General features: G+C 57.7%; 42 protein-coding genes and 6 pseudogenes (2 of these 48 cut by a window edge). 24 read left to right on the forward strand and 24 right to left on the reverse strand.

From position 1 onward, the window contains the following. Positions 1–484, forward strand: partial view of an IncP-type conjugal transfer protein TrbI gene (gene trbI, locus BSK43_RS00835; protein ID WP_136686631.1) — the 3' portion only. 812 nt of this gene lie to the left of the window's left edge; only the last 484 of its 1,296 coding nucleotides appear in the window; the start codon falls outside the window, past its left edge; it ends in the stop codon at positions 482–484. Positions 485–834: 350 nt separating this feature from the next. Beyond that, on the forward strand, positions 835–1,539 hold the full coding sequence (locus BSK43_RS00840) for an autoinducer binding domain-containing protein (RefSeq protein ID WP_068391193.1): 705 nt from the start codon (positions 835–837) through the stop codon (positions 1,537–1,539). Between the two features lie 3 nt (positions 1,540–1,542). Here the strand turns inward: BSK43_RS00840 and BSK43_RS00845 are convergent, their stop codons facing one another. After that, the gene (locus tag BSK43_RS00845) at positions 1,543–1,866 is read right to left on the reverse strand and encodes a transcriptional repressor TraM (protein ID WP_068390940.1); all 324 of its coding nucleotides are present in this window, start codon (positions 1,864–1,866) and stop codon (positions 1,543–1,545) included. A gap of 217 nt (positions 1,867–2,083) precedes the next feature. On the opposite strand from BSK43_RS00845, the gene BSK43_RS00850 reads away from it, so the two are divergent. Next, positions 2,084–2,290, forward strand: a complete 207-nt coding sequence (locus BSK43_RS00850) for a helix-turn-helix transcriptional regulator (RefSeq protein WP_068390937.1) — start codon at positions 2,084–2,086, stop codon at positions 2,288–2,290. A 95-nt stretch (positions 2,291–2,385) separates the two neighbouring features. On the opposite strand, the gene BSK43_RS00855 is transcribed toward BSK43_RS00850, so the two are convergent. The 5 genes and pseudogenes from BSK43_RS00855 to traA (BSK43_RS00875) all read right to left on the reverse strand — a co-directional run bounded on the left by BSK43_RS00855 (position 2,386) and on the right by traA (BSK43_RS00875) (position 9,819). Next, complete coding sequence (locus BSK43_RS00855) at positions 2,386–3,951, reverse strand: Fic family protein (protein ID WP_077472593.1); 1,566 nt, start codon at positions 3,949–3,951, stop codon at positions 2,386–2,388. Positions 3,952–4,154: 203 nt separating this feature from the next. Beyond that, positions 4,155–4,766, reverse strand: coding sequence for a TraH family protein (locus tag BSK43_RS00860; protein WP_068390932.1), 612 nt, complete (start codon positions 4,764–4,766; stop codon positions 4,155–4,157). A gap of 11 nt (positions 4,767–4,777) precedes the next feature. Further along, positions 4,778–5,941, reverse strand: coding sequence for a conjugal transfer protein TraB (locus BSK43_RS00865; protein WP_077472592.1), 1,164 nt, complete (start codon positions 5,939–5,941; stop codon positions 4,778–4,780). After that, a complete protein-coding gene (gene traF / locus BSK43_RS00870) occupies positions 5,931–6,428 on the reverse strand; it encodes a conjugative transfer signal peptidase TraF (protein ID WP_246662462.1) in 498 nt (165 codons plus the stop codon). The genes BSK43_RS00865 and traF overlap by 11 nt, the downstream gene beginning before the upstream one ends. Positions 6,429–6,493: 65 nt before the next feature. Beyond that, positions 6,494–9,819, reverse strand: a pseudogene (traA, locus tag BSK43_RS00875) (Ti-type conjugative transfer relaxase TraA). A gap of 254 nt (positions 9,820–10,073) precedes the next feature. On the opposite strand from traA (BSK43_RS00875), the gene traC reads away from it, so the two are divergent. The 4 genes from traC (at position 10,074) to BSK43_RS00895 (ending at position 13,187) form a co-directional block, all read left to right on the forward strand. Further along, entirely contained in the window at positions 10,074–10,382 is a 309-nt protein-coding gene (traC, locus tag BSK43_RS00880; RefSeq protein WP_068390922.1) for a conjugal transfer protein TraC, read from the forward strand. A 4-nt stretch (positions 10,383–10,386) separates the two neighbouring features. After that, entirely contained in the window at positions 10,387–10,602 is a 216-nt protein-coding gene (locus BSK43_RS00885; RefSeq protein WP_068390919.1) for a type IV conjugative transfer system coupling protein TraD, read from the forward strand. Further along, on the forward strand, positions 10,589–12,529 hold the full coding sequence (traG, locus tag BSK43_RS00890; protein WP_136686633.1) for a Ti-type conjugative transfer system protein TraG: 1,941 nt from the start codon (positions 10,589–10,591) through the stop codon (positions 12,527–12,529). Before BSK43_RS00885 ends, traG begins: the two co-directional genes overlap by 14 nt. 232 nt (positions 12,530–12,761) lie before the next feature. Continuing rightward, positions 12,762–13,187, forward strand: coding sequence for a thermonuclease family protein (locus tag BSK43_RS00895; RefSeq protein ID WP_343287068.1), 426 nt, complete (start codon positions 12,762–12,764; stop codon positions 13,185–13,187). Positions 13,188–13,659: 472 nt separating this feature from the next. On the opposite strand, the gene BSK43_RS00900 is transcribed toward BSK43_RS00895, so the two are convergent. The 8 genes from BSK43_RS00900 to glyA all read right to left on the reverse strand — a co-directional run bounded on the left by BSK43_RS00900 (position 13,660) and on the right by glyA (position 22,471). Next, positions 13,660–14,397, reverse strand: a complete 738-nt coding sequence (locus BSK43_RS00900; protein WP_068390910.1) for an amino acid ABC transporter ATP-binding protein — start codon at positions 14,395–14,397, stop codon at positions 13,660–13,662. Between the two features lie 42 nt (positions 14,398–14,439). After that, on the reverse strand, positions 14,440–15,462 hold the full coding sequence (locus BSK43_RS00905; protein WP_068390908.1) for an amino acid ABC transporter permease: 1,023 nt from the start codon (positions 15,460–15,462) through the stop codon (positions 14,440–14,442). Positions 15,463–15,476: 14 nt separating this feature from the next. After that, on the reverse strand, positions 15,477–16,730 hold the full coding sequence (locus BSK43_RS00910) for an ABC transporter permease subunit (protein WP_077472589.1): 1,254 nt from the start codon (positions 16,728–16,730) through the stop codon (positions 15,477–15,479). Between the two features lie 76 nt (positions 16,731–16,806). Continuing rightward, positions 16,807–17,838, reverse strand: a complete 1,032-nt coding sequence (locus tag BSK43_RS00915; protein ID WP_068390895.1) for an amino acid ABC transporter substrate-binding protein — start codon at positions 17,836–17,838, stop codon at positions 16,807–16,809. Between the two features lie 130 nt (positions 17,839–17,968). Beyond that, positions 17,969–18,856 (reverse strand): formyltetrahydrofolate deformylase, encoded by an 888-nt coding sequence (gene purU / locus BSK43_RS00920; protein WP_068390890.1) that lies wholly within the window; start codon positions 18,854–18,856, stop codon positions 17,969–17,971. Beyond that, on the reverse strand, positions 18,856–19,803 hold the full coding sequence (folD, locus tag BSK43_RS00925) for a bifunctional methylenetetrahydrofolate dehydrogenase/methenyltetrahydrofolate cyclohydrolase FolD (RefSeq protein ID WP_077472588.1): 948 nt from the start codon (positions 19,801–19,803) through the stop codon (positions 18,856–18,858). Before folD ends, purU begins: the two co-directional genes overlap by 1 nt. Positions 19,804–19,819: 16 nt before the next feature. Continuing rightward, entirely contained in the window at positions 19,820–21,139 is a 1,320-nt protein-coding gene (locus BSK43_RS00930) for a D-serine ammonia-lyase (protein WP_068390888.1), read from the reverse strand. 51 nt (positions 21,140–21,190) lie between these two features. Beyond that, a complete protein-coding gene (gene glyA, locus BSK43_RS00935; protein ID WP_068390886.1) occupies positions 21,191–22,471 on the reverse strand; it encodes a serine hydroxymethyltransferase in 1,281 nt (426 codons plus the stop codon). 215 nt (positions 22,472–22,686) lie between these two features. Here glyA and BSK43_RS00940 point away from each other — a divergent pair, with 215 nt between their 5' ends. Further along, positions 22,687–23,598 (forward strand): LysR family transcriptional regulator, encoded by a 912-nt coding sequence (locus BSK43_RS00940; RefSeq protein ID WP_068390884.1) that lies wholly within the window; start codon positions 22,687–22,689, stop codon positions 23,596–23,598. 19 nt (positions 23,599–23,617) lie between these two features. Here the strand turns inward: BSK43_RS00940 and BSK43_RS00945 are convergent, their stop codons facing one another. Beyond that, entirely contained in the window at positions 23,618–24,937 is a 1,320-nt protein-coding gene (locus tag BSK43_RS00945) for an aminotransferase class I/II-fold pyridoxal phosphate-dependent enzyme (protein ID WP_077472587.1), read from the reverse strand. 326 nt (positions 24,938–25,263) lie between these two features. Here BSK43_RS00945 and BSK43_RS00955 point away from each other — a divergent pair. After that, positions 25,264–26,610 (forward strand): annotated as a pseudogene (locus tag BSK43_RS00955) (IS66 family transposase); the annotation flags it as partial. 11 nt (positions 26,611–26,621) lie between these two features. Here BSK43_RS00955 and BSK43_RS00960 read toward each other — a convergent pair. Continuing rightward, positions 26,622–27,688, reverse strand: a pseudogene (locus BSK43_RS00960) (IS3 family transposase); the annotation flags it as partial. Between the two features lie 76 nt (positions 27,689–27,764). Between BSK43_RS00960 and BSK43_RS00965 the strand changes: the two are divergent. Both BSK43_RS00965 and BSK43_RS00970 read left to right on the forward strand, forming a co-directional pair. After that, the gene (locus BSK43_RS00965; protein WP_077472584.1) at positions 27,765–28,778 is read left to right on the forward strand and encodes an IS110 family transposase; all 1,014 of its coding nucleotides are present in this window, start codon (positions 27,765–27,767) and stop codon (positions 28,776–28,778) included. Between the two features lie 451 nt (positions 28,779–29,229). Then, positions 29,230–30,081, forward strand: a complete 852-nt coding sequence (locus BSK43_RS00970; protein WP_077472583.1) for an alpha/beta hydrolase — start codon at positions 29,230–29,232, stop codon at positions 30,079–30,081. 30 nt (positions 30,082–30,111) lie between these two features. Here BSK43_RS00970 and BSK43_RS00975 read toward each other — a convergent pair whose 3' ends face one another. From BSK43_RS00975 to BSK43_RS00990, 4 genes are all read right to left on the reverse strand, one after another. Next, positions 30,112–30,474 (reverse strand): helix-turn-helix domain-containing protein, encoded by a 363-nt coding sequence (locus tag BSK43_RS00975; protein WP_077472582.1) that lies wholly within the window; start codon positions 30,472–30,474, stop codon positions 30,112–30,114. A gap of 209 nt (positions 30,475–30,683) precedes the next feature. Further along, the gene (locus BSK43_RS00980; RefSeq protein WP_068396763.1) at positions 30,684–31,451 is read right to left on the reverse strand and encodes a GntR family transcriptional regulator; all 768 of its coding nucleotides are present in this window, start codon (positions 31,449–31,451) and stop codon (positions 30,684–30,686) included. Between the two features lie 222 nt (positions 31,452–31,673). Then, complete coding sequence (locus BSK43_RS00985; RefSeq protein ID WP_068396766.1) at positions 31,674–33,056, reverse strand: APC family permease; 1,383 nt, start codon at positions 33,054–33,056, stop codon at positions 31,674–31,676. A 22-nt stretch (positions 33,057–33,078) separates the two neighbouring features. Continuing rightward, the gene (locus tag BSK43_RS00990; RefSeq protein WP_198929091.1) at positions 33,079–34,008 is read right to left on the reverse strand and encodes a proline iminopeptidase-family hydrolase; all 930 of its coding nucleotides are present in this window, start codon (positions 34,006–34,008) and stop codon (positions 33,079–33,081) included. Between the two features lie 435 nt (positions 34,009–34,443). On the opposite strand from BSK43_RS00990, the gene BSK43_RS00995 reads away from it, so the two are divergent. From BSK43_RS00995 to BSK43_RS01045, 11 genes are all read left to right on the forward strand, one after another. Next, entirely contained in the window at positions 34,444–35,727 is a 1,284-nt protein-coding gene (locus tag BSK43_RS00995; RefSeq protein ID WP_077472581.1) for an FAD-binding oxidoreductase, read from the forward strand. A gap of 10 nt (positions 35,728–35,737) precedes the next feature. After that, positions 35,738–36,634 (forward strand): LysR family transcriptional regulator, encoded by an 897-nt coding sequence (locus BSK43_RS01000; protein WP_198929092.1) that lies wholly within the window; start codon positions 35,738–35,740, stop codon positions 36,632–36,634. A gap of 128 nt (positions 36,635–36,762) precedes the next feature. Further along, positions 36,763–38,178, forward strand: a complete 1,416-nt coding sequence (locus BSK43_RS01005; protein ID WP_068396774.1) for a VOC family protein — start codon at positions 36,763–36,765, stop codon at positions 38,176–38,178. Between the two features lie 11 nt (positions 38,179–38,189). Continuing rightward, complete coding sequence (locus tag BSK43_RS01010; RefSeq protein WP_136686637.1) at positions 38,190–39,953, forward strand: FAD-binding oxidoreductase; 1,764 nt, start codon at positions 38,190–38,192, stop codon at positions 39,951–39,953. Between the two features lie 197 nt (positions 39,954–40,150). Further along, complete coding sequence (locus BSK43_RS01015; RefSeq protein WP_169055350.1) at positions 40,151–41,188, forward strand: (Fe-S)-binding protein; 1,038 nt, start codon at positions 40,151–40,153, stop codon at positions 41,186–41,188. 20 nt (positions 41,189–41,208) lie between these two features. Continuing rightward, entirely contained in the window at positions 41,209–42,771 is a 1,563-nt protein-coding gene (locus BSK43_RS01020; RefSeq protein ID WP_068396780.1) for an aldehyde dehydrogenase family protein, read from the forward strand. 9 nt (positions 42,772–42,780) lie between these two features. After that, a complete protein-coding gene (locus tag BSK43_RS01025; RefSeq protein WP_068396783.1) occupies positions 42,781–44,007 on the forward strand; it encodes a pyridoxal phosphate-dependent aminotransferase in 1,227 nt (408 codons plus the stop codon). A 15-nt stretch (positions 44,008–44,022) separates the two neighbouring features. Then, complete coding sequence (locus BSK43_RS01030) at positions 44,023–45,291, forward strand: Glu/Leu/Phe/Val dehydrogenase (protein ID WP_068396786.1); 1,269 nt, start codon at positions 44,023–44,025, stop codon at positions 45,289–45,291. Next, positions 45,288–46,583 (forward strand): DUF3422 domain-containing protein, encoded by a 1,296-nt coding sequence (locus BSK43_RS01035; protein ID WP_244510101.1) that lies wholly within the window; start codon positions 45,288–45,290, stop codon positions 46,581–46,583. The genes BSK43_RS01030 and BSK43_RS01035 overlap by 4 nt, the downstream gene beginning before the upstream one ends. A gap of 751 nt (positions 46,584–47,334) precedes the next feature. Then, positions 47,335–49,407 carry a methyl-accepting chemotaxis protein gene (locus BSK43_RS01040; protein ID WP_158008784.1) on the forward strand — a complete coding sequence of 691 codons (2,073 nt, stop codon included), beginning with the start codon at positions 47,335–47,337 and terminating at the stop codon, positions 49,405–49,407. 66 nt (positions 49,408–49,473) lie between these two features. After that, entirely contained in the window at positions 49,474–49,734 is a 261-nt protein-coding gene (locus BSK43_RS01045) for a PilZ domain-containing protein (RefSeq protein WP_246662465.1), read from the forward strand. Between the two features lie 263 nt (positions 49,735–49,997). Here BSK43_RS01045 and BSK43_RS01050 read toward each other — a convergent pair whose 3' ends face one another. After that, a complete protein-coding gene (locus tag BSK43_RS01050) occupies positions 49,998–50,198 on the reverse strand; it encodes a hypothetical protein (protein WP_136686641.1) in 201 nt (66 codons plus the stop codon). A gap of 828 nt (positions 50,199–51,026) precedes the next feature. Here BSK43_RS01050 and BSK43_RS36085 point away from each other — a divergent pair. Together BSK43_RS36085 and BSK43_RS36090 are read left to right on the forward strand one after the other, a co-directional pair. Next, positions 51,027–51,604, forward strand: a pseudogene (locus BSK43_RS36085) (autoinducer binding domain-containing protein); the annotation flags it as partial. A 43-nt stretch (positions 51,605–51,647) separates the two neighbouring features. Continuing rightward, positions 51,648–51,905: pseudogene (locus tag BSK43_RS36090) on the forward strand (N-acyl-L-homoserine lactone (AHL) synthase); the annotation flags it as partial. 506 nt (positions 51,906–52,411) lie between these two features. On the opposite strand, the gene BSK43_RS01065 reads toward BSK43_RS36090, so the two are convergent. From BSK43_RS01065 to traA (BSK43_RS01075), 3 genes and pseudogenes are all read right to left on the reverse strand, one after another. Then, positions 52,412–54,883: a zeta toxin family protein gene (locus tag BSK43_RS01065; protein ID WP_136686643.1), complete on the reverse strand. Its 2,472-nt coding sequence runs from the start codon at positions 54,881–54,883 to the stop codon at positions 52,412–52,414. A 2-nt stretch (positions 54,884–54,885) separates the two neighbouring features. Then, positions 54,886–55,155, reverse strand: a complete 270-nt coding sequence (locus BSK43_RS01070; RefSeq protein ID WP_068398027.1) for a hypothetical protein — start codon at positions 55,153–55,155, stop codon at positions 54,886–54,888. A gap of 27 nt (positions 55,156–55,182) precedes the next feature. Continuing rightward, positions 55,183–57,671, reverse strand: a pseudogene (traA, locus tag BSK43_RS01075) (Ti-type conjugative transfer relaxase TraA); its annotated part runs 1,356 nt beyond the window's last position; the annotation flags it as partial.

Consider the following 57,671-nt stretch of genomic DNA (forward strand, 5'->3'; position numbering starts at 1 on the left):
TGTCTACGACAGCGCAAGCGGCTATCGCCTTCTCGTCCCACAAGGCGCAAAGCTCTTCGGTCGCTACGATTCCAAGGTGTCTTTCGGGCAGGAACGTGTTCTCGTCGTCTGGACGGACCTTATTTTCCCGAATGGGTCGACCCTGCAGATCGGCGGCATGGCTGGCACGGACGCCGAAGGATATGGCGGCTTCCAGGACAAGGTCGACCGCCATCTTTGGAGGACTTTCGGTTCTGCAGCGCTGGTGGCTATTATTGGGACCGGGATCGATATGTCGATGCCTGAGAGTTCGACGCTTGCGACGCAGGACACGGCTTCCGATGCAGCACGGCGGAATTTTGCCGAATCTTTCGGTCGGGTCGCGGAGCAGACTATCTCGAAGAACCTGAACGTTCAGCCGACGGTTCGCATCCGTCCCGGCTACAAGTTCAACGTTCTGGTAGACCAGGATATCATCTTTCCGTCAGCTTACAGCGGGCGCTAACGCATTTTGAACGCTGCGATTCCGGTCTTTTCGTCGTGCGGAGCCGTCCCGTCAGCAGCTCCCGAAAATCAGCTCGCGCTAAAATCTCTCCTCAAATTATCATCTTTTAAGTCGTGGGGGCTTGAATACCCGGTAAAGGTGAGTAGACCTATCAGCTGCGACGATCGTGGATATGCTTCGTATAGAAGGCAGCTGCGTTTTCATCGGCAACGAATGGGGACACGGAATTCGCAGCCACGGTCCGATGTTCCGTATGGCTCCGGCTGGCCGAACGGTGGCACCATGTAACTCGCGGCGCGTGGAAGGCGCGACGGGTGGGAGGCTCGCAGCTGCGCAAGAGGAGACAGTCCGTGGACGGAGACCTTCGCTCTTTAATCGATATGACGGAAGCTGCGCACGATGAACGCATGATCAAGGGCGCCCTGAAAAGCTTCGCAAACTCCCATGGCTTCGAACGTTTTGCGTTTCTTCAGACCGAGGGCCTGGAAATCCGCACATTCAACTCCTATCCGGAGGAATGGCAGGATATCTATCTTGGCAGCCAGTATTCGCGCATCGACCCCGTCATCACGGAAGCCAAGCGTCGCATGGAGATGTTCTCCTGGACGGCCGATGATTGGCCGGCTCGTGGCGCCTCGGAGCTCAGACGGTTTCGCGACCAGGCGATCGAGCATGGCATTCGCAGTGGGCTGACGATTCCGGTCGAAGGGAGTTTCGGGTCGACGATGATGCTGACCTTTGCCTCGTCGGAGAAGAAAGTCGAGAAAGCCAAACTGCTGGACGCTCAGAAAGCTGTCCGGACGGTCCTTGCGATCCATTACCGCCTGAAGATTATCGCTTCGACGACGATCATCGCTCCGAAACGGCTCCTCTCGCCAAGGGAAGCGATGTGCCTCATGTGGGCAGCGAAGGGCAAGAGTGCACCGGAAACCGCCATGTTGACGGGGATCAACGCGCGTACAGTGCAGCACTACCTCGATAAAGCGCGCGAAAAGCTCGACGCGGCAACCGTTCCGCATCTCGTCGCAATCGCCAAAGATCACGGGTTGGTTTGAGCGTCATTCATCGCTATCCGACGGAACGTCGGGGATGTAGCCGAGCGCGTCGATGATTTCCGAAAGCTCCTCCTGCTGGGCTTCGGATTTCTTTTGGCGCGCGGCATATTCATGCTGCAAGCTTTCGAGCACGGCGCTCGAAACCGAGGGGTCGGCGGCCGCGCGGGTCCATTCCTCATAAACGGCTTCGTCGGCGACGATAAGCCGGCGATGCTCCAGGATTGCAGATATAGCAAGCGCCTCAAGCTCTGATTTTTCCATTGAACGGAAACAGGATCCCATCGGTTTTGTTTCGTCGTTCGTCTCGGATGAGTTCACGTCCTTCATCCGCTTCCCCTTAATTTCTTCATTTGCCGCTCGAAAGCCAAATCCTGGTGAGCATTGTACCGCATAGGCCATAACTGCACGGCCTGTCTTTCAGAAGTTCATATACCCTATATCCCAAGGTAACTTGTGACGGCCTGGACGAGCAATATCATGCGCCGAGACGAATCGGAACTATAGTTCCTGGAACAATAGTTCCGATTCAGGTTCCGCTCGCGTCATGGATCTCAAGGAGGTCATGGCGACCAATATGCGTCGAATCCGTCATGGCAAAAAATTGACGCAGGAGGAAGTGGCCCACCGTACCGGCCTCAGCGTCCGCCATGTCGGAGCAATCGAGCGTGCCGAAATGTCCGCGACCGTCACCGTCCTTGGACAAATCGCAGAAGCACTGGGTGTCGAACCTGCCGAGCTCGTGACGAGATGAGAAGACTCGCGCGTGGGCTCCTCGTCCGGTGCTTTGGCCGGCCTTGAGGCCGCTCGCAAGGAGCCGCCAGGTATGATGACCCGAACGGACCTGCTCTAATTGCCTTTCCCCCCGACCCAGGCTCCCGTGGATGGCGGTGGGGCCTTGACGAGTTCGGACACAAAGGTCGTGAGCGGCACGATGTTCTCGTGCTGGCTCGCCTCCTCAAGGGCGTTCATGTACTCATCGCGTCGTGTCACCGGTATCACGGTCCAAGGTGCTCCGCTTTCGGCCAGTAGCGCGTTCATGATGAAGCGCGCTGTCCTACCGTTCCCGTCCGGGAATGGATGGATGTAGGTGAAGAGAAACGGCGCGAGGATTGCTTTCACGCGCGGATCGGATTCCTCAGAAATGCTCTCGAATAGCGCATCCATGGCGTCAGCGATTGCGTGCGGCGGCAAGGGGACATGCGACGATCCCCGCAGATAGACATTGTGCGACCGATAGCCAGCCAGTTGATGCGCCTTGATGATGCCCGCGGTCACCGAGGGGCTGAACATGGCACGAAACCAGTCCTGGTGCCGTGCCTCGAGCAGTTCACCCGTGGGCGCGCCATCGAGGATCTTCCCGATATCCTCGCGAACTTCCTCGAAGGCCAGTCGGTATCCCTTGGCGGCGAGCGCATTCTTCGTTTCGTGATCCCGGGCGTCCGCGTCCGGCTCCCAATTGCCATCCTGCACCCGCTGAATCAGCTCTTCGGAAACTTCGTATCCCTCGATCGAAAGCGAATTCAGCGCGTCAGCCACATAACGCTCATCGATGTCGGCGATATATCCGGCGCGATCGTTGATCCGTACCTGCTCGAATCCGATGTGATCGAGGGCGTCTTTTCCCATTTTCGCCCAGAGGTTCTTGATCCGGGTGGCCGCCGGCGCCTGAACTCGTCGAGCATCCAGCGTGATCAGGTCAACCGTCGGATCGAACGGGTTGTCTTCGTGCGGGGTATAGCCGGCCGACTCCAGCGTCTTCATGATCGTATCTGCGTCGCGCGCTCTTCCCAGGTGGCGCAGGGCTCCCGCGATGCGACCGCCGACGTGGCTCCGGCCGCCGTCCAACAGGTATTTCAGCAACGTGTTTGTGCCGCGGATCGAGCCGATGACGGCGATGACATCGGTCGCCGACGTTTTCCACGTCTCCGGCGAGAGGTTGCAGATCGCCTCCTCCATCGGCATCAATCTCAATCGTTCTCTTGTCTCGGCCGGCTCGTTTTCCTTTGAGCGCAGCAGATAGAGCGACGTGTTGCACGGCAGGTTCACGAGCTGATTGTTGGCCTTCGGACTTCGGACTATAACCTGCGCAGGAATGGAATGGTTTTCGGACCACAAAGCCACGGATGCCTCTGCGGAGAGCCGCCATTCATCGGCGAAGCGGTCATCCAGATATCTGGCAACAAACTCCCAATAGACCGTGCTCCAGGCGGCATCGATCCTGTTGTTGGCGGATGGTCGCGAGTTCACCGCCAGCCAGCCCCTCATGATTTCCTCAAGGAAGCCATTGTCCTGGAGCCGTTCCCGGTGAACACGGCTTAGTTCCTCGGATTTCACCACCGACCGGGTGCCGTTCTGCGTCACACCCCTCAGCTCAGCTAGGGATGTCGCAAGCAGTTCGTGGGGCTTCGCCATGTTGGCCTCCGGCTACCGTGTGGGCCACTACTTCCGTGCATTGTTGTTGCACTAATTTGGCGCCTTTGAAGAACACTAATTTTGCGCATTGGAACTACACTAATTTCAAGCATTGATCTAACACTAATTTCGTGCGCTCGAAATGCACTAATTTCATGCGCTTCACTTTGGGAACCTCAGCCCGAAGCGAACCTAATTCAATGCTATGGCTGACCTCCAATCCGAGACAGATCGATCCGTATCCCCGCGCGCCCGACCTCCTGCACCGTCTCGGACGCATCTTCTCCTGGTTTCGGTTCGGCGCTCTCTTCCTCGACGGGAGTCCCCTTAGTTTCCTGCGGCACTTCAACCGGTGTTCCGGGATCCTCCGCCTGAAACACGCTTACGCCTTCGAACTCGCCGGTCTTCCATGCGTAGATGGCATCTTCGAATATCTGCGGAAAGACGTCTTTGCTCGTGGGGTTGCCATACCATTTCGCGACGATCCGGAGCACCTTGGCGAACATCGCCGTGCCTTTGCGGAGGTTCTGGCAGGCATCGACGAGGTCCGGTTTGAGATCACTCGCTTCCTTGATGCCAACGCCGGCGGGAAACTGGGTCAGCCCGACGCGGACCACCGCCTGACCAGCATATTGCCGCACGATCGCCATCGCCTCGTCAGCCGAGGCAGCTTTTGGCACGAGGATCAAACGGCCACCGGATTTGACGGTGACGGCGAGGGAATCAGTCGACCCTGCTGATGCCACGAACTGCTCGACGATCGCGGGTTTTAGGGAAGGGTCGGCGCATTCTTTGATCAGGGCTGCGTCCAGCATAGTGTCTCCTTTCAGGTGTTGAAGGCAATGACGAGCGGCTTTGCGAAGAGTTTTGCCCAGGCGGTGGTGGCGGCGCGCTGTATGGCGACGATCGACGTGCCTTCGGTCCACCACCCGTTTCCGATGGCGAGGATGGCGTCCGGATCGTGCAGCATCGACTGCAGGACCGGCCAAACGATCAGTTGCTCGTAGCAGATCAGTGGTGCGGCCTGGCTGGCGACGATGGAGGCAATCGGATTCGCGAAGAAGTCCGCCCGGGCGCCGCCGCTCTCCCCAAACCAGGATCGCCATGGCTGCCACATCGAGCCGGGAACCGGCATGCGTTCGCTGTAGAGGATGCGGCTGCCATTCCTGTCGATCGCAACGAGGACATTATCGTAGCCGTCGGCGTCGATTACGACAGCGCCGGCGATGACAGTGGCGTCGCCATCGGCAAGTGCGCCCGTCCATAGACGCTCCACGGTCGGCGTCCAGAAGCCGAGCGCACTTTCCGGCAACACGACGAAGCGGGCGCCATTGCCGGCTGCGCGGCGCACCGTTGCGATCATGTCACGCTGGCGTTGAAGACCGGTGTCGCGGCCAAGCGAAACGCCCAACTCCAGATCGACGCCGTGCCAGGCTTCCGGTAGCTTCGGGTCGGTCCAGATTGCGGCGGACCACAGCCAAAAGCCCGTCAAGGCGATGGCGACAGCTGGCCAAATGCGGGTTACGAGGCCCGCAAGGCCAGCTGTCATAAGCCCCAGTCCCCACCATCCCCATCCCGGAAACAGTACCCCCGCGGCCGTGACGGGATGCGCCCATCCCGTGATGCCGAACGGCGGGATGGCCATGATGACGGCCGCAAGGAGATAGCGGAACGAACGAATGCCGGCGGTCCCGGTCCACAGGACGGTATGCACGGCGACAAAGCTCAGGGACGCACATAGCCAAAGCAAAAAGCCCGGCCAGATATCCGACGAATAGAAGGTAGCAACGCCCTGTGGCAGACCCCGCGACGCGGCCAGGAAGTATCCGGCCGACACGAGCGCCGCAATCATTCTCGTTCGCGCGATCGACCAAAGAACAGGAAACGCCAACGCGACGGGCAGTAGAGCCACGTATCCGCTCCACCCCACCACGCCGATCGCCATCGAAGCGGATATCAGTAACGCCGATCGAATGTACTCACGGCGCATAGTTGAGGACCTCCTGCGCCAGACCGAGAACGCCCGACGCAGGCACCGGCCCGTAGTAGCGGGAGTCGTAGGAGCCTGGGAATGACGAATGCAGGAAGATATATCCTGGCGGTACGATGCCACTCGGAGACGGCGCCAATGGCCGGCCCTTTCCGTCTCGTGGTGCGAGACTGGAAGAGGAAACCACCCGCCTGTCCACAGTCACTCTGGCGCCGATTTCGACATGCTGTCCTGCGACCGCGATCACCGTCTTGATGAGCGGTGCAACACCGCCCGGGCAGGAACCGGAACGGAGATAGCCACGCGCTCGTGCCACCCCCATTTCCGCAGTTTCCGGTGGGCAAATGAACACCAGGTCGTTGACAGCAACGGGGCGATAGAGTGGTAGAATTCGCCATAGGCCGAGTGGCTCGCTCGGTGTCAGATTGATGCGGTAGCCACCGATGAGGGCGGTGCCGATCGAAAGGATGGCCGCCAATGCGGCCATCAAAATGATCCCGGCCGCTCGTCGCTGTTGCGCGGTCATCGCCCGGCGCGTTCCTGCTCCCGCCGTCATTTCAGAGAGAGCCCTTGGCTCTTGGTTTGACGCAGCGTCTCGGCCTGCTTGAGCGCTTCGGTCGTTCGCTCATGAGCAGCAAGCTGCTGGACGGTCCGCATGGAGTTCCAGGCGGTCTGGACTTCGGCCTTCTGGCCGGCCGTCATACCCGCCGTGACGGTCTCGAAGGTCTTGCCGCTGGCGTCTTTCGCGGCGAGAGGCAGGAAGGTCCGTTCGCCGAAGCGCTCGGACACAGCCTTGGCGAAACCCTCAAGTTCGGCCTTCACCATCTTGTCGGCCAGCGCATATTCGAGCCCGGCCGGGAGATCGTTGCGATCGATGGCATCGCGCACGCGTTCGAGTGTTTGTTTCGCCGCGGGCGAGAGCGCCGGGATGTCGACGGACACCTTGAGCCGGACCGCGCGCTCCTCCGTCTCATGTTTCAATTCGGTCTCGGCCCGCTCACGAAGATAGCGTTCCAGGTTGCGAGCGAGCGCCGGCACATTGGCGATGGCTTTTTCCCGGTCCTGTCTGTCGGCGCGGCGGGCGAGAAGACCGGCCTTTCCCTTGAGCGCGCCGAAGCTTTCAGGCTCGCCGGCGATTCTTGAGAGGGTGGACTTCGCGACCGACGGGTCCTTGAGCATGGCGTCGACATTGATTGCCTTGAAGGCGGCTTCCGGCTGCGCGTAGACGAGATGGAAGCGGGTCGAGACGTCCTCCCATTGCTTCTTGAGGCCGGGATCGGCGGCGAGCTTGTCCTCGACTGCCTGCTCGAACGATTTCGGGAAGGTGGTGATGCCTGACACCATGGGCTTGGCCTCCTTTATCGAATGTGAGGGGGATTGCTTATTGTTGCCGCGAACCAGTCCGAGCACCGCGCCGATGGCGGCAAGACGGGCGCCGAGGTCGGCGAGTTTTTGATTCTGACGGACGGCCCACTGGAGGCGATCATGTGCGATCGTGCGGGCGACGTTGACGAGATGAAGGCCCCGGGCTTCCGCGAAGCGCAGCGCCTGGCGATAGAACGACGCCTGCTCGTAATCGAGGGTCGTTTCCTTGGCATTTCGGCGTGACAGGATCTGGATGAGGCCGCCCGCCTTCGCGAAGGAGCGACTGCCGTAGTAGACGGCGAGATCTTCACGATGGCGGGTCATCGCGACGTAGGTGAGATGCCGGTCGAGCGACAGTGAAGCAAGCACCTTCACCCGGTCGACTGTCGCGCCCTGGCTCTTGTGGATCGTCGTCGCATAGCCATGATCGAGATTGTTGTAGAAGCGCTGCTCGATCGTGACCTGGCGGCGATGCTCGCCTTCGCCAATCTTTGCGACGATTCGGTTCTGAGCAGCATCGACGACCTTACCGAGCATGCCGTTCTTGACGCCAAGCGAACCTTCGTTCTTGAGGAAAACAATCTGATCTCCGGGCGCAAAGTTACGGTGTCCGTCCTCCGTCTTGAAGGTAAATCCTTCGCCGACGACGCCGCGTTCGACCAGCTTGGTGCGGGCCATATCGTTGAGCATTCGCACATCACGGCGGAGGTGCGCGAGGATCAGGCTACTCTTCGAAGGGTCGTAGTCGTGATCCCAAGCTGCGATAAGGTTTTTGACCGCCTCGTCCTTCAGTCTCAAACCAATCATTCGACCATGCGCCGCGTAGGCATCGACAGCCCTGTGGACATTGCCGCGAGCGAGATCGAGCGAGGCATCGCGCATCCATTGCTGACGCTGGCGATAAATTGTCTCGAGTTCGGCATAGCCGATGCGATCGGCGATCGCACGGAACGCAGCACCGGCCTCGATCGGCTGAAGCTGTTCCGGATCGCCGACAAGGACGAGTTTGGCGCCGGCCTTGGTCACGGTTTCGACGAGCAGCGCCATCTGCCGTGACGACACCATGCCCGCCTCGTCCAGCACAATAACAGTCTTGTGGTCGAGCTGATTGCGCCCCTGGTTCCAGCGAAGCTCCCACGACGATAGCGTGCGCGATTGGATGCCTGCTTCCCTCTCCAATCCCTCGGCCGCTTTGCCCGCCAAAGCGGCGCCGACGACACGATAGCCGGCCGCTTCCCATGCCTCGCGCGCAGCCTTCATCATCGTCGTCTTGCCCGCGCCGGCGCGTCCGATGACGGCGGCGATCCGAGCGGCCCCGGCGACATGTTCAATCGCCGTTCGCTGCTCATCCGACAGACGGGAATGGCGCGCAAAGGTCGCTGCAGCACCGTCTCACGGACCCCATGCGAGGCGCGACCGGAGAGCCAGATCGCGCGGTTGGCCATCTCGGCTTCGAGCCGGATCATCTCGCGCGTGGTGTATTTCGCCGGCTCACGGACGCCGGTCGCAAGATTCATTCGCTCGCGCTCGAGCCTGAGCGCTTCCGGACTTTGCAGAATCCGGACCATCAGACTTTGGAACAACGCGGCATCGTCGATATAGCGATACAGGACCTTCGCTACATCGCGCTCGTCGAAGACGCTCTTCTCGCGGGTGATCAGCTCAAGCACGATTTCAGGACGGCGCTGGATGCGCCGCGCATTCTCGCTGCGGCGCGCTTCTTGAATTTCGATACGCTCGAGTTTGGGAGCCGAGGTCTCCCGCGTGCGGTCAGATTGCTCTGCTTTGCGCTCGATGGCTTTGGTGCCAACACCGAGGTGAATGGTCGGCTCGAGGTCGATGCCCTGCTTTTCGAAGGAGCGGCCATCGATGCGAATATCGAGGCCGGCGAGCGCCAGATGTTTGTTCTGGCAGGCAAACCAGCCGTCGCGGAAAGCGTTGAAGTCCTCAGTGCTGCCGGCCCATAGATCATAGACGATCTTGCCTGCATCATTGCGGATCGGTTTGCCGTCCCGACCGAGCACAGCGACCTTCTTCGAACCGAACCCATCTTCGGTGAGCGGCCGCAATGTCGTCATGAGGTGGACATGCGGATTGCCAGGGGCGTCGTGATAGACCCAGTCGGCGACCATCCCCTTCGCCGTGATGTGTCTCTCCACAAAGTCGCGCATGAGAGCGATATTCTGCTCGGATGTCAGCTCGAGCGGCAGGGCAATGGTGACATCCTTGGCGAGCTGCGCATCGGATCGCTTCTCGAATGCCTCCACCTTGTTCCAGAAGGCTTCGGATGCGCCCGCGACTGAGCGATCGGCAATCATGCTGCGCACCCATTCGGGCGAGTCTGCCGGAATCACAAACTCTTCGTGCAACAGCCCCAGCTTGCGGGTGTAGTCGATCGTTCGAGCTTCCCGCTCGTATTCCATTTTCGCGCAGTGCCGGTAGGCCGCCGACAGGACAGCGCTGCGGCCGGAGCCGCGGGCGACGACGCTGACGGAGAAATGGGGGACGGCCACGGCGGAGTTCTTTCCCGGTTGCAAACGAAATCAATGGGTTCGTCGGGAGCGGGAGGCCTGACCAGGCCTCAAGCAAGGGCGTCGCGTCAGCGACGTATAATTGCGCCCTTGGAAGCCGCTCCTTCGGAACGGCCGGGATCATTCACCAAAGCATCGCCCTTGGCGATTGTAGGATTCACAGTAGTGCGTTCCGCACTCTGTTCCGAAAAACTGGGTTCGAAAGACAAGCTTTCTCACCCAGGGAGACAGACGGAATGAAAAAGCCATCCTCGAAAATCCGCGACGAAATCGCCAAGCTGCAGGAACAGCTCAAGCTCGCCGAAACAAGGGAAGCCGAGCGGATCGGCCGCATCGCGCTCAAGGCAGGCCTTGGCGAGATCGAGGTCGACGAGGCAGAGCTGCAGGCCGCTTTCGAGGAAGTGGTGAAGCGGTTTCGCGGAGGCCAAGGGGGAGGGAAGGGCGCTACGAACGGAGGGAAAAAGGGTGCCGGCGATAGCAGCGGCGCAACGTCGACGCCGGCAGACTCCTCTGGCGCGGGCGCGGGCAGCGCTGGCGAGGCTTGAGCGTATGGCGAGGACGATGACATCCGACGCCCGCAAGAAGGAAACGCGGGAAAAGATCGAGCTCGGCGGCCTGATCGTCAAGGCCGGGCTGCGCTACGAGAAGCGCGCGCTGTTGCTGGGCGCGCTGATCGATGTCGCCCGCCGCCTTAAAGGCGACGAAGGTGAGCGGTCCAGGCTCACCGCAATCGGCGCGGAGGCCTTCGGCAATGACGGTGAATAAAATTGCGCTCGTCGTCGGGCCAGCGGCGTTGATGATCCTGGTCGTCATCGGAATGACCGGGATCGAACAGTGGCTCTCCGGCTTCGGCAAGACCGACGCCGCACGGCTGGCATGGGGGCGGGCGGGCATCGCGCTGCCCTATGTCGCGAGCGCGGCGATCGGTATCGTGCTCTTGTTCGCGAGTGCCGGCGCGATCAGCATCAAGCAGGCAGGCTGGGGCGTCGTTGCGGGATGCAGCGGGACGATCCTGATCGCAGCTTCCCGCGAAACCATACGCCTTGCCGCTTTCACGAAGACGCTGCCAACCGGCAAGACGGTCTTGGCCTATCTCGATCCAGCAACATCGATCGGAGTGGGCGCAGTGTCCATATGTATCTGCTTCGCGCTCCGCGTTGCGTTCATCGGCAATGCGGCGTTCGCAAGGGCCGAACCGAAACGCATTCAGGGCAAGCGAGCGCTCCACGGCGAAGCCGACTGGATGAAGCCGACAGAGGCGGCGAAGCTGTTTCCCGATTCCGGCGGCATCGTCATCGGCGAGCGCTATCGGGTCGACAAGGACAGCGTCGCGGCTCAAGCGTTTCGAGCCGATAGCGCGGAGACCTGGGGCGCCGGCGGCAAGTCGCCGTTGCTGTGCTTCGATGGCTCATTCGGCTCGTCGCACGGGATCGTCTTTGCGGGGTCCGGTGGTTTCAAGACGACGTCGGTGACCATCCCGACGGCCCTCAAATGGGGCGGCACGCTGATCGTGCTCGATCCGTCGAACGAGGTCGCACCGATGGTCTCCGCGCATCGCGGCGGAGCGGGAAGGGACGTATTCGTCCTCGATCCACGGAAGCAGGACGTCGGCTTCAACGTGCTCGACTGGGTCGGTGGTTACGGTGGAACCAAGGAGGAGGATATCGCCTCTGTCGCATCGTGGATCATGAGCGACAGCGGCGGCGCGCGCGGTGTTCGTGACGACTTCTTTCGCGCGTCAGCCCTGCAGTTGCTCACGGCGCTCATCGCCGATGTCTGCCTGTCCGGTCACACGCACGAGAAGGACCAGACGCTTCGGCAGGTGCGCATGAACCTGTCGGAGCCGGAACCGACCTTGCGCAAGCGCCTGCAGGACATCTACGACAATTCGGGCTCGGATTTCGTCAAGGAAAATGTCGCTGCCTTCGTCAACATGACGCCGGAAACATTTAGCGGCGTCTATGCCAATGCGGTCAAGGAAACGCATTGGCTTTCCTATCCGAATTATGCCGCGCTGGTGTCCGGACGGAAATTCTCGACCAGCGACATCGCCGCAGGAAATACCGACGTCTTCATCAACATCGACCTCAAGACGTTGGAGACCCATTGCGGTCTTGCGCGCGTCGTCATCGGCTCGCTTCTCAACGCAATCTACAATCGCGACGAAAAGCTTGAAGGGCGCGCGCTGTTTCTTCTCGATGAGGTCGCCCGCCTCGGTTACATGCGGATCCTCGAGACTGCGCGCGACGCCGGGCGCAAATATGGAATCACACTGACGATGATCTATCAGTCGATCGGCCAGATGCGCGAAACCTATGGCGGCCGCGACGCGGCAAGCAAGTGGTTCGAGAGTGCCAGCTGGATTTCGTTTGCCGCGATCAACGATCCCGAGACCGCCGATTACATATCGAAACGCTGCGGCATGACCACGGTCGAGATCGACCAGGTCAGCCGTAGTTCCCAGGCAAGGGGATCGTCGCGAACACGCTCGAAGCAGCTCGCGGCTCGACCGCTGATCCAGCCGCACGAAGTCCTGCACATGCGCGCGGACGAGCAGATCGTGTTCACGGCCGGCAACGCGCCGCTCCGATGCGGCCGCGCCATCTGGTTTCGGCGCGATGATATGAAAGCCTGCGTCGGCACAAACCGGTTTCATTCCGTTGGCGGGAAGGAGAAGGAAGCTTCGAATTAGACGCCTGCGGTAAACGCCGATGAAACCAAAGCGACTGTAGCGTCTGCCGGCGGAGAGGGGAAAGAGCTTGGCGCAAAAGAACGTCATACCGTTCAGGAAAAATCGGAAGTTCGCGAACGATCGTCCTGGCATCAATGCGCCGCGGTCGACGTCACGTCGTCACCGTCCCGGTCGCGGCAAAGGCTTATCGACCACGATTGTCTGGGCCGCGGTGATCGGCGTCGCCGGCTGGCTGTATCTTGATCGCAATGGTCATCTCGACAACGCTGCTGCTTTCGTCACAGCGCCTGCACAGGATGCGCTATCGGCGTCGTTCGTGCTATGCGGCGACAGCCATCGGACGAACTGCGTCGTCGATGGCGACACCTTCTGGTTCAACGGGACGAAAATCCGCATTGCCGATATCGATACGCCTGAGCTTAGCCCGCCCCGTTGTGAGGCGGAACGGAGAAAAGGTGAGGCGGCAAAATCCCGTCTGCTGTCGTTGCTCAACGCTGGAAAATTCTCGCTGGCGGCCGGGCTCCGTGACGAAGACAAGTATGGCCGTAAACTTCGAACCGTGTCTCGCGCGAGCAACTCGCTGGGCGATGTTTTGATCGAGGAAGGCCTCGCCCGGTCATGGGATGGTGCGAGACACGGATGGTGCCAGGGCCAGTGAGAGGCAGCCCCGTATCACATCCACGGGAGAGGGATTGGGGTTTGGGGAAAGGGAGGAGGGAACCGTCCCCGTTCACCATGGGAGGAAGTTTGAAGGAGGGGCTCGCCCTTCTTTCATGGGGTGAGATTGAGAGGGGCGGCGCAGCCCACCTTTTATAGCCGCTCCGGCCGGTCGATCCGGCTGGAACGGCTCACATGAAAAGGCGAAGACCAGAGGCGTCTTACCGCCTCTGGTCTGAACCTCAATAATCTTCATCAGGCTCGAAGTGCGGCTCCCGGTCTTCAAGGCCGATGTGCCATCGTTTGTCGGACCACCGGGAGGGGAGGTAGGTCTCGTCACCGCCAAAATGCGCGATAATGTCACATTATCAATCATTTAGCCGATCTCTTCGCAGATCGAATGGGGCGGTTAACGAGTTGCAGCGCTTGAAGAAGGATATGAACCGTCGACCCGCTTGCCCCGGCGGTCCCAATCAATGAAGCACCTGCGAAAGGAAATCCCGCAGCCGCGGCTCTTTGGGATTGTCAAAGAACTGCTGCGGCGTGTTCTGCTCGACGATCGTGCCGTGATCCATAAAAATTACCCGGTCGGCGACGGATCGGGCGAAGCCCATCTCGTGTGTGACGCAGACCATGGTCATGCCATCAATGGCCAGTTCACCCATGACATCCAGCACCTCCTTCACCATTTCCGGATCGAGTGCTGAGGTAGGTTCATCGAACAACATGATTTTCGGGCGCATTGACAGGCTGCGAGCGATTGCTACGCGCTGCTGCTGGCCGCCGGAAAGCTGGCCGGGATATTTCTTTGCCTGATCGGCGATCCGGACACGCCGCAAGAGTTCCATCGCGACAGTCTCCGCTTCGTCCTGCTTCTTGCCACTCACCAGCTTTTGCGCCAGCGTGCAGTTTTCCAATACCGTGAGATGGGGGAACAGGTTAAACTGCTGGAACACCATGCCGACGGATTTGCGGATTTCTGCGATATTTCGAACATCGTCATTCAGTTCCACTCCGAGGACGTTGATGGATCCGGCCTGATGGGATTCCAGATGGTTGATGCACCGGATCATCGTCGATTTGCCGGAGCCGGAGGGGCCGCAGACGACCAGCTTTTCACCTAGCCCTACCGTCAAGCTGACATTTTTTAGGACGTGAAAGTCGCCGTAAAACTTGTCGACATTCTTCAATTCAATCGCTGAATTTTGCATTGCAATTTCCTCGTAGGAATGCTGAACCCTGGTTTGAAGTGGCTATTCCCTGCCCTTCGAGAAGATGTAGGCGTGTTCTAACCTCTTGCTCCATTTGCCCATGGCGAAGCAGAAGACGAAGTAGATCACCGCTATGAACACGTAGACCTCGATGAAGTGCGTTCGCCATACTGGGTCGGCCAAGGCCTGCCTTGCGGTCATCAGAAGTTCGCTGATCGAAACGATTGCCACGAGCGAGGTATCCTTGAGCACGCTGATGAAGGTATTGATCGTCGGAGCAATAACCGTCGTCAGCGCCTGCGGAAGCACGATCCGCGTGTAGGCATCTAGCCGAGAGATGCCGAGCGCTTCGGAAGCTTCAAACTGCCCTTTCGGAACCGTCTGTAAACCGGCGCGGACGACCTCAGCCAGATATGCCGCCGTGAACAGGATAATGGCGACCTGGGCGCGGATCATGGCGTTGATATTCCAGCTCGCCGGCAGCAGCAGCGGAAGGATGAACGTCGCCATGAAGAGGATCGTGATCAGCGGCACGCCGCGGACGACCTCGATGTAGGTTGTTGCGAACCAGCGGATGACCGGTTTCGACGACAGCCTTGCACAGGCGAGCAGAATGCCGATCGGGAACGCAAATCCTATCCCGAAGACGGAGAGCATTATGGTGATCGGCAATCCGCCCCATTGCGTCCAAGGCACGGGGGACAGTCCTGCGATCCCGCCGCCCATCAATACGAAGAACAAGACGGGGGAATAGATCCAGGCGGCCAGCAAACCTTTTCCCCAAAGGCGCGGCAGAGCGGTGGCGACAGTGGTTCCCAGCAAAAGGGCCGATGCCAGGGCCGGACGCCAGAGTTCTGAAGCGGGATAGCGCCCGAAGATAATCAAGCTGGCTTTTTCCGCAATGACCGGCCAGCAGGCGCCAACGCCATTGCACGCATCGGCCGGCTGCGCACCCCAGACCGCATCGAGGATAGCCCAGCGGAACAAGGGAAAGAGGACGACCGCGAGGACCGCGATCACCAGCGCAGTTGTCAGACGGTTCCGCCAGGAAGTGTGTCGTTTCATAGCCATCATCGACCTCATCGTGTCCGCAAAGCCATCTTTTTGTTGTAGACATTCATCGCGGCCGAGATCGCCAGACTAAGCGAGAGATATACGGCCATCATGATGGTCACGCACTCGATAGCGCGGCCGGTGATGTTGAGCGTGGTGTTGCCGATCGAGACCAGGTCCGGATAACCGATCGCAACCCCGAGCGAGCTGTTCTTGACTAGGTTCAGGTATTGGCTCGTCAGCGGCGGGATAATCACGCGAGAAGCCTGGGGAATGACGATGTAGCGCATCGTCTGTCCAGGTGAGAGGCCTAGTGCCTGTGCCGCTTCCTTCTGCCCCTTCTTCACGGCAAGAATACCCGTGCGCACGATCTCCGCTATGAAGCTGCCGGAGTAGATCGAAAGTCCGACGAGGAGGGCCGAGAACTCTGGCGAGAACTTGATACCGCCGTTGAAGCGGAACTTTTGCCAAACTGGTAGCTCGAAGAATGCACCGCCAGCCCCGACCAGTGCGATCGTGCCGGCAAGCATGGCGGCAGCAAGAATTGCCAGGAACGCAACAACACCCGCCCGTCTGTCAAAGACGTAGCGCCAGACCGCAAAGCCGACCGCTATCGCCGCCACCAGGCCCGCAACGGTCGAAAGCGCCGTCGGCTGGAGGTGCAACATTGGTAGGAATACGCCGACGCGGCTGATTTGGACGCCAAAAGCTCCCCATGCTTCCGCCGGCGTTGGCAGGAGTCCTGTTGCAATTGAGTACCAAAGATAAAGTTGAAGGAGGAGCGGGACGTTGCGGAAGAGCGCGACGTAGGTCAGGCACACGCGCCGAAAAGCTTGATTCGTTGAGAGCGACCCAATACCGACGGCGAATCCGATCACCGTGGCGAGCACAAGTGCATAGGCTGAAACGACGATCGTGTTGACCAGGCCTGTGAGAAAGGCGCGGGCAAAACTCGACTGGGAGCTATAGTCGATGAAGGTTTCGCCAATGCCAAACCCTGCCTCGCGCGAAAGGAAGTCGAGACCGAAGCTCAGTTTTTGCCGGCTGATATTGAGGGATGCGTTGTAGGCGAAAAACCAGACCACTGCACCAACCAGCAGGATCAGCAGAGCCTGGGGAATCCACGCGCGGAACCGACGGTTCCACCATAGGCTCCCAGTCTCGGAAATCGCCACAACGGGCGGGTTTTGCATTTCGTGCATAGCCATGAAATCAGCCCTTACCTGACACTGGGTGCGAAACGCATGGCCGCCGGTGTTCTCGCACCCGGTCGGATCCATGTCTTCGATCTTACGCCCGTCGATTCGGTCGATGGCGAGGGGCTAATGCTCCAGCACGGCCCCTCGCCTCGACAAATCAGATAAGCGGATTGGCGTAGAGCAGGCCGCCCTTCTTCCACTGTTCGTTGATGCCGCGCTCCTGCTTCAGGGGCGAGGACGTGCCGACATTGCGCTCGTAGATTTCGCCGTAGTTGCCGACGGCCTTGATGGCGTTGTACATCCAGTCGTTGGGAAGACCGAGAAGCGAGCCGAGATCGCCGCTTTTGCCGAGGAGACGCTGGATCGCCGGATCCTGCGACTGCTTCATATCGTCGACGTTGGCCTGTGTAACGCCCAGTTCCTCCGCGGCGACCAGCCCCTCGCGAACCCAGGCGACGATCATGTACCAGCGGGAATCGTCAGCACGGACGGCCGGGCTCAGCGGCTCCTTGGAAAGAACTTCGGGCAGTATGACGAAATCATCAGGATTGGCCTGCTCCGAGCGAACGGACGCAAGCGCGGTCGAATCGTCGGTGAAGGCAACGCAACGATCGTTGAGGAACGCCTCGACGACCTGCTGCTGTTGCTCGATGACGACCGGTTCGAGTTTGATTTTATTGGCGCGGGCGAAGTCCGCGATGTTTTGTTCGGTGACGGTACCCGGTTTGACGCAGACGGACGCACCGTCAAGTTCCCTGGCGCTCGCAACGCCCAGCGACTTCTTCACGATGAAGGCCTGGCCGTCATAGAAGATCGGCTTTGCGAACAGCAGGCCGACCGACGCTTCGCGGGTCAGGGTCGCCGTCACCGTATGCGTGAGAAGCTGGATTTCGCCAGACTGGATTGCCGGGAAGCGCTGCTGGGAGGTCATTGGGACGAGCTCAGCTTTGCTGGCGTCGCCGAAGATTGCCGCCGCGACGGCGCGGCAGAAATCCACATCCATACCGGCCCACTTGCCGGTCGAGTCGACGGTGCTGAATCCGGCAAGCTGGCCATTGGCGCCGCACTTCAACGCGCCGGCCTTCTTCACGGCTTCGAGCGTCTGGGAGTTTTCGGCATATGCGGGTGCAGATGCGGCGACGGCAACGCCCACTGCAAGTGCGGCGATAATCGATTTCAAGCTGTTCATTGCTGTTCCCTTTCAGTTGATGATGACGCCCTCGGGCGGTGTCAAAGTTATTGATTTGGGTTGCTTTCGTCCGACCATGAGGCCGGATGTGCACCTTCTTCTTCGTGCCTTCGTCGAGGAGTCGTGGGCCTCAACCCATCCGCTCGCTGGCGTAGGAGCCCGGGGACGCCGGGAAAACGACAGTCTTGTTTCCGTTGATGAAGACGCGGCCGTGCATATGTGCGTGGATAGCGCGCGAGAGAACCTGCGCCTCGACATCGCGGCCGAGGCTCACATAGTCCTCAGCACTCTGTGCATGGGTGATCCGGACGATGTCCTGCTCGATGATCGGCCCCTCGTCGAGATCCGCCGTGACATAATGCGACGTGGCGCCAATCAGCTTCACCCCACGCTCGAAGGCCTGTTTGTAGGGGTTCGCTCCCTTGAACGACGGCAGGAAGGAGTGGTGGATATTGATGATACGGCCCGAATAGGTCCGGCACATTTCATCGGACAGGACCTGCATGTAGCGCGCCAGCACGATGAGGTCCGCACCGGCATCCTCGACGATGCGCATCTGTTCGGCCTCGGCAGCCCGTTTGTTCTCCTTTGTCACCTTGATGTAGTGGAAAGGAATGTCGTGGTTGACAACGAGCTTCTGGTAATCGAGGTGGTTCGAGATCACACCGACGATTTCCACCGGCAACGCGCCGATCCGCCAGCGGTAGAGAAGATCATTCAGACAGTGGCCGAAGCGCGAGACCATGATCATCAGCTTGCGTTTTGAGGCCTCGTCGAAGAACGTCGCCTCCATCTCGAACTTCCCCGCGATCGGCGCAAAGCCGGCACGGAGGTCCTCAAGCGTACGACCTTCTTCCGAGCGGAAGCTGGTGCGCATGAAGAAGCGACCCGTGTGGGCATCGTCGAATTGTGCGCTGTCGGTGATGTTGCAGCCCTCATCAGCGAGGAAGCCCGAGACCGCTGCGACTACCCCTCGGGTGGTTGGCGTGCACGCGACACGGAGTGCGAAATTTGACATCAGGATACCTTCTTCATGGATTTGAGGAGCGTCGGCGCTTGCGCGCGGCGGAACGCTTCGAGCGTGTTTTCGAGCAGGCAACCGATCGTCATCGGACCAACACCGCCGGGAACCGGCGTTATGGCCTTCGCATGGCCTGCCTGGGCAAAATCGACGTCGCCGACGAGACGGGTCTTGCCGTCCCGGCTGATACGGTTGATACCGACGTCGATGACCGTGGCCCCTGGCTTGATCCAATCGCCCTTCACCATTTCCGGACGCCCAACCGCAACGACGAGAATGTCGGCGAGCCGCGTGATCGACGCGACATCGCGCGAATGGCGGTGCGCGATCGTGACGGTGCAGTCCTCCTGAAGGAGAAGCTGGGCCATCGGCTTGCCGACGATGTTGGAGCGACCAACCACCACAGCGTGCAAGCCGGAGAGGTCACCGAGGCGATCCTTCAGCAACATGACACACCCCAACGGCGTGCAAGGCACGAGCGCCTGTTGGCCGACTGCGAGGCGGCCGGCATTAGCGACGTGAAAGCCATCTACATCCTTGGCGGGATCAATGGCATCAATCACCGCATCGGCATTGAGCTGACCGGGAAGCGGAAGTTGAACGAGAATGCCATGCACGGTCGGATCAACGTTGAGCCGACGGATCAATGCCAAAAGCTCCTCCTGCGTCGTCTCCTCGGGAAGTCGGTGCTCGAAGGAGTTCATGCCGGCTGCGATCGTTTCGCGACGCTTTGAGGTGACATAGACGGCACTCGCGGGGTCTTCTCCGACAAGCACCACCGCAAGCCCCGGAACTTCGCCAGTCGTCGCGCGCAGGTCCGCGACATCCTGTTTGATGCGTTGCAGCAGATTCGCTGCGAAGGCCTTGCCATCGATCCTGTCTGCGTTGAAACCCGGTGTTGCGCGGACCGTCGTCGATTGGGTTGAATTCTTCGTGTCCGACATCTTACCCACTCCCGATCTAAAGCGCCGCGGCCTGTTTCAGGAACGCATCGAACTGCTTCTGCGGCACGAAGGAGCCTCCCGTGGTCCAGGCAATGTGCGTGGCTTGGGAGAGGTAGCTCTGAATGCCCTGGTGCTCGCAGAATGCGCGGCCCTGCGGATGCTTCACCACGAACTGCGGGCCAGACAGGCTCGCGGTTGCAGAAGGCTCAAGGCGAATATCCTGCGTTTCGTGCGCAAGCAGCAGCCAACGGAGAAGATCCTCATCCGCAACCGTGAAGACGCCGGCGAGCATGTTCCGCATGACGGTGGCGACAAAGGCCGACATGCGCGCGACGGCCATGCCGTCTGCCTCTGTCTTGTTGGTGAGGCCGACGTCATAGACAGAGACCAGCTCCTGCGAGCCGCTCATCAAGTGGACGAGCGCGCAAGGCGACTGCACGGGCTCCACGAAGAAGCAGTGGACGTGGTCACCGAATACCTTTTTGGCGCCGTAGGTGGCGCCACCCGGCGCACCGCCGATACCACAGGGCAGATAGAGAAACAGCGGATGTTCCGCATCAACGGCGATATCGAGCGCCTTGAGTTGGTCGGCCAGTTCATAGGCGGCGACCGAATACCCGAGAAACAAATGCCGGGATTGTTCGTCATCGACGAAGTAGATCATCGGGTCGCTTTCTGCGACGAGACGCGCGTTTTCAACGGCGATCGTGTAGTCGGCTTCGTGCTGGACGACTTCGACGCCGAGCTTCTTCAGCCGCTCGACCTTCCAGGCTTTCGCATCCGACGACATGTGGACGGTTGCCTTGAAGCCAAGTGCTCGAGCAGCAATTCCGACGCTAAGACCGAGATTGCCCGTGCTGCCAACGGCGATTGTATAGCGAGAGAAAAAGGCTTTTGCGTCCGCTTCAGCGAGGCAGCGAATATCATCGCCGGAATTCAGGAGTCCCTCGTTCCTGGCAAGCTGCTCGGCAAACAGAAAGACCTCATAGACACCACCCCGCGCCTTGATGGAGCCCGCGACAGGGAGCGCGCTGTCGGCCTTGACGAACACTTTTCCGAATTCGGGCGCGGCATAACCAAGCGCGTCACGCAGCGCTTTCAGTTCCACGAGATCGGAGCGGATTGCCCCGCCTGTGGCCTTCAACTCGGGAAAGCAGGTTTCCAGAAGTGGAGCGAGCCGTTTCCAGTTTGCTTGGGCCTCATCGACCATTTCCGGTCGGATGGGCAGCGCATCGTCCCCGATGGCACCGGGTCGATAGGCGGCATTGACCCAAAGGGTCGGATGAGCGGCGAGCACGTCGCTTCGCGCAGGGTCGTCGGGAAGATGAATCGTCATGTCCGTATCCAAGCCGATGGCCAGAGCCCGAGGCTCCGGCCGGGTGAAAAATTAGGGATAGACAGGGAACGCCGAGCAGAGATCGGCTACTTCTGCGCGAACCCGTTTATGCTCCGAGGCACGATCTTCCGGGGTCAGGTTCTCGGCATCGAAAACATCGGCGATAAGGTTGGCGATCTTCTCGAATTCGGCTGCGCCGAAGCCGCGTGTCGTACCGGCAGACGAGCCGAGGCGGATGCCCTTCCATTCAGACGGCTTGGCGCTGTCGAACGGGATGGGGTTCTTATTCGACGTGATATCAACGGAATAGAGCAGGTCCTGCGCCTGCTGACCGAGCAGACCCTTCGACGAGACATCGACGAGCACGAGATGGGTATCAGTACCGCCACTGACGATGCCGACGCCGCGTTTCATCAGAATCTCAGCGAGTAGCTTGGCATTCGCCTTGACATTCGCACCGTAGGTCTTGAATTCATCGGTCAGAGCCTCACCCAGGCAAACTGCCTTGCCGGCAATGGTCGCAAGATGTGCGCTGCCCTGAACGCCGGGGAAGACCGCCGACTGGAACTTCTTTACAAAGTCCTCCCGGTTGGTGAGGACCAGACCGCCGCGGGCACCACGCAAAGTCTTCGTCGTCGTGCACGTCACGATGTCGGCGTAGGGAACCGGATTTGTGTGAACGCCGGCGGCAACAAGGCCGGCGAAGTGCGCCATGTCAACGAGGTAGACAGCGCCGACGGCGTCGGCGATCTTACGCATGCGGCCGAAGTCATACTCGCGCGGATAGGACGAACCGCCGGAGATGATCAGTTTTGGTTTGTGCTCGAGCGCAAGCTTTTCGACGATATCGTAGTCGATCAGTCCGGTTTCCCGGTCAACACCGTAGGAGACGACCGAAAACCACCGGCCCGACTGGTTCGGCTTGGCGCCATGGCTGAGGTGACCGCCGGCAGCGAGGTCGAGGCTGAGAACCAGATCACCGGGCTGCAACAGGGCAAAGAAGACAGCCTGGTTAGCCTGCGTGCCCGAGTGGGGCTGCACGTTGGCGTAGGAAACACCAAAGAGTTTCTTGGCGCGGTCGATGGCGGCCTGTTCGACGATATCTGCGTAGTCGGCGCCGCCATGGAAACGATTGCCCGGATAACCTTCGACCGTCTTGTTGGTAATAACCGAGCCCAGGGCATCCAGGGTCGCGGCACTGACCGAGTTTTCGGAGGCGATCAACTCGATCTGGCCCTGCTGGCGCTTCCGCTCGCCCTCCAGAGCGTTGAAGATCAGCGGGTCACGCTCGGCGAGCCGGGTATTGAAGTATTCGTGTGCCTGAGTGGTCATTTCGCGTCCCTCTTTTCAAATTTCGAATGGCGGTTGCCGGTGTCAGGCAGCCTGTGTTTTGCGGGCGGAACACGGACGGCGCTTTGATTCCAGCGCCGAATGCCTGCACTGGTGTCCCGCTGTTGAGAGGACGGTAGCGAAATATTTCAGTCAAAAAAAGTTAATTGTATTTTTTATGTTCGTAAGTTACGCTAATGTTTTCTGGGGAGAAACTGATGGACCTTGGACGGCTACGCGCCCTTCGCGAACTTTCCATACGCAAGACCATGGCTGCCGTCTCCGAGGCCCTGCTTGTCTCTCCGTCGGCGATTTCGCAGCAGATGACCTTGCTGGAGCAGGAGGTCGGCGCGCCCTTGATCGAGAAGCGTGGTCGCGGTGTCGCGCTCACCGTTGCAGGTCAAATTCTGGTCGATCGGGCAGAACGAATCTTCGCAGAATTGGAAGGCGCAAAAGCCGATATCGCGGAACTGGAAAACCTGGTGGCAGGTGATCTTCGGGTTGCGGCCTTTCCTTCGGTGGCCGCGGTGCTCATCCCACCGACGATCCAGCAATTGGCCGAGGATCACCCGCTTCTCGCCATCCAGTTCGATGAGATGGAACCGGAGGAAAGCGTGGCCGCTTTGCGAACCTGGCAAACGGACGTCGCGATTATTGATGATCTCAACATACTGCCCGGCGCACTCGACTCGAACATGGAAACGATTCCGCTTATTGAGGACGTTTTCCACGTAATGATGGGAAAGGGCCATCGTCTCGCCGGCCGCGATCATGTCACGCTCCCCGACTTGACCGGCGAACGGTGGATCATCGACACTGCATCATCGAACTACACGCGAATGCTCACCGAAGCGTGCCAAGGCGCAGGCTTTGATCCCCAAATCACGGCACGCTGCAAAGGGTTTGAGGTCAGCATCGCCTTGATTAGAAGCCACGCCGGGATCTCGATCCTGCCGGGGCTGCGCGCGAGCCTTGACCTTCGAGACGTCCAAGTCAGACCGTTGCAGCCGGAAATTCGCCGCAAAATCTCCCTCGCCTACCGGAAAGGTCAGGGCCGCAGCCCAGCACTCAAAGCGTTCATCGCGGCTTGCCGACAAAAAGCAAATGACCTCAACCGGAATGCCGTTTGAGGTCATGGGAGGTCTGTGACTAATGATTGATGTAATGGAACTCATCAAATGTTCGGCGAAATGCTGCCGTCCGGGGCGCGACCGTCTCCGGATCGTTGGCGCGCAGGCCCTCGGCAATTAGCGCAGCGAGTTTCGGCGCGTCGGAAGGAGTGACGCCGCGTCGCACGAGTTCAGGCGTGCCGAAGCGTAGCCCATTCTTGTCGCCGTCGATTTCGGGAATGGGCAACCCGATTCCGCATGTGAGAAACCCGGCTTTTCGCAGCTTCTTCGCCGCGGCCTGCCCGCCGCCGAACCCGACCGCCTCCAAAGCGAACTGATGGCTCTCGGTGATCCCCTTGCCAGTTCCGAAGACCGGCAGTCCTTCTGCCTGCATGGCGATTGCAAGAGCCTGGGCGAGGTCCACCATGGCCCTTGAGTAGGCGATCCCGTGATCGCGCCAATCAAGCAGAGTGATCGCCAACGCGGCCGCCTTCGCCGCGTCGAAGTTTGCCGTCATTCCCGGAAAAGCCACACGGTCAAGCTTTTCGGCAAGCGCCGCATCATTGGTTACGATCAGCCCTCCGGCCGGGCCGCCCAGGCTCTTGTAGGTGCTCATAGTGATCAGATGCGCCCCCTGTTCCAAGGGATTGGCCCAGGATTTGCCGGCTATGATCCCGCATTGATGTGCAGCATCGAAAAGCACATAGGCGCCGACGGCATCAGCAATCTTGCGAATTTCGGCAACCGGGTGCGGAAACAAATTTAGGCTGCCGCCGATTGTAATGATCTTCGGCCTCACTCTTTCCGCCAAGGCGGCAAGGGCAGGAATGTTAACGGTATAGCCTTCAGGATCGACCGGCATCGCATGGATCGACAAGCCGTACATGCCAGCGCAACCGGGAGCGTGGTGCGTGACATGTCCGCCGATTGTTGCCGGAGGCGCAATGATGGCGTCTCCTGGTTTCGCCATTGCCATGAAAGCGTATAGGTTCGCCATTGCGCCCGACGCCACGCGCATTTCGGCGTATTTTGCCTCGAAAATTTCTGCCGCGAGTTCGGCCGCTATGACCTCGATTTCCTCAATGGCCTCCAGGCCCATTTCATACTTGTCGCCGGGATAGCCGAGCGACGGGCGGTTACCGAGACCGCGGCTCAAGACGGCTTCGGCAACAGGGTTGAGAACGTTTGTCGCGGGATTTAGATTAAAGCAGTCGGCATCGTGAATCTCAAGGTTCCTAGCAACCAGAGCTTCGATACGGGCCGCGACGTCGCGGGTTTCTGCCGAAACGTTCGCCGCGATTCGCTGGATATGCGTTTCGCATGCCTCCGGCACCCACTGTCTATGACTCAGATGGGGCATGTCCTCTCCTTCATCGCTAAGCTCGAGGCCCCGGCGTGGGACATCGACGTTGGATGACGAGAGTCTAACGCGAACGTTACATCAGAAAAAGTTAATAATAATATTTCATTGGTTCAGAAATGTTAATGTGTTGTCTACATGTTACGAAAGAACACTGCGCCGAACTGCCGACGCAGCGCTTCCTCGACATTCGGTCAAAATTTCCGTGACATCACAACGCGATGCCGGAGAGGCGGTCAATCGACGACCAGATACGCTTCGCGTAGCGAGGATCGAAAAGTGCATGATATCCGCCTGTATGCCAAAAGACGACAGGGCCTTTTAATTCATTCGTCTTCGAAGAGATCGAGACCGGCATCGCTGCAATTCGAGCCCAGGTAAACAAGAGCGCTGCCCATCCCGATGGCAAACGTCCGCCGCGACCGCGCAAGGGCTTTGCACCACATCTGGAACGCATCGAAGTGGTGATCGAGCCGGATGAACTGCCCGAGCATGCGGGCAAACAGAAGGTGCTGATCGGAGAAGACGTCTCTGAGCGGCTAGACGTCGTGCCGGCGAAGTTCCGCGTCATCGTCACCCGGCGGCCGAAGTATGCCTTCAAAAACGAAGACGGCGTCATTCAGGCCGCCGCACCTGCGCACATCATCGAGGGAGGCATTCCGACGGAAGCGCTTCTCGCCCAGATCGCGGTCTCGAAGTATGCCGATGGCCTGCCGCTCTATCGGCAGGAGGCGATTTACGCCCGCGATAAGGTCGAGCTCGATCGCAAGCTGATGGCCCAATGGATGGGCAAACTTGGCTTCGAGCTCGATATCCTCGCCGAGTACATCCTCGCCGAAATCAAAAAGGCCGAGCGCATCTTCGCCGACGAAACGACGTTGCCAACGCTCGCACCGGGATCCGGGTCGGCAAAGACGGCCTGGCTGTGGGCCTATGCCAGGGATGACAGACCCTTCGGTGGCAATGGCCCACCGATGGTCGCCTATCGCTTCGAAGATAGCCGAGCTGGCGATCGCGTCGCCCGGCATCTGAGCGGCTATCGCGGCATTCTTCAGGTTGATGGGTATGGTGCCTACAACAAGCTTGCCCGATCTGACGGCGGCAATGACGGCGTGATGCTTGCCGGCTGCTGGTCCCACAGCAGACGCAAGTTCTACGAACTCCACGCATCGGACACCTCCAAGATCGCCACCGAGACGGTGGAGCTGATGGCAAAGCTCTGGCAGGTCGAAGAAACAGCCCGCGGTCAAAGCCCTGATGTCCGTGTGGCGGCGCGTCAGCAGACATCTGCAGCCGTCGTCAATGAGCTCTTCGGCCTTTGGCAGAAGACCCTGCCGCGGATCTCCGGCAAATCCAAGCTCGCTGAGGCAATCCGATATGCCACCTCACGTCGCGCAATCTTCGAGCGCTTCCTGACCGACGGCCGTATCGAGCTGGACAGCAACATCGTTGAGCGCGCCATCAGGCCCCAGACGATTACGAGAAAGAACAGTCTCTTCGCTGGCAGCGATGGCGGTGGGAGGACCTGGGCGACAATCGCGACACTTCTTCAGACAGCCAAGATGAACAATGTCGATCCGCAAGCCTGGCTCACCCAGACCCTCGAGCGCATCGCCAATGGCTGGTCAAGCAGCGATCTCGATGCACTCATGCCCTGGAATTACGCGCGCTGAACAGGGTCAGCTTGCCGCTTACTTTTGACGAAGGCTTCAGACATGCCGTTCGATTGTGGGCTGGCAACGGGCGTGAAGCATGGGATCAGGTTGAGGGCTTGGGCAAACAGCCTGGTCTCGCGCGCGGTGTATGCACTGCCGTTATCAGATAGATGTTCTATTGCATGGGGGGCGCTGGTTGCGCCGAAGCGCTTTTCGACGGCCTCCAACATCATGTCTCGAATGTCGGAACCTGATATCCCGGCATTAGCGACGGCTGCCCATGAGATAATTTCCCGGTCAAACGCATCGATGATGAACGCGAGGCGGACCACCTCGCCATTCCAGCAGGTGAACTCAAGGCCATCCGAGCACCAGCGCAGGTTAGACAGCATCACCATGACCTTGCCGTCGTGGACACGGCCTATTCGCGCCGCCGTGTGTGTCTCAAGGATCATAGCGTGATTGGCCATAATGCGATGAACTCGCTTGCGATTGACGACGGGCAGATCGGCGGCTCGCCGCTGCCTGTTGAGAAGGGCAGCGATCCGCCGATAGCCATAGGTCGGCCGAGCATCCACGAGTTTACGAATGGCGGGCAGCAGCTTGTCATCGTCCGCTTTGAGGTATGATCCACGCGGCTTGCACTTGCCTTTAAGGCGCTCCGCCAGATTGGACCGCGATACGCCAAGGACGTCAGCCACGGTCTTCATCGGGAACCGTCCTTCGGCAACAAGATCGGCCGCGATATCGGTTTTTTTGAGTGGGCTTTGGAAAGAGCTTCGCGGAGAATCTCGTTCTCCAACGTCTTGCGCCCGAGGATACGCTCAAGCTCGCGCACTCGATCTTCCAGCTTCTTCACCTCGGAATTGCCGATCACTGGCTCGTCAGAATCCACGGCCACCGCACCTCCCTCGCTCAGGAGCCTGCGCCAGCGATACAGAAGATTTGGCGCAACTCCATGCCGCCGCGCCGCGGAGGAAACGGTTTCCCCGGCGGCATAGCTTTCCTCGATGATCTGCAGTTTGCGTTCCGTTGTCCAGCGTCGCCGCCGGACGTCACCGATCATCAGATCAACCTGTCGAAACTCGTTAGACATAAGCCTGATGGAGTGGACGCCTCCTTCGCCACCTTGTGGCAGTATCGAGGATGTCCAGCACCAGGAGGTTGACCCAATGACCCAGATCGTTCTCATCGGCTTGGATGTCGCCAAGCATGTTTTCCAACTGCATGCCGTAGCTGCAGACGGACATGTCGTTTTCCGCCGACAGGTCCGGCGAGCTCAACTCATCACGCTGCTGATGTCACTTCCCCACTGCCGGGTAGCGATGGAGGCTTGCGGCACCGCGCATTATTGGGGGCGGCAGCTGCAAGAGCTGGGGCATGAAGTGCTTCTGATACCTCCGGATTACGTCAAGCCGTTTGTGAAGAGGCAGAAGAACGATGCTGCTGACGCCGAGGCCATCGCGGAGGCGGCGCAGCGGCCGGACATGCGCTTCGTTCATGTGAAGAGTGAGGCATCGCAGGCCGCGAGTATTGTCTTTCGCGCACGAGATCTGGTGGTACGCCAGAAGACCCAGCTTCTGAATGCGATACGAAGCCATTTGGCGGAATTTGGTTACATCTTCTCTCAGGGTGCCGCCGCTTCTGCAAAGATGCAGGAGGTCATCGAGAGTGATGATAATCTGCCGCCCGCAGCTCAAGGCATCCTGCGTTCACTATGGCAGCATCTCTCATCGTGTGAAGCTCAGCTAACAGAGTTCGACAGGGAAATCCAAAAGCGGGCGCGTGACGACCTTGATGCGCGTCGATTGACTTCTGTGCCAGGGATCGGACCTGTGACAGCGGCAGCAATCGCGGCCCTGGCTCCCGATCCGGCGACTTTCCGGAAGGGACGTGACTTCGCGGCATGGGTTGGCTTAACCCCGCTCGAGCGATCCACCGGAGGAAAGCAGCGGTTCGGACGAATATCCAAGATGGGCGAACGGACGCTCAGACGTCTGCTGATCATGGGGGCCAGTGCCGTCGTTTCTTGGGTAAGGCGTGGGAAGATCAAGCCAAGCGCTTGGCTTGCCAGCATCCTCCACAGAAAGCCACCGATGCTCGCGATCGTAGCGCTAGCGAACAAGATGGCTCGCGTCGCCTGGGCAATTCTAAAGCACGGAGGGTCTTACATGCAGCCAGCCTGACGAATTCCCGCGCAGCAATGAAGGTCTAAGGATTGCATGGCCGAAGAGTTTGAACGGGGCTCGGAGAACCAGATTGAGGATAAGTGCTGACAGCACGTAAGCCTGAAGTGGATCGAGCTCGCGTAATCCATACTGGCTGGCGGCGGTGCTTCGTCGCAAAAGAAGCCGAACACATGTCCGCACCAAACTTCGACGCCGTCAAACAAAGATTCTTCTTGCGCACCCGGAGGCGTCCACACATATCCTCAAGCCTGTGCTTGAGCCTTCCTGCTTATGCTGAGTGTCCGGTCGAAAGTGGGGGCAGTTCACTGCCTATTCGTTAGTATACGGTGCAGGACTGGCTAAAGAGGCAAACTCGACCCCGGCGACCAATCGCACGAACACGGTTGAACTGCGGGGTGTCCGCCATGGCTTCATAACGACGAACCGAATCCAGCTGCACTACACGGAGATGGGCGAGGGGCCTGCGGTAGTCTTTCTGCATGGCTTTCCCGAGCTTTGGTTTTCGTGGCGCCATCAGATGCCGGCTGTCGCCGCCGCCGGCTTTCGGGCGATCGCACTAGACATGCGCGGCCATGGTCAAACCGATGCGCCGGCAAACGTGGACGACTACACGGTTGCGCACACGGTCGGCGATGTCATCGGCGTGATGGACGCATTGAGTATCGAAAAGGCTGTTGTCGTGGGACATGACGCAGGCACTACTGCTGCATACCATACGGCATTGATGCGGCCGGATCGTATCCGAGGCGTCGTCGGCCTGTCGATGCCCTATGCACCCCGTGGCCTGCGCAGCAACATCGAACTGCTGGCCGAGCGGCTGCCAGCCGGTTTCTACATGAACTATTTCCAAAAGCCTGACGTGGCCGAGAACGATCTCGAGGCAGATGTTGGCAAGAGCCTAACGCGTCTGTTCTTTGCCAATTCCGGTGACTACGTCACCCAAAAGCCGTTGTTGATGATCGTCCCGAAGGACGGCACGTCAACCGATACTCTGCCGACGCCTCCAGGCCCGCTGAGCTTTATGAGCAAGCAGGAACTTCAGACCTACGTCGCCACTTACGACTGGGAATTGACGGCACCGTGGATGGGTATGAAGCTGCCAGTGCCAGCCGCCTACATTGGCGGAACCCGCGACACAGTTGTGAATTTTCCCGGCAACCGCGCTCGCGCCGACGCAATGGCGCGAGACTCTGGCGGGCCGGCCGCGGTCTTCCTCGAGGGGGCGGGGCATTGGATACAGAACGAACGCCCTGCGGAAGTGAACGCCATTATTCTTAAATTTCTGGCCAGTCTGAAGTGAACTACTTATAGAGTTCGCTTATCGTCGGGCTTACAGCGCGCTGGGGCGTCCGGTAGCCCTCGATTGCCGTATGGCATCATGATTGGCTTCAGCCCAGTCCTTCATGAGGTTGACCGGCACGAGCAGCGAACGTCCGAGTGGCGTCAGCTCATATTCAACACGCTGTGGTACGACGGGATAAACCGTGCGTTTGACGAGACCGTCCAACTCCAATCGCCGGACTGTCTGCGACAGCATTCGCTGAGAAATATCCGGAATTCTGTTCCGCAGTTCGGAAAACCGCAATGTTCCCTGCTCGAGATATAAGAGTACGAGCATACTCCATCGATCAGAAACACGGTGCAGCACATCGCGGACCGGGCAATTCTCGAGATTGTTTTCCAATGTTTCCATAGTGATTGACCAACTAGAATTCGTTTAGAGAGAAATTATACTCGCCCTTTTACCGCGAAGGAACTTGAGCGTAGACACTTCGGCTAAAACAGGGAAGTCGGTTCGAAAAAGCCCTTCGCATCCAACTTGTCCTGAGCGCGAATCTTCCACCACTCTTTTATAATGAAGGGAATCGAACGCCATAGTCACCGATTGTGACGGCAACCCAGTCAAGCAATCGACGCCAAGGATTGTTCAAAGGCATCTTGTGCGATCGTTAGTGTCAAGGAGAAGTGCCTATATGCAGCTTGATATGCACCCTCCAAATCTTGCTCAACGATACCATGAACAAGATCGGAGTGTTCCAAACGAGCCCGCTGCAGGTACTGCGGTGGATAGGGTTCGGCGCCAAACCCCATTGTTGCCCGTGCATGAAGTTGGGCAGTGACGGCTGCAAGTTGTTCATTTGCCGCCATGACGGTGATCAACTTATGAAGTTCGACGTCGATCTTGCGCGCCTCCGATGTATCATCGGTAGCGCAAAAATCAGCCAGAATGCATATCAGTTTCTCGGCTTGCCGAGGTGTCCGTCGCTCAGCTGCAGTCCTTGCTTCAAGTCCGGCGATAAGACAGCGAAAGTCCATGAAGGCTTTAAGCCTCGGAACTTCATCTTCTAAGACACGGCGCGTGGTCCCCGGTGCGACCTGGTCGACATTGATGTCGGTAACGAATGTTCCTCCACCGCGACCACGCCGGGAGCTCAGCAGTCCCTTTTCCCGAACGATCTCGATTGCGCCCCGGACAGTAACGCGGCTGACGCCCTGCCGCTCAGCAAGCTCTCGCTCTGATGGAAGCTGCTCGCCCGGCGAATAGGCACCAACTGCGATCGCAGCTATGATGCGGTCGGCAAGTTCTCGGCGCGCAGTCGTTATGGTTACACCACCACCGATCGCGTCCAAAACGGCCAGGATTTCTTCGCTATTTTCCGCGTGACTCATGCAGTAAACCAGCCTTCGCTCGGATATCGTCGCCCGGTTTACCGTCGCGTCGTTGCGACTGCAACCTGATAGGTTCCGGCGGCGTCAAATCTTCGGGACGCCGGTAGTGGAAAAATATGCGCTGCCGGTGATGCACCACTATACCTGCGCCATCGGTACATTCTCGTACCGATGGCAAGAAAGCTTCCGCTGTCTCTTGGAGACTGGTCGCCCGCTCATGTATTAGACCGCTGTCTGTCCCGTCGCTTCGAGACGTCCAGCAAAGCGTAGGACGAGAGCGATGGCCACACCAACCGCCATCCAAATTGATCCGACGATCTGAGCATGCACATCAGCATGCCACAACGCGTACGCGAGGATGACCGTGCCGGCGATCGGCGATATCCAGTGAAGGAAAACTTTAGTGCTGCGATCGATGATACCAAAACGGAAAAGGACGGCGAGGTTCAAGAGGATATAGGCCGTCAGAGCGCCGAACGTTACAAGCGTCGTCAGCAATCCCTGATTTTCCGCACCGAAGATGCCGATGATCAAGGACAATCCGGTGATCAACAGAGTTGCATTCCGTGGAACGTTTTTCAGCTTGCTGACGGATGCGAACAAGCCCGGCAACTGCCGGTCGCGCGCCATGCTGAAAATCAGACGCGAAGAGGTCGCAAGCGAGGCGATGGAGTTGGCGAAGATCGCGATCAGCGCCGATGTCAGCGTAACTACAATACGCAGCCAATCACCACCTGCCTGGCCTGCGATATTGTAGAAGGCGTTGTTGGTGGCATCGCCTTCTGCAAATGTCGTTCCCAGCGGAACGTAGAGCGATGCGAGATAGACCTGGAGAATGAACAGAATGGTCACGGCCACGAGCACGATCATCGTCGCACGCGAAACTGTTTCGCCTCCGCCCTTTGCTTCTTCGTTGAGGGTCGAGATGGCATCGAAGCCGACGAAGCTGAGCGCCGCGATGGGGATAGCCCCGAATACGATGGTCCAGGAGAAGGTGGCGCTATTGAATAACGGCGTAAGGGAAAGCACCACATGCCCGTTGGCCAGATCGATCCCGACAGCAACGACAAAGACAGCGATCACGACCAGTTGGATCGCCAAGAAGATCTTGTTCACCGTCGCTGTGAGCGTGATGCCACCCAGATTGACGGCAGCGGCCAGCAAAACGAATACCGCGACCCAGACCCACATCGGGATGACCGGCCAGAGCCCCGTCATGGCGCTTGCCGCAAAAACGGACAAAAGAGCGGGTAGAAGGAGATAGTCGAGCAGAATGGCCCAGCCCGCCAAGTAACCGAAGTAACCGTTTATCCCGAAACGGACGTAGGAATAGACCGATCCCGCAACTGGGTAACGTTTTGCCATCTCTTTATAGCAGAGCGCGCTGAAAACCATGGCCACCGCTGCAACCAAATAGACCAGCGCGGTCATGCCCAACGAAAAATTGGAAATCAGCCCGAAGACGGCAATAGGCGCCATTGGGACCATATAGATGAGGCCGTAAACCACCACATCTGTCAGTGACATCGTGCGCTGGAGTTCTTGGTGATAGCCTAGCGATTCCAGTGTGTTTGCTGAAGCGACAGGTGTTTGTGCTTGTTGCATTCTCGTAGTTCCCCTGTTTTAATTAATTGTGTTGCGGATCATGCTTGCCTAGAAACTTGCTCACCACGGCAAAATATTCGGCCGGGGTTTCAAGGTGCGGTGTGTGACTGGCACCGCCGAAGACGTGCGTTTCGACGTCTCGCAGAAGGGAGGCAAACGGTTCCCACGCCATCGGAGTGGCTTCGTCGAACTCGCCGGCGAGCACCAGCGACGGCACCGATATATGGTGCAACCGGTCAACGACCGACCAATTCTTCAGGGTTCCAACGGCTGAGAATTCACTCGGGCCAACCATTGTGTGGTAAACCGTGGGATCAGCCGCCAACCGCTCGAAACTGTCCTGTAGGACTTGGGGCATCGGCTGGATACGGCAAAGATGCCGATGATAAAATGTTTCGACCGCGGCCTGATATTCAGCGGAGTCGGTCGTGCCGGCTGCCTCGTGAAAATGGACGAGCGTTTGGATCTCTGCGGGTAAATTGGAGAGAAGGGCAGCCGTTCCCTGTGTCCACAGCGGCATGGACGCCGGAGCGTTCGATAACGTCATGCTCAGGACGCCATCAGGATGGCGCAGAACGTATTCCGGACTGAGCATACCACCCCAGGATTGGCCGAGAATGTGAAATCCCTGCCGGAGATCGAAGTAGTCGACGAGATTTTTGAGTTCCTCCACGAACAGATCAACTGTCCAGAACTCCGCAGGTGCATTCCCGACATGAGTGCTCCGACCACCTCCGATTTGATCGTAATGAATCACCGCACGACCATCCCGACACAGATCGACCATGGGAAGGCAGTAGTCGTGCGAGAGACCAGGTCCCCCATGAAGGATAATAACAGGGGGCAATTCAGGGCGCTCTTGTGTCGCTGTAGTAACACGCGCCCAAGTGAAGTGATTTCCAAAGGGTATGATGTGCTGCTGAATTCTGTGCTGGGTATTATTGACTAGCAAGATTTCCTCCCTCGCCTACGGCCATGTTTCAGCCTTTTTAAAGGTCTTATGACAATACCTTACACCTAAAAGGTTTTATGTGAAGACCTTCTGAACAAAAAATATGGCTAAGGGGAACGTCAAGGATAATATGTAATTTTTACATATACTTGATTGGAACGCACGTATCGAATTCAATTGAAAGACGGCTGCTTTCTGCACATTTTACGCTGAAATCAACCAATGCAGAGACCGCATGCGGTGAGGTGGCCTGCCTTTCAAAACCAAATTTGCATCGAAATTTGACTGCTGCGGCGACTTACATTGTAGCTTCGAATTAGTTGGGCAAAATCTCGATCATTCTGGAATGGAATGATGTCTGGAGGAAACGTGGTTTTTGGACTTCAAGGCGATCAGGTAGCGTGAAGCTGTAGTAAATTTACTTCGGAGGTCCTTATGAGCAGCAACGCGACAACACATGGCCTCTGGGAAAAGACAGCTCCGCCCGCACCAGTCACATCTGAACTGAACGACTTGGTTCAATCGGATGTGGTCATCGTCGGTGGAGGTTTCACGGGACTTTCCACTTCGCTTCACCTTGCGCAGTTAGGAATCTCCGCGGTCGTGCTGGAATCATTCGACCTGGGTTTTGGAGGATCTGGCAGAAACGTCGGCCTGATCAACGGTGGAATGTGGGTTATGCCGGATGACATTCCTAGCGTCCTTGGGCCTGTGTATGGGGAAAGATGTCTCAAGCTTCTGTCTGAGGCACCCTCTCTCGTTCGCAGCATCATCGAAGCCCATGACATTCAGTGCGAGCTGGAAAAAAACGGAACACTGCATCTTGCTGTTGGTCAGGGCGGCGTGCAGGAGATTCAAGAACGGCAAAGACAATGGGTTTCGCGCGGTGCGCCGCTTGGAATTCTCGATGCCGAGGAAACAGCGCGGCGCACTGGCTCAAGTGCATATTCGGGCTCATTGTTTGACCCGCGAGCGGGAACACTTCAGCCACTTGCCTATGTCAGGGGCCTTGCGCAAGCAGCGATGAACGCAGGCGCAAGGATCTTTCACAACAGCCCGGTGATCGAAGCACAGAGACAGGGCGACGGTTGGTTGGTAAAAACCAAAAAAGGATCAGTCGTGGCCAAATGGGTGGTCGTTGCGACAGATGCTTACTCCACAGGTCCGTGGAAAATTGTCCGAGCCGAGCAAGTCCATCTACCCTATTTCAATTTTGCCACTGCCCCGCTTTCGGACAACCTGCGCAAGACGATCCTCCCCAATCGGGAAGGGTGCTGGGATACCAAGGAAATCCTTTCGTCTTTTCGCATGGACCAAAGCGGCCGCCTGATATTTGGAAGTGTTGGCGCGCTTCGAAATACGGGCCACTCTGTTCATGAAGCTTGGGCCAGGCGCTCCTTAAAGAAAGTCTTTCCTCAGTTAGGTGAGGTGGATTTTGAGTCCGCCTGGTTCGGACACATTGGCATGACATCGGATGCCGTCCCTCGGTTCCACAAGTTTGATGAAAACGTGATCGGATTTAGCGGATACAATGGGCGGGGGATCGCACCTGGAACCACTTTTGGCCGCGTGCTTGCGTCTTACATTTCGGGCAAAATGAGCGATGATGAACTGCCTTTGCCAACGACCGAACCAAAAGCGCAGGCATTCCGTGCTCTGAAAGAGGCATATTACGAACTCGGTGCCCAGGTTGCACATTTTACTGATGTTAGACTGTAGGGAGGGCGGTTTGCAGGTACCGCGTCGCTTTCTTCCTTCTTTGTCCCTGCTGTCTGCCTTCGAAGCGGCTGCCCGAACGGGAAGCGTAACCGCGGCCGCTAGAGAGCTCAATCTCACTCAGAGTGCGGTCAGCCGCCAGATACTTGCTCTTGAGGAACAGCTCGGCGTTGATCTTTTCCATCGGGAGAAGCAAACGATCCGACTGACGATTGGCGGAGAGGCTTATGCCCGTGAGATCCGTGACGCACTCCGCAAGATCAGCAACGCATCTCTCAATCTTAGAGCCAACCCCTATGGCGGCACACTGAACCTTGCTATTCTGCCCACATTCGGCACACGTTGGTTGGCTCCGAGGATACCAGATTTTCTGGCAAACAATCCCGGCATTACAGTCAATCTCGTAACCAAAATCAGCACATTCGATTTTAGGCTGGAACCGGCGGATGCAGCCATCCATTTTGGGCGGGCAGAGTGGCCCGGTGGCGAGCTAGTCATGCTTCGCTACGAAATTGTGGTTCCGGCTTGCAGCCCACGGCTCCTCAATCAATACAAGTTCGAAGAACCGTCTGATCTCAAAAACGCTCCCCTTCTGCATCTCGCCAGTCGCCCGGATGCCTGGGAAAGATGGATGGTTCAGAACGGAGTGAAGCCTGACAGCGTTCATGGCATGCTTTTTGATCAATTTGCCACCGCGGCCCAGGCGGCAATCGCCGGCGTTGGCGTTGCCTTGTTGCCGAAATTCCTGATCGAAGAAGAGCTCGCCCAAGGAACGCTCGTACTTGCACTCGATGTGCAAATGAAAAGTACCGAATCTTATTATCTTGTTTGGCCATCCGACCGGGCATCCCATCCACCATTGCTAGCGTTCAAGAAATGGATACTGGCCCAGACAGCGTCTGACCGCTGATCGTTGGTCATTCGACTTTCGAATGAGATCTAAACAATCGCTTGATTGAATTCCAAGCTGCACAGCGCGACTAATCTCCGATGTGATGATCTCGGCGCATAGAAACGATCCAGATCAAGGAGGCCACAATGTCGCATAATTTTGTTCCTGAAGATGAGATTAGATATCGCTTCTCCCATGCGATGTCAGAGATGTATCGAGCCGAGGTGCCGCAATACGGAACACTAATGGAGCTTGTGGAGGAGGTAAATCGCGAGACCCTGATGCAGGAGCCGGCTCTTCTTTCTGCGCTGACGCGCAATGATGAACTGGATCGCCTGAGCGTAGAGCGCCATGGGGCGATCCGTCTGGGGACGCCAAGGGAACTTTTCAATATTCGTCGGGTGTTCGCCGTTATGGGAATGTATCCCGTTGGCTACTACGACTTGTCGGTGGCTGGCATTCCAGTTCATTCGACCGCATTCCGGCCAGTGAACGACGAGTCTCTGCGACGCAACCCCTTCCGTGTCTTTACGTCTCTACTCCGTCTTGAGCTCATCGAGGACGAAGCCTTGCGCGAGCAAGCGGACGTGATCTTGTCGCGCCGAAAGATATTCTCTGATCATGCACTTGCACTGGTTTCCAAAGCCGAGAAAGAGGGTGGGCTTTTTCATAGCGACGCCAATAACTTCGTGGAAGAAGTGTTGGAGACATTTCGTTGGCATGGCGACGCAACGGTGACACGCGACATATACAGCCGGCTGCATGATGCCCACCGACTGGTCGCAGACGTCGTCAGCTTTAAAGGTCCTCACATTAATCACCTGACGCCGCGAACGTTGGACATCGACGCCGTTCAGGCAGGAATGCCCACGCGAGGCATTTCTCCCAAGGCGGTGATAGAGGGACCGCCCAAGAGGAAATGCGCCATCCTGCTGCGCCAGACCAGCTTCAAAGCCCTTGAGGAGACCATAAAATTTGAGGATTTCGCGGCGGATAACGAGCTGGGAACTCACACAGCGCGTTTCGGCGAGATCGAGCAGAGAGGCGTTGCACTGACAGCCAAAGGGCGCAGGCTCTATGACGACTTGCTGGCCTCAGTTCGCAACGACGTACAGGTCGGTTCCAGTGGCGGAAATTCCGGCGATTACGATAGCAAACTCATCGAGACCTTTGGAAAATTCCCAGACGACTGGGATGAACTCAGGAAAGAAAAACTTGCGTTCTTCCGCTATTCCGCAACTGAAAAAGGCCTGTATGCCGCCTCGCGGTTTCAGCTACCGGCGACCGTCGGAGAGTTGGTAGACGCAGGGTACGTGCGTTTCGATCCCATCGTGTACGAAGATTTTCTGCCCGTAAGCGCTGCGGGAATCTTTCAGTCCAATCTCGGGACAGATGCACAGCAGAACTACTCGGAACGCTCCAACCGCTCGGCCTTTGAAAATGCCCTTGGATCGGCAGTTCAGGATGAACTCGACCTCTATGCACATGCCGAGCAGCGTTCTCTCGACCAGACTTTTGAAGCTCTCGGGCATCCCGAGTTGGCTCATCGGTCGGCGTCATAAGGATCACACATATGCGGGAGCGCGAGAGAACCGGTAACAGCATGCCCATCGAACAGCTTCTATCCTCTCTCTCGCGTTCCGAGTTTTCCGGCGATGTGGCAGGCGACGCCGGGTCCCGCACAGTGTTTTCGACCGACAACAGTATCTATCAGGTTCGCCCCGCAGCGGTCATCTTTCCAAAGAATGCACATGACATTTCGACGGTCGTTAAGCAGGCGCATGCCTTGAAGATTACGGTTACCGCCCGTGGCGGTGGAACAGGTACGAACGGACAGTCCCTAAACACGGGCGTACTTATTGATACGTCTCGGCATATGAACCAGATCGAAGAGCTCGATATTTCTGCTGGTTCCGTCACCGTTCAACCCGGTGTCGTGCTCAGCCAGCTGAACCAGTTTCTCGAGCCACACGGCTATTTCTTTCCTCCCACCGTTTCCACCGCCTCGCGAGCCACAATTGGTGGAATGGTTGCGACAGACGCGTCCGGAAAAGGATCCAGAATTTTTGGTAAGACGTCCGACTACATCGAATCCATGCAGGTCGTCCTCTCAGATGGCTCGGTATCGACCATCAAGACGCTTGATTTCGCGGAGGCGACAGAAATTGCCAAGCAGGAAAATCTGATTGGGCATGCATATTGCGAAGTGCTGCGCGTCGTTGCGCAGAATGCCGCTGAAATCGATAAGACATTTCCTCAAATGAACCGCGGCCTCACCGGCTACAACCTGAAGAATATTGTAGGTGCGGACAACAGGATTCGTTTGTCGTACCTGCTGGCAGGGTCAGAGGGCACGCTCGCGATTACCACGTCGATCACGCTCAAGATCCTTAAGCGCCCAGCTTTGCGCGCGCTGGTTCCGATCCGATATGAACATTTCCAGACCGCTCTTGAAGATGTGCAACATCTTCTTAAAGCCAATCCGTCCGCCGTGGAGATTATCGACGACAAAGTTCTCTCTCTTGCTCAACAAGATCCGGTGTGGAATTCAATCGAGAGTGTTTTGGGAAAAGGCTCTTCGGTAAAAGTTGGGGGCCTGAATTTCGTTGAGTTCCTTGCCGATGACGAGATGCAGCTGTCTGCGCAATTGGATCGGCTCGTCGATCTGCTCAACGGTGGGCAGAACGAATTCATCGACTGGACGATCGTCACTGACCCTCATCTTATATCGGAGCTATGGTCCCTTCGGGAAAAGTCGGTAGGCTTGCTGGGCCGCCTTTCGCCGACCAAACAGGGAACGGCGTTCGTAGAAGACGCAGCAGTACCTCCGGAAAGGCTGCCAGGCTTTGTCAGAGAGTTCCGCGAAATCCTTGATGCTCATGGGGTGACGTACGGTATGTATGGCCATGCCGATGTGGGCTGCCTGCATGTTCGCCCCGCGCTGAACATGCGGGATAAGGGTGATGCCGCTCTGATCCGCCCGATAAGCGATGAAGTCGCGAAACTTGCAAAAAAATATGGCGGATTGCTCTGGGGCGAACACGGACGCGGTTTTCGGGGTGAGTATTCCCCGTTCTTCTTTGGTCCAGTCCTTTATCGCGAGCTTTGCAAAATCAAGGGTGCATTCGATCCCCTGAACCTGTTCAATCCCGGCAAGCTTGCGCTCCGGATGGAGAGACAATCGACAAGATCGACAACGTGCCACTACGTGGCCAAATCGACCGATCGATTGCTAGCGATCTCGCAAAAACCTATGACCGCGCGGTTGCCTGCAACGGCAATGGAGCCTGCTTCAACTGGGACAAGGCCGATCCGATGTGTCCTTCCTATAAGGTGACACGTGATCGCAGTCAGTCGCCGAAGGGCAGGGCGGCTTTGCTTCGAGAATGGGCTCGCCTGGAATCGATTAAACGGCACGGCGAATCCAATACCGATCTACCAGCGATTGAACAGGCGCTGCATGCCAGCTTTTCGACGTGCCTTTCATGCAAGGCCTGTTCGAGCCAGTGTCCGATCAAGGTCGATATACCCGCGATGAAGTCGACATTCCTTCATCGCTACTATGCGGATCGAAGACGTCCGCTTCGCCACATCATCGTTGCACACAGCGAAAGCGCGTTTCAAATTGCCAGGCGGCTACCATTCGTGGCCAATGCCGCACAGTCAATATTTTCAAGTATCGGCGCGGATAGGCTAATCGGTCTTATCGATCTGCCACGAATTCGTCCTGCCAGTCACTCGAAACCACTAGGCCCGCGAGACCTCACGCGCCTAACCGCCTTGTCTGCCGACGACAAAGCCCGAACGGTTATCCTATTGGAGGACACATTCACGAGCACCTTCGATGGGAAGGTCGTGGACGCAACCGTGGACCTGCTTGGTCAACTAGGATATACGGTCTGGCGCGCAGCTCCAAAGTCGAACGGAAAAGCCGCGCATGTTCTTGGCAAGCTCGACGTCTTTGAAAAGATTGCCCGTGCTGCGGTTGCACACCAGAGCCAATTGATCAAGACGGGCGTTCCGGTTGTCGGCATCGAGCCTGTCACGACCCTGATGCAGGATCACGAATACAAGGCATTCCGTCCAGACGTCGCTCTGGATCGATCCGTACTGTCGATCGAGGAATTTCTTCATCAGGAAATCCGGTCAGGGGCGATTGCCCCTAAGGTGATCGATGGTCCGAATTCGCGCTACGCGCTTTTTCTTCACTGCATGGAAAAGACTTCCAAGCCTGCCACCTCCAGCCTTTGGACCAGTGTGCTCAAAACGTTTGGCATGACGGCCCAAACCATTGCGACCGGGTGCTGCGGCATGGCCGGAATGTTCGGGCATGAGATCGAGCATGCGGGGATGTCTGACGAATTGTTCCAAATGAGTTGGGCACGCAAACTGGGCGACGGTAGCGGAGATATCCCGTTGATGACCGGTTTCTCATGCCGCTGCCAGACCGAGCGTATCACGAAAACAAAGCCCCAGCACCCGGTTCAGGCTCTGCTGCGCGTATTGAAAGATATGCCTGACCAGCGGTGCATCATCGCGTGCAATATGAACAACAACTTAGTCGCAATCTGAAAAGAACGGAAGGAACGCATATGTCCACGGGTCTCGACCATCAGCCAAGAGTCGGTTCGATTTTATCTCTGAAAACGGAAACCGAGCAACTTCTTACGGAGCTTGGGGTTGCGCCAGATGCTTACGCAGCCGGTGAAATTCGCACTCGTTCGCCTATTACGGGCGAGACGCTTGGCAACGTCAGGAAGATTACGGTCGCGGACGCATCCAACCGGGTGAACAGGGCACATGAAGCCTTTCTCGCGTGGAGAAACGTCCCTGCGCCAAGACGAGGCGAACTGATCCGTCTACTCGGCGACGAGCTACGAGCAAACAAAAGCGCTCTCGGCCGCCTGGTTTCGATAGAGGTCGGCAAGATCACCTCAGAAGGTCTGGGCGAGGTCCAGGAGATGATCGATATCTGCGATTTCGCAGTCGGTCTTTCCCGTCAATTGTATGGCCTGACTATTGCGACCGAAAGAGCCGAGCATCGTATGATGGAGACGTGGCATCCGCTTGGCGTTATCGGCATCATCAGCGCCTTCAACTTTCCAGTCGCGGTATGGGCATGGAATGCGGCTCTCGCTATCGTCTGCGGGAACAGCGTCGTTTGGAAACCGTCGGAAAAAACGATGTTAACCGCGTTGGCAACCGAGGCGATCTTCAATCGTGCGTTGGAACGCTTCAACGTGGGAGGCAGCGAGGCACCGGAAGGCTTGTCGCAAATTCTTTTCGGCAACCGGGAAGTCGGCGAAATTCTCGTCACCGACCACAAGGTGCCGCTCGTCTCAGCCACGGGATCTACGGCAATGGGACGCACGGTCGGTCCCAAGCTTGCTCAACGCTTCGCCCGCGCCATCCTCGAACTGGGTGGCAACAATGCTGCCATCGTTACACCCACGGCCGATCTTGATCTGACATTGCGCGGCGTTGCATTTGCAGCGATGGGAACTGCGGGACAGCGTTGCACAAGTCTTCGACGTCTGTTTGTGCACGAGGACGTGTACGATAGCCTAGTTGAACGTCTCAAGAAGGCTTTCACGTCCGTCCCGGTTGGCAATCCATTGGACGGCAATCTCGTCGGCCCGCTAATCGACAAGGGGGCGTTCGACGCAATGCAATCGGCCCTCAATGCAGCGAAGTCCGCTGGAGGAGCCGTAACAGGTGGCGAACGGCAAGATGTCGGCAATGCCGACGCATACTATGTTCAACCAGCTTTGGTCGAGATGCCACAGCAGGAAGGACCTGTTGAGGACGAAACCTTCGCCCCAATTCTATACGTCATGAAGTATTACGATTTCAATGAAGTCCTTGCATTGCACAATGCCGTACCCCAGGGCCTCTCGTCATCGATCTTCACAAACGACGTCCGTGAGGCGGAACTGTTCATTTCGGCGAGGGGTTCCGATTGCGGAATTGCCAATGTCAACATTGGTCCGTCGGGAGCGGAAATCGGTGGTGCGTTCGGTGGAGAGAAAGAGACCGGCGGCGGTCGCGAATCCGGATCGGACTCCTGGAAGGCCTATATGCGCCGAGCCACCAACACGATCAATTACGGTCGCACCTTGCCACTTGCGCAGGGTGTAAAGTTCGACGTCGAGTGAGAGGCGGCAATGGATAACGCAGCCATTATTCCCGTACCGAGGCCGGCAGAACGATTGGCACAAATCGGTGTTTCGGAAATCCTGAAAATCACCGGACTTGCAAATGAGCTAAAACGCCAAGGACGCGATGTCATTATTCTTGGTGCAGGCGAGCCCGATTTCGATACCCCTGACAACATCAAGGAGGCGGCGATCCGGGCGATTGCCGCCGGCCAAACCAAATATACCGCTCTCGATGGCACGGCAGAGCTCAAGGCGGCTATCCGCCACAAGTTTAGCAAAGAAAATGCTTTGGAATTCGACCAGAGTGAAATCACCGTTTCGGCCGGCGCCAAACAGGTCATCTACAACGCAATGATGGCGACTTTGAACCCTGGAGATGAAGTCGTTATCCCTACACCATTTTGGGTGAGCTACGCCGACATCGTGCTGATTGCCGGCGGCAGGCCGGTGCTGGTCCCCTGCAGCGAAAAAAATGGTTTTCGTTTGTCTGCCGAGGATTTGGAAGCCGCGATCACACCCAAAACGCGTTGGCTTATGTTAAATTCACCTTCCAATCCCTCTGGGGCGGCTTATTCGGAAAGCCAATATCGCCCGATTCTTGACGTGCTTCTTGGCCATCCCCAGGTCTGGCTGATGGTCGACGATATGTACGAGCATATTGTTTATGACGACTTCAACTTCGTCACGCCGGTCGCTATCGAACCACGGCTTCGGGACCGAACTTTGACCATCAATGGCGTGTCCAAAGCCTATGCGATGACCGGATGGCGAATTGGCTACGCTGGCGGTCCGGCAGAACTAATTAAATCGATGGCAGTTGTCCAAAGCCAGTCAACGTCTTGCCCGTCATCAGTCAGCCAAGCCGCTGCTGTGGAGGCATTGACTGGCCCGCAGGAAATTCTGACCGAGAGAAAACGATCTTTCCAGCAACGGCGGGATTTCGTCGTCAACGCATTGAACGAAATCCAAGGCATAACCTGCCGCGTTCCGGAGGGGGCGTTCTACACCTTCTCCAGCGTTGCAGGCCTTATTGGAAGACGAGCGCCTGATGGACAAATCATTGCGAGCGACAGTGATTTCGCAAATTATCTCCTAAGGAATGTTGGAGTTGCAGTCGTTCCCGGAACGGCGTTCGGCCTAGCGCCGTATTTTCGGATTTCCTACGCAACGTCGCTTGCAGAGCTTCAGGACGCGTGCAGACGCATCGCAAACGCAACCGCGCAACTTTCGTAATTCTGGACAATAATCATGCAAAGTTCTACCACCTATAGTGGCGAAGTTTTTGAAATGGCTGCCCAGCAGTTTCAAACAGTGGCCGATCATCTGGCCATTCCTTCTGACGATCGCCCAAGAATCTTTATGCCCAAGCGTGCCTTGGTTGTCTCCTGCCCTATCCATCGGGACGACGGCACGACTGCTGTGTTTCAAGGGTATAGGGTTCAGCATCATCTTACCCTAGGACCAACGAAGGGCGGAACACGGTTCGCAGCGAGTGTCGATATCGGTGAGGTAGCAGCACTTGCGATATGGATGAGCTGGAAATGCGCTCTTGCAGGGCTTCCCTATGGTGGGGCTAAGGGCGGTGTTTCTGTCGACCCCAATTCATTGTCCTCGCGCGAACTCGAAGCTTTGTCACGCCGCTATATGCAGGAAATGATACCCTTTGTTGGCCCTCATACGGATGTCATGGCACCGGATATGGGGACGAACGAACAGGTCATGGCATGGTTCATGGATACGTATTCCTCGTATCAGGGCAAGACTGTAAGTGAAATCGTGACAGGCAAGCCGGTCGAAACCGGTGGAACCCTTGGACGTCGTGAGGCAACAGGCCGCGGCGTCGCATATCTGGTTGCGCGCGCAATGGAGAACATTGGTCTCTCCGCGTCAGGTGCCACTGCAATTGTGCAGGGGTTTGGCAATGTGGGGTCGGTTGCGGCCTCAACCCTCGCCAGCCAGGGCGTCAAGATTATCGGCGTGAGCGACCATACTGCAGCCTATTTTGATACACGCGGCTTCGATATCGAGGCCCTCGAACGACACGTTCGCGAGTTTCGGGTCCTACGAGGATTTTCAAACGAGTCGATGATCGATCCCCAGGATCTTCTTGTGCAGACGTGCGATATTCTGGTGCCAGCCGCGATGGAGCGCGTCATCACCGCTGATAATGCGGGGAGTCTTCGATGCAGGATTCTGGCCGAAGGTGCTAATGGGCCGACGACACCGGAGGCCGATCATATTCTGGAGCAACGACGCGACGAGATTTTCGTCATTCCAGATATCCTATGCAACGCAGGCGGCGTGATAGTGTCTTACTTTGAATGGGTTCAAGGTCTTCAGCAGTTCTTTTGGACGGAAGCTGAAGTGATGGACCGGCTTTATAAGACACTTCAACATTCATATCAGCAGGTGCTGCGGAGGGCAAAAGCCGACAACATCTCCCATCGCAGCGCAGCACTGGCGATCGGGGTTGAGAAAGTTATGCGCGCCAAGAAAACGCGCGGGCTTTTCCCATGACATCTCTGCCGACACAAGACACGAACGGCACATCCATGCAGCTGGACCACCCACTACGCCGTCAGCTGCACAACGAACTTCATTCTCGCCCGTCGTTGTACTTTGAGGCACCAGCCTTTGTATGGCACGAGGCATTTTATGTAAAAGCCTCGTCGATTCAGATTCCAGAAAAAATTCTCGCTCTGGATGCTAACCGAACACGTGACGGCAAGAGCGGCATCGCGATGACGCCGAACGGGAAGATAAAGTGGGAAATGCACACGGAATTCGTCTCTGCAACGCACGTCGTGGCATGGGATGGAAATCCCGATACGCATCCAACGCCAGACCCGCTCTGGCGAGAATTGACCGATCTTATGCCCGGTCAACGCATCGCCGCCGTCGAAGTGTTCGTCTGCCCTTTCGACAATAACCCGGCAGCTCAACAGTTGGTGGACAGTGAAGACATGGTGGCGTCCTCTGTCGGAGGAGGGGATGCCGAGGTTTGGTCGACCTTCCGGATGGGGGACAACGGATCGACCCGGATGATCCTGCTAAATCGCCGATTGAATGCATATCGAACGGGTCGGATGGTCCGGCGATTGCTAGAGATCGAGAACTACAGAATGATGGCTTTGCTTTCACTGCCGCTTTCTCAATCTGCATTCTTGCAATGTGTCGAGTACGAGAACGGCCTCCGCGACATAATGGATCTACTGGGCTTGCCTGATCGCAAGCAGGACATCCTTCTTGCGGACTTGGCAAAATTGTCCGCCAGCCTGCTACATTTGTCGATCACTACTCGCGAGAGGTTCAGCGCCACCGCGGCCTACGCGGAATTGGTGTTCAGGCGCCTTGAAGAACTTCGCGAAGAGCGCATTGAGGGGCATCAACGCATTGGGGTTTTCATCGATCGCCGGTTCCGTCCAGCCATTCGATCTTGTGAGCAGGCGGACAAGCGAGTGGAAAATACGGCGATGCGGATTGCAAGAGCCAGTGAGTTGCTGCGGACATCCGTTCAGGTCGAGCTAGAGCAGCAAAATGCCCAACTGCTGGAATCTATGGAGCGCCGTGTTGCTATTCAAACTCGACTACAACAGGCAGTCGAAGGGTTTTCAATCATCGCCATAAGTTACTACGCCCTGGGCATATTAAAGACTTTTTTCGAAGGAATAGTTGAAATTTATCCTTCTGGACACTGGATTAAAAGTGCTTTCCCAACCTTAATTCCATTGATTATCATAGTCGTCTGGCTGATTGGGCGACGGGTCCGCTTGTCGCTAAGTGGCAGGGTTAAAAGCTCAGATAATTGAGGGTTTCGATGGAGAGCAATGCCGATGGGGCGATCAGGTGAACGAGTCCTAAATTAGCCTTCAGCTCATTGCAACTTTCATATCAACCGGCGTCGATCAGAATGGATATGGCCAATCGCGCACTACGATTGGGGCGATTTTCCGCGGTTAATCGATGAGCTCGCTTCAAGCTCGCAGCAGTCGTCAAGAATGCCGTCATAGAATGTGAAGAGCTGGTTTGACAGCCAAAGGGTCAATCATGAACTGCCGACATTTCTGCAGGATCTGTTTCGGGGGTAGCGCAGCGGCGCGAACATCAAAGTGATGTTTTCCTACAGGATCACCTCTGCCGAAGAATGCCATCCAGCCATATCGAGAATCAGGATCACGTGTTAAGTGGCCTAACTGAGCACTGCAACCAAAGATAGCAATCAAATTGATTCTAAACTTTTCGAATCATTCATAGATCTCATGACCTAGACCGCGCAAAAACAAGAATAAATTAACTTTAAGCCAAGAAAATCGCAATTGCCGAGCGCTATCTCCAGTGCTCATCGACCTTGCGATTTTGCTATGACGGCAAAATACAATTTCAAACCTTCCTTGAAATCTTTCAAGTGGTTTTAGTTCTGGTACAGGTTTTGCGATGGTACAGATCAAATCAATCTCTACGAAACTAATGCTTTCGGCAGCATTGGCGATCCTATTTCTACTGGTCGCGTCGAACCTTTACGCGATTGTTAACGTTAGAGATTCGGTCCGAGCTCTTGTCATGCAGCAGGCGGAAACTGAGGCCAAGGCAATTGCAAATCAGGTGGCCGGTAGCATCGGAGAGCTTACGAGCGCGACAAGATCAATGTCCGGTGTCCTGGCGCGCGGACTACATAGCCAGTCTTTCGACAGAAGAACAATCACAGATTTGCTAAAAGCAAATGTTGAGATGAACGATCTTGCTTTCACCTCCTGGTTCTGTGAAGGGCCGGACAAGTTCATTCCGTCCAAGGATCCGACTGCGCTTTTAAACGAGAACGGCATTTTCGTGGTTTCTTGGTTCAAAAACGCCGGCGGCGGCATTGAGCAAATGACATTCAAAAATGACTACTCGGCGGAATGGTGGACGCTATCAGCTAAGACAGGCAGAGGAGCGATTACTGCACCTTTCAATGATACAAGCACCAATACAATCATGACATCCTTGACTTATCCTGTTTCTATTGAAGGTCGATTGATTGGAATAGCTGGAATTGATATTTCGCTGTCCACGCTAAATGAGAAATTACAAGCTCTTCGGCCTTTTGGTGGAGGTCGGGTGCTTCTTCTATCTCAATCTAATACATGGCTTGTGGCACCAAATGCAAAAATGACTCTGGCCAGCTACGACGAAAATAATGTCAATCTCTCAGCGAGGGAATCCAAATCAAGTGCTGTAAACACAATAACCGATATCCATGATAACTCTATGCCGGAAGACTATGATCGCCTCTTCTATAGCTTTCCCATACCAGGAACAGACGCAACTTGGACACTGGTTGTTGATATACCTCATAGCGCCATCACTGGTGCCGTTTGGGATCTAACAAGGCTTTTAGGCATTGGCGGAGCCGTAGTTGTTGGAGTCCTCATGCTCGCGCTCTACACCGCAATTCGCCTTTTTGTCAGAAAGCCACTCGGCCAGATTATCTTGGCCATGAGGAAATTGGCGGGTGGAGACGTATCTTCTGAAATCCTAGGAAAGGACAGGAAGGACGAAATCGGTCAAATGGCCGCGGCCGTTGCCGTCTTCCGAGATAATATGATCGAACGTGCGCGCCTCTCACGAGAAGCCGACGACACCAAGATGACTACAGAGCAGGAACGGCGAGTTCGCGAAGAACTTAAGATGCATGAGACTGAACAGGTTTCTATCGCCGTACAATCTTTGGCAGGTGGTCTCGGACGTCTCGCCGACGGGGACCTAGTATCAAGCATCATTACCCCTTTTCCAGGAGATCTGGACCGTTTACGCGTCGACTTCAATACTTCTATCGCGAAACTAAACGATACGCTTGCAACTGTTGGTCGCAACGCGATGGCGATCGATAGCGGGGCAACTGAAATTCGAGCCTCTGCTGACAATTTGGCTCGCCGTACTGAGCAGCAAGCAGCTTCGGTCGAAGAGACGGCGGCCGCTCTTGAGGAAATTACCACTACAGTGAGGGATAGTGCGCGACGTGCAGAAGAGGTAGGCCACTTAGTGACGCGTGCCCGTGAAGGCGCTGAGAATTCCGGTGGTATCGTTTCAAAGGCAGTCGGAGCTATGGAGGGAATTAAGAAATCTTCCGGTGAAATTTCCAACATAATTGGCGTTATCGACGAGATCGCCTTTCAAACCAACCTGTTGGCTCTTAATGCAGGCGTAGAAGCCGCCCGAGCCGGCGAGGCAGGAAAGGGATTTGCAGTTGTCGCTCAGGAAGTCCGCGAACTTGCCCAAAGGTCCGCGAACGCAGCGAAGGAAATCAAGGCCCTGATCACCACATCGGGCGAGCAAGTCCGAAACGGTGTTAGCTTGGTGAACGAGACGGGTCAGGCACTGCAGGTCATCGTCAGCGATGTCCAGAAAATCAGCAGCCACGTAGACGCGATCGTGACATCTGCTCGAGAGCAATCGTCGGGGTTACAGGAGATCAACAAGGCAGTAAATGCCATGGACCAAGGAACTCAGCAAAATGCTGCAATGGTCGAGGAGCAGACTGCCGCCAGCCACGGCCTCGCCCAAGAGGCGGCCATTCTGACAGAATTACTTCGCCAATTTCATCTCGATAAAGATAACCCCGTCGTTTCAGTGAGAAGACTTACAGCGGCCTGATCTATCTGAAATTCATCAATGATACGGCGACATTTTCGCCATCTCCGGGGTGAAAGGATGTCGAGCATGGAAATGATAAAGCGCCAAGCTTTGCGATCAAGGGCTTTCCTCGGAGCGTCGATTGTGCTTGGACTTGGCACTTCGACTCTAGATTGCTTGGTAAAGGATATTTCGGCGACTGGCGCACGACTGGCGGTTGAAAACGCGATCGCTGTTCCTGAGGTCTTTGTGCTGCGCATTTCCGACGGACGCAGCTTTCTGTGCAGGGTGAGGTGGCGGCGGATCAATGCGGTCGGCGTTCAGTTTATGTCGAATTTTGCGGCTTGACCACAGCGCCCGCCGCCGCAGTCAAACGCCATGGGGCGTCCCGGTTTGTCCGCTCTCCATCCCGGAGGGCAATCTGGCGGGAATGCCCGGTTTCCTCAGCATCTGGAGTGCGGAACGTCCCTCATCAATCGTTCTTTGCAACGTCTGCGTATAGTCACCAAGGTTCTGCTGTTCGTCATGCCACTTGCTGAGGACCAGCGTGCAGAGTTTTGTCGACGGTCTGACATACGAGGCGCGCAAGATGTGAACGGTCGGATCGATGATCAGGAAGCCGGTATCCGGACGCCGCAACATCTCCTGACGGCGGATGCGATAAGGCCAAGATCGACGCCGCGGTCGCGCCGGGTGTAACGATGCGTGGCCAGAAAGAACAGCTCTGGTCGATCCAGATCGAGCGCAAGGGCGTCATCGCATTGCCCGACGCCGCCGTGGTCGACATGACCGCGCTGGGCAATCACACCCACAAGCAGGTCGACAACGTCCGCAAGGAAACGACAAGGAAACCCTCGTCAAGCCTATGCTGTTCAATGCCGCCGCCTATCGGAGCCCGCCGAACGCATCAAGTAGGTCGGTCACCACGGCGATCGCGCCAGGCGCGAAGGTCCAGCAAGCCACCAATCTGCAGCTGCATCTGTTGAAGCAGATCGGCAAAGCGAGGGCCCGCACGAATGATATCTAGGACATCCTTGCAAGCACAGACGCCAACGTCAAGAAGCTTCTTATCAGCACAGCGTTGATGAGGTTTTCAAAGTATCAAGCCGATCGCCACGGCGACAGGTGACCGCATGGTCAAAAATATTTTTTGACCATGGCGAAGGGCTAGCTCTTTGCGGAAGACATTCAACTTGATCTAGCAAATTTTCCACATCCTCATCGAGTTTGAAAGACTTCACGAGGTCAACCAAAACAGGCTTGAAGCTACACTACCTAGTTCAACGTCGATGCAGATTTTAAAAATATTCGCATGATGAGAAGTCCGTGCGTCATAGCATTCCAAGACGGAAAAACCTCAGTCGAAATTTTTGATTGAGGCTCAGCACCGAATTTGCTCACCTACTTTTACGGAAGACCACAGCGAACGTAGGTCGGGAGCAATATCGGCGTGGGGTCCACAGTGCAAAAACAGGTCGCTCCTTATACGACGTACCGAGTCGTTTGTTTTAGTATAAACCCAACCATGCTAATCCGCACCTCGAATTGGCCTATTGATATGCATGAATGTAACGTCAATTGAGCCGGAAGGCCCTTCGTTGCTACGTCAATGTTTTACAGCGAAGTCTGCCGGAGCTTAAATGGGGAAACTGCGAATAAGGAGCGGATTTCAAAACCTGGTTCGAGAAGTACAAAATGCGCTAAAGGTTGATGATGCATTGCGAATACTCGAAGCGGCGTACGGGATCGACTTCGCCACCTACCATCTGGCTTTGACCGTCGCAGACGTGGTCGACACTCCGTATGTTCGCACGACCTATCGCGATGCCTGGATTGCTCGATACCTGCTGCGGGGATACGTGAAAGTCGATCCGATCGTCCGCGAAGGTCTCATCCGGCAAATGCCTTTCGATTGGCGCGAGGTCGAGGTTCCACAGGCGGCCCATGACTTTCTGCTCGACGCCCAGGAACATGGTGTTGGAGCCAACGGATATTCCATTCCCATTGTCGACAAGAAGCGACGCGCTCTCTTCTCCCTGAATTCCAGGAAGTCCGCCGGCGAGTGGAGCAAACTGGTAGAGACGTATAGCGACGAGTGGCTCGATCTTTCGTTTCTGATCCATAGAAAAGCGGTGTTCGAACTTCACGGCGAACATGATCCAGTTCCGCAGCTAGGCCGGCGCGAGAAGGAGTGCCTTTACTGGTCGGCTCTTGGTAAAACGAACGATGAAATAGCCGAAATTCTCGGCCTTTCGATGCAGCGGATGTGCATCGATGAGGATGCGATCGATCGAGACTTTCCTGGCATGCGGGCGGACAGCGCCTTTTGCCTGCTGCTTCTTGCCTTGTGCGAGGCGGCGCTTGCCAATGGCATCAACACGATGATCTCGAACTACGAACCGCACATGCGCCGCGTTTATCAAAAAGCCGGCGCCGAACTCGATGAACTCGGGCGTTCCGACGGGTATGGCCGTCACCCGGTCTGCTGCGGCGCCTTCGAAGTTTCGCACCGCGTTCTCGGTGTCATGCGCGCCAAACTCCAGGTGGACGGGCCGCTTTATCACCGGCCAGCGTTTCCATCGCGCGTGCCTTTGCGCCGGCGTTGCAATTCGCCTGACCAAATGAATTGGAAGTTCTCATGGCCAAATACATTTCCGAAACGGTTGCCTGGGTCGCAGATCCCGACCGGATCGCAAAGACGCTCTGCGGATCTCTAAGTGATTGCGCTCTGTAGGTCGAGATCGATGGCCCCGACCAAGTTCTGAACTTTGGCGACGGCAGGGCGATCATCAAGCCGAACGTTTGCGGCCTGCACCTTCGCGTGGAGGCTGAGGATCCACTAACATTCTTCGGGATCCGGTCCTTGCTGCAGGTATCCCTATCCCGGGCCACGAACGATCAATCCGGGCGCCTCGAATGGCATGCAGCCAGCGGCGAGCTGTTCGATGTCCTCGGTCGGCGAGCGCGGCGCACCGGCGGATGCTGACAGGCCGCGTGCCCTGTCAATAGTCGGGGTTGGGCGGAATCAACGCCGTATCCCGAGCTGGGGTGTGCTCACGATGTTACGTGCCTGTCTAAGTGACTTGTCCTGCAACGCGTCGGCGCGGTTCTGAACATGCTTGAGTGAAGCAGCCTGCTCCGGCGTTATCCTGAGAGACGACGCTAACCTCGTGAGATTTCCCTCTTTCAGGTTAACTCGATCCTCCGAAGAAAGCCGTTTGGTCATCGCCAGGGTGAGCTTCTCGAACTCACGACGGAGGACTGGATCCGCATTCAAACGACTTACTTGCGCCTGGTCGGTCCCCGACAGCAAGGCAGAGAGTTCTTTCGACGGCCTGGGGACCTCGACCTTGTATCGGGCCTGCTCCTCGCGGTGGCGCAGGTTGATCTGATGCCGCTCGAAATCGACCGCCATCCCATAATCGGCCAGGGCCGCCGCGAGCTGCGGAGCGTGGGCCTCCGCTGTCTGGCGTGCCGGGCTCGATCCTCTTAGCCATTTCCTTGCCTCTCCCGCCATTTCACCAAGGCGGCCCTCGCGCACATCATCGCCGGCGACCGCGCCGCTCTGCGCACTGGTGATCCGCTCGACAGAGCCCGAAACCGCCTGGCTGTTGCCGAACACCAGCCTCGACAGATTGTCGATCGCCGCGCGCTTGTCCGCAAGGCGGGCAGATCTGCGTAGCCGATCCGTGATCTCGCTCTCGGAGAGATCGGGCAAATCCCGTGCTGGAACCAGGACATCAGATCGAGCCGTACTGCGCTCCCGGACGTGGCCCCCTCCAAGATTACGTTCGTTGTCGGCAATACCACGAACAAGCTCGCCGGCGGCACGGCGCCCTTCGGCGTCGAGGCGACTATGCTGGGCCGTTTCGGTCAGGACAGCCTCCATCATGGTTTTGGCTCGTGCCCGGTTTTCCAGATCGGCCGTTCGTAGCCGAAGGTCGTCCCGCAGCATGCGGACCGGCTCTCCCCTTTCGTCCACGATGATCGTGGACATCGCGGTACGCTCAGCGATCGCCATGTTGCACTCGAGTCGCCCCCGCGCCTGGGCAATTGCCACCGCGTATCCCGGCTCTACGACATCGGACATGGCGGCGTCCGCGGGCATTTTGCCGGAAGCGACAGCGTTGGCGGCGCGAGCGAGCGTCTTGCGCATCCCGGCGGTCTCGAGCCAGGAGTCGACGACGTTGGCCAGACGCGACATACGATCGGTTCGGCCAAAGATGTCACGGTCGATGGCGGCCCGGTTCAGGGCGACATCAAAAATTTCCGTCAGCCGGCGGCGAGATCCATCCGGCGTTTCAACCGCGAGACCGGCTGGCATTCGATGCGCCGCCGGGAACTCTCGGGCGCCGCGCTTGTCCTGGACCATTGCCCGTGTCGACACGATGGTTCCGTTCTCCGGAAAGAGACCGAGGTTCCGGGCGGCTTCAACCAGTTTCAGCGCCATGTAGCTCTGCGATAGTCGACGACTGCCGTGGGCTTCGATATTGCCGATCGGCCGACGTTCGGCATCCCGCAGCGCGTTGTCATACAGCTCGACGAACAAGCCGAGCGCATCGGCGCGGCTTTGAAGGATCGACCGGCCGCGCCGTTGCCCGTTTTCGCCGTGAGCATCGCGACGCTGGGCGAGCAGGTGGCTCACGTCTTCAATGGCGCGCGCCCTGACCGCGCCGGTGCGATCGTCCGGCGCCCGCCGTTCCTCCATGCGGCCGAGAACGTGGTTCCAGTCGTCGGAGAAACGCTGAAGTTCACCGCGTGTCATCGGCCGCGATTGCTCGCGTTCGAGTGCGACCCGAGCCTGGGGCGGCTGCGACCACACGCCCTCACGCCGCTCGTTGTCGTAAAGGATCGTCCCACCGCGCGTCCTAAGCTGGACCCGGTCGACCAGGCTTTCGCTCTCGATCTTCTCGAGGCTGACGCGTAACCCGGTGACTGCGGCATCATGAACGTGCTGCGGCGGAATGCGCGCCGCATCGCCTACGCGCAGCATCTCCTCGAAGCGATAGTGGTTCCCCTGCCAGCTCAGTCGCGGATTGACGGCGACGGCACGGGCCTCGACGTCATAGCCGGCCGCGCGAGCCATGCTGATGACGCGGGCGACATTTTCCGGCGTGCGCATCGTCGTCTCGAAGACGATGTTGACGTTGCGCCCCGTGGCGGCGGCCAAGAGCTTTTCCGTCCAGCGGCCGGCGTCAGCCTGGGTGAACTGCGATGCCGTTTCTGGATCGTGCCGCTGGATGGCGAGGAATTGCGGATGATAGGAGCGCAGATCGTCGCCAACGATGCGGATCGTCGTACCGGATCGATCGAGCTCGGCGTGGCTGGCAATCAGCACCGCGGTTTTGCCGGCGCCCGGCTGGCCGCCGAGCAAGATAAGGCGGGGCCGCCCTGCCCGGCCGATTCCATCAGGCAGATAGTCGGGCAGAATGTCGTTGCGGAAAATGCTCTCGTTTCTCTCCAGCGAGAGCGGCCCGGATTCCCGATCATCCGCCATGATCAGAACTCCGCCCAGAACCGGACTTCGTCCTTGACGCGCGGCCCCCAGAGCGCGATCAGATCCTCGACGGTTTCCTGATCGGCAACGCTGATGCCTTGCTGGGTGGCGATGAGATCGCGGCGACGGACCCGCAACACTTCCGCCGCGTCAGGGTCCGTCCCTTCGAGCTGGTAGACGCGGGCCGTGACGATGGCGCGCGCCTGATTGAGTAATTCAATGGCGATCTCGGTGCGGAGGATCGCGTCGTAAGAAATTTCCTGCTCAGCCATGTTCATCTCCTTTCAAGTTTATTTTTCTCAGCGAATAACGCCGCGAGCGCGGTCGAGGACCCGCCGCTGCCGCTCCGCCACGATTTCCTGGCTTGCCTGCATGCGCACAGTCTGCTGCAGGATTTTCAGCCGGTCATGCATCGCCCCGAACGCGGCGCGTTGCGAAGGCGATACGCGGTTGATGACATCCTTCTCACCGCGCAGAATGGCGTTTCGACCGAAGCGATCGTCGAGCGCCCGACTGACCGCGACGAATTCCCGGCGGATCGCGGGATCGAGCGAGCCGCCCGCCACTTCAAGTTTGGCACCCTTTTTCTTCATCGCCGCTGAGAGTTCTCGCAATGCGTCTTCGGCGGAAGCTGACAGTCCCGGAATAGAGACGCTCATGCGTTCGCGCTCCCCTGTAATCGCCCGGATCTCGGTGTCGAGAGCAGTAGCATAGGAGGCACCCAGCGACCGGATGCGGCTTGCGGCCTCCGGAACGGCCTGAAGCGCGTCCTTTCGCTCGCGCCCGACGGCCAGCAATCTGTCCACGATACGATCGGAGCCGCGCAACGCACCATAAACTGATGGATCGTTGGCGACGGCTGCCGCGATCCGATCGCCCGCGATGCCTTTCAGGACCAGAGCCTCGATCTTGTCGACGGCGCCGGCGGGGTCGCGCCAGAGACGCGCTGCCGTATCGATAAGAGCCGTCCGATTGTGGCCGTAGTGGGCGACAGCACGCGCCCTCTCCCGCGCTTCGTCCTCGACAGACGTTTTGAACTCGGTCACGGCTGCGAGCATCGGCAACACGGATATCGTCTCCCTCCCCGGCTCGACGCTCGCACCGGCCACGATCTTCGAGCGATCCTTCCGTTCGACAAGATGCTGTTCCTCGGCAAAGCGGCGCACGACGGCAAACAGGCGCGTCAGTTTCTCGCGACGCTCCGGAGTAAGATCCTCCGGCATGCGCTCGACCATGCTGCGCTCGGCAATGGCATCCGCCTTCTCCGTGAAGGCGGACCATCCAAATCGCGCCGTTAGCGCCTCATTGACCGCCTTCGCCTCCTGGACCAGCAAACGGTCCTCGACCGCATAGGCAAAAGCCGTCTTGTAAGCGTCCTGCCCGCCGCGGTCCCGCACGGCTTCGATTTCGACAAGGCACGCCATTGCCGGTTTCGAGAGGGCGGGAACCGACATGGACATGTGCGCGCGGCGTTGTTCCTCACGGATGCCGAACCGTTCGGCCTGTCGGCGGAACTCTGTCGCATGGGCACGGGCCAGCGGCAGCAACTCCGACAACGCGGCCATTGCTGTATCGTGCTCGGTGCGGTCGGCACGCCCATCGACCAAAAGATCCGATCCCCGCAGGCGGCCCAGACGCTTCGGCTTGGTCTCCAAATCCTCGACGAGCCGGCGCGGCTCGATCCGTGCATCGGAGGCGAGAGCATTCAGTCGGGCAAGCGCGACATCGGGATCGCGATAGATCTTTTGCAGGACCAGCCGAAGGATTGCATTCCGCTCCTTCCACCGCTCCGAGGCAATCTGCGCCCGCCGTGCATCCTCATCGACGCTGCGGGCAAACGTGGTGGTGGGCGGGATCAGATATTTCCCGCCAGTCGGGACTTCTCCTGACGGTTTCGTTCTGTGCCTCGTTGTAGGAAGCGCGCCGTTCGCGCTCGATTGCGAAGCCAAGCGCCACGCTCGCCCTCTCCCAAAGCCTCGCCACCTGCTCGCGCTTCTCGGCAAGCCACGCCAGCCGCCCAGAAACGCCCTCTTCCATCCCGGCCACGACCCCGGCGAGCGAGGTCGATACCGCGCCGCCTTGCAAAGTCGCGGGCATGCGCCCGGTAGCCTTCTTCGCTCTCGAAATCCAGCGTCGTGGTCTTCGCGCCCGACCGGCCGAGACGTTCGACCATCTGCTTGAACAATTCCGGCCGCGGCTCTCGCGCTCGATCCGTTCCCGACGGGCGTCGGCCGTTTCCTTCAGTTCCGCAGTCCAGACATTCCGATCGACCGTCCGTTCCTCGAAACTCTTGTTCCCCGTTTTCTCGTCGATGACAGGCACAGTGACCGTGACCCGTTCGACGCCGTCCTTGCGCAGGCCCACCGTATCGCCTTCCGAGACGCCGCCCTCTTCCAGCGCCCTCGGCAGACTGACGCCCCAGAGCCGATGCACAGTTCCGTCATCCGTCTTCACATCGGCATAGGGACTTTCGTCGGCATCCTCATCATGGGGCCGGAACTTTGCCATCCCGGTCTCGACCAGCTCGCCGATAACGCCGGCGGCATGATCGACCCGGGATTTTCCACCCCATTCGGGTTTCGGCTCGAAGTCCTCACGGGCAGCATAAAGATCGGCCCGATCCCGATGACGAGTCATCGACACATAGGTCAGGTGCTGGTCCATCATGCCGGTAGCGAGAACGAAGGTCCGGTCGACGGTTGCACCTTGAGATTTATGGATGGTCGCGGCATAGCCGTGATCGATGTTGCGATAGCTGTGCTCGCTGATGACGACGTCGCGGCCATTG

This window comes from Rhizobium sp. P44RR-XXIV, assembly GCF_001999485.2.
In the GTDB taxonomy this organism is placed as follows: Bacteria; Pseudomonadota; Alphaproteobacteria; order Rhizobiales; family Rhizobiaceae; genus Rhizobium.

Coding starts and splice junctions, on each gene's coding strand:
- BSK43_RS00845 (WP_068390940.1), bottom strand. CDS start 1,866: ATGAAGGACGTGAACTCATCCGAGACGAACGACGAAACAAAACCGATG.
- BSK43_RS00945 (WP_077472587.1), bottom strand. CDS start 24,937: ATGCCCCATCTGAGTCATAGACAGTGGGTGCCGGAGGCATGCGAAACG.
- BSK43_RS00900 (WP_068390910.1), bottom strand. CDS start 14,397: ATGCAAAATTCAGCGATTGAATTGAAGAATGTCGACAAGTTTTACGGC.
- BSK43_RS00970 (WP_077472583.1), top strand. CDS start 29,230: ATGGGCGAGGGGCCTGCGGTAGTCTTTCTGCATGGCTTTCCCGAGCTT.
- BSK43_RS00965 (WP_077472584.1), top strand. CDS start 27,765: ATGACCCAGATCGTTCTCATCGGCTTGGATGTCGCCAAGCATGTTTTC.
- BSK43_RS01010 (WP_136686637.1), top strand. CDS start 38,190: ATGCGGGAGCGCGAGAGAACCGGTAACAGCATGCCCATCGAACAGCTT.
- BSK43_RS00995 (WP_077472581.1), top strand. CDS start 34,444: ATGAGCAGCAACGCGACAACACATGGCCTCTGGGAAAAGACAGCTCCG.
- traG (WP_136686633.1), top strand. CDS start 10,589: ATGACGGTGAATAAAATTGCGCTCGTCGTCGGGCCAGCGGCGTTGATG.
- BSK43_RS00850 (WP_068390937.1), top strand. CDS start 2,084: ATGGATCTCAAGGAGGTCATGGCGACCAATATGCGTCGAATCCGTCAT.
- BSK43_RS01020 (WP_068396780.1), top strand. CDS start 41,209: ATGTCCACGGGTCTCGACCATCAGCCAAGAGTCGGTTCGATTTTATCT.
- BSK43_RS01040 (WP_158008784.1), top strand. CDS start 47,335: ATGCAGCAGGCGGAAACTGAGGCCAAGGCAATTGCAAATCAGGTGGCC.
- BSK43_RS00855 (WP_077472593.1), bottom strand. CDS start 3,951: ATGGCGAAGCCCCACGAACTGCTTGCGACATCCCTAGCTGAGCTGAGG.
- BSK43_RS00985 (WP_068396766.1), bottom strand. CDS start 33,056: ATGCAACAAGCACAAACACCTGTCGCTTCAGCAAACACACTGGAATCG.
- BSK43_RS01025 (WP_068396783.1), top strand. CDS start 42,781: ATGGATAACGCAGCCATTATTCCCGTACCGAGGCCGGCAGAACGATTG.
- BSK43_RS01045 (WP_246662465.1), top strand. CDS start 49,474: ATGGAAATGATAAAGCGCCAAGCTTTGCGATCAAGGGCTTTCCTCGGA.
- BSK43_RS01030 (WP_068396786.1), top strand. CDS start 44,023: ATGCAAAGTTCTACCACCTATAGTGGCGAAGTTTTTGAAATGGCTGCC.
- BSK43_RS01015 (WP_169055350.1), top strand. CDS start 40,151: ATGAAGTCGACATTCCTTCATCGCTACTATGCGGATCGAAGACGTCCG.
- purU (WP_068390890.1), bottom strand. CDS start 18,856: ATGTCAAATTTCGCACTCCGTGTCGCGTGCACGCCAACCACCCGAGGG.
- BSK43_RS01070 (WP_068398027.1), bottom strand. CDS start 55,155: ATGGCTGAGCAGGAAATTTCTTACGACGCGATCCTCCGCACCGAGATC.
- traC (WP_068390922.1), top strand. CDS start 10,074: ATGAAAAAGCCATCCTCGAAAATCCGCGACGAAATCGCCAAGCTGCAG.
- BSK43_RS01065 (WP_136686643.1), bottom strand. CDS start 54,883: ATGGCGGATGATCGGGAATCCGGGCCGCTCTCGCTGGAGAGAAACGAG.
- BSK43_RS01035 (WP_244510101.1), top strand. CDS start 45,288: ATGACATCTCTGCCGACACAAGACACGAACGGCACATCCATGCAGCTG.
- BSK43_RS00930 (WP_068390888.1), bottom strand. CDS start 21,139: ATGACGATTCATCTTCCCGACGACCCTGCGCGAAGCGACGTGCTCGCC.
- BSK43_RS00910 (WP_077472589.1), bottom strand. CDS start 16,730: ATGGATCCGACCGGGTGCGAGAACACCGGCGGCCATGCGTTTCGCACC.
- BSK43_RS00885 (WP_068390919.1), top strand. CDS start 10,387: ATGGCGAGGACGATGACATCCGACGCCCGCAAGAAGGAAACGCGGGAA.
- BSK43_RS01005 (WP_068396774.1), top strand. CDS start 36,763: ATGTCGCATAATTTTGTTCCTGAAGATGAGATTAGATATCGCTTCTCC.
- BSK43_RS00915 (WP_068390895.1), bottom strand. CDS start 17,838: ATGAACAGCTTGAAATCGATTATCGCCGCACTTGCAGTGGGCGTTGCC.
- BSK43_RS00975 (WP_077472582.1), bottom strand. CDS start 30,474: ATGGAAACATTGGAAAACAATCTCGAGAATTGCCCGGTCCGCGATGTG.
- BSK43_RS00865 (WP_077472592.1), bottom strand. CDS start 5,941: ATGCGCCGTGAGTACATTCGATCGGCGTTACTGATATCCGCTTCGATG.
- BSK43_RS00860 (WP_068390932.1), bottom strand. CDS start 4,766: ATGCTGGACGCAGCCCTGATCAAAGAATGCGCCGACCCTTCCCTAAAA.
- folD (WP_077472588.1), bottom strand. CDS start 19,803: ATGTCGGACACGAAGAATTCAACCCAATCGACGACGGTCCGCGCAACA.
- BSK43_RS00980 (WP_068396763.1), bottom strand. CDS start 31,451: ATGAGTCACGCGGAAAATAGCGAAGAAATCCTGGCCGTTTTGGACGCG.
- BSK43_RS00905 (WP_068390908.1), bottom strand. CDS start 15,462: ATGAAACGACACACTTCCTGGCGGAACCGTCTGACAACTGCGCTGGTG.
- glyA (WP_068390886.1), bottom strand. CDS start 22,471: ATGACCACTCAGGCACACGAATACTTCAATACCCGGCTCGCCGAGCGT.
- BSK43_RS00940 (WP_068390884.1), top strand. CDS start 22,687: ATGGACCTTGGACGGCTACGCGCCCTTCGCGAACTTTCCATACGCAAG.
- traF (WP_246662462.1), bottom strand. CDS start 6,428: ATGGCCGCATTGGCGGCCATCCTTTCGATCGGCACCGCCCTCATCGGT.